General features: G+C 59.7%; 50 protein-coding genes (2 of these 50 only partly in view). 17 read left to right on the top strand and 33 right to left on the bottom strand.

Going from position 1 to position 57,671, the window contains the following annotated elements; translation table 11 throughout:
- Positions 1-391 carry the 3' portion of a large-conductance mechanosensitive channel protein MscL gene (mscL, locus tag GYM54_RS10295; RefSeq protein WP_197445928.1) on the top strand. The gene continues 20 nt to the left of window position 1, outside the view, so 391 of the gene's 411 nt are visible here — the last part of the coding sequence; its start codon lies beyond the left edge, outside the window; the stop codon is at positions 389-391.
- A gap of 156 nt (positions 392-547) precedes the next feature.
- Here mscL and GYM54_RS10290 read toward each other — a convergent pair whose 3' ends face one another.
- Positions 548-1,579, bottom strand: coding sequence for a cytochrome-c peroxidase (locus GYM54_RS10290; RefSeq protein ID WP_197445927.1), 1,032 nt, complete (start codon positions 1,577-1,579; stop codon positions 548-550).
- A 316-nt stretch (positions 1,580-1,895) separates the two neighbouring features.
- Between GYM54_RS10290 and GYM54_RS10285 the strand changes: the two genes are divergently transcribed.
- The 4 genes from GYM54_RS10285 to GYM54_RS10270 all read left to right on the top strand — a co-directional run bounded on the left by GYM54_RS10285 (position 1,896) and on the right by GYM54_RS10270 (position 6,230).
- Entirely contained in the window at positions 1,896-4,340 is a 2,445-nt protein-coding gene (locus GYM54_RS10285; RefSeq protein WP_181104916.1) for a Lon protease family protein, read from the top strand.
- Positions 4,341-4,515: 175 nt separating this feature from the next.
- Complete coding sequence (locus GYM54_RS10280; protein ID WP_131651884.1) at positions 4,516-4,851, top strand: hypothetical protein; 336 nt, start codon at positions 4,516-4,518, stop codon at positions 4,849-4,851.
- 164 nt (positions 4,852-5,015) lie between these two features.
- Entirely contained in the window at positions 5,016-5,504 is a 489-nt protein-coding gene (locus GYM54_RS10275) for a TIGR00645 family protein (protein WP_131651883.1), read from the top strand.
- Positions 5,505-5,612: 108 nt separating this feature from the next.
- On the top strand, positions 5,613-6,230 hold the full coding sequence (locus GYM54_RS10270; protein ID WP_131651882.1) for an FKBP-type peptidyl-prolyl cis-trans isomerase: 618 nt from the start codon (positions 5,613-5,615) through the stop codon (positions 6,228-6,230).
- Between the two features lie 177 nt (positions 6,231-6,407).
- Here GYM54_RS10270 and GYM54_RS10265 read toward each other — a convergent pair whose 3' ends face one another.
- Complete coding sequence (locus GYM54_RS10265) at positions 6,408-6,635, bottom strand: hypothetical protein (RefSeq protein ID WP_131651881.1); 228 nt, start codon at positions 6,633-6,635, stop codon at positions 6,408-6,410.
- A 158-nt stretch (positions 6,636-6,793) separates the two neighbouring features.
- Positions 6,794-7,762 (bottom strand): polyprenyl synthetase family protein, encoded by a 969-nt coding sequence (locus tag GYM54_RS10260; RefSeq protein ID WP_181104914.1) that lies wholly within the window; start codon positions 7,760-7,762, stop codon positions 6,794-6,796.
- A gap of 247 nt (positions 7,763-8,009) precedes the next feature.
- Here GYM54_RS10260 and rplU point away from each other — a divergent pair, with 247 nt between their 5' ends.
- The 5 genes from rplU to GYM54_RS10235 all read left to right on the top strand — a co-directional run bounded on the left by rplU (position 8,010) and on the right by GYM54_RS10235 (position 11,691).
- Entirely contained in the window at positions 8,010-8,321 is a 312-nt protein-coding gene (gene rplU, locus GYM54_RS10255; protein WP_058074502.1) for a 50S ribosomal protein L21, read from the top strand.
- 35 nt (positions 8,322-8,356) lie between these two features.
- Positions 8,357-8,614, top strand: coding sequence for a 50S ribosomal protein L27 (gene rpmA, locus GYM54_RS10250; protein WP_025240448.1), 258 nt, complete (start codon positions 8,357-8,359; stop codon positions 8,612-8,614).
- 163 nt (positions 8,615-8,777) lie between these two features.
- Complete coding sequence (gene cgtA / locus GYM54_RS10245; protein ID WP_131651879.1) at positions 8,778-9,995, top strand: Obg family GTPase CgtA; 1,218 nt, start codon at positions 8,778-8,780, stop codon at positions 9,993-9,995.
- Between the two features lie 107 nt (positions 9,996-10,102).
- Positions 10,103-11,221, top strand: a complete 1,119-nt coding sequence (gene proB / locus GYM54_RS10240) for a glutamate 5-kinase (RefSeq protein WP_181104912.1) — start codon at positions 10,103-10,105, stop codon at positions 11,219-11,221.
- Positions 11,222-11,229: 8 nt separating this feature from the next.
- Positions 11,230-11,691, top strand: coding sequence for a CreA family protein (locus GYM54_RS10235; RefSeq protein ID WP_181104988.1), 462 nt, complete (start codon positions 11,230-11,232; stop codon positions 11,689-11,691).
- Positions 11,692-12,024: 333 nt separating this feature from the next.
- Here GYM54_RS10235 and rpsT read toward each other — a convergent pair whose 3' ends face one another.
- Entirely contained in the window at positions 12,025-12,303 is a 279-nt protein-coding gene (gene rpsT / locus GYM54_RS10230) for a 30S ribosomal protein S20 (protein WP_014854146.1), read from the bottom strand.
- Positions 12,304-12,518: 215 nt separating this feature from the next.
- On the opposite strand from rpsT, the gene murJ reads away from it, so the two are divergent.
- From murJ to ispH, 6 genes are all read left to right on the top strand, one after another.
- A complete protein-coding gene (gene murJ, locus GYM54_RS10225) occupies positions 12,519-14,066 on the top strand; it encodes a murein biosynthesis integral membrane protein MurJ (protein WP_181104910.1) in 1,548 nt (515 codons plus the stop codon).
- Between the two features lie 84 nt (positions 14,067-14,150).
- Positions 14,151-15,101: a bifunctional riboflavin kinase/FAD synthetase gene (gene ribF, locus GYM54_RS10220; protein WP_181104908.1), complete on the top strand. Its 951-nt coding sequence runs from the start codon at positions 14,151-14,153 to the stop codon at positions 15,099-15,101.
- A gap of 1 nt (position 15,102) precedes the next feature.
- Positions 15,103-17,934 carry an isoleucine--tRNA ligase gene (gene ileS / locus GYM54_RS10215; RefSeq protein ID WP_181104906.1) on the top strand — a complete coding sequence of 944 codons (2,832 nt, stop codon included), beginning with the start codon at positions 15,103-15,105 and terminating at the stop codon, positions 17,932-17,934.
- Between the two features lie 192 nt (positions 17,935-18,126).
- Positions 18,127-18,630 (top strand): signal peptidase II, encoded by a 504-nt coding sequence (lspA, locus tag GYM54_RS10210; protein WP_131651874.1) that lies wholly within the window; start codon positions 18,127-18,129, stop codon positions 18,628-18,630.
- Positions 18,623-19,060, top strand: a complete 438-nt coding sequence (fkpB, locus tag GYM54_RS10205) for an FKBP-type peptidyl-prolyl cis-trans isomerase (protein WP_131651873.1) — start codon at positions 18,623-18,625, stop codon at positions 19,058-19,060. The genes lspA and fkpB overlap by 8 nt, the downstream gene beginning before the upstream one ends.
- 182 nt (positions 19,061-19,242) lie before the next feature.
- On the top strand, positions 19,243-20,187 hold the full coding sequence (gene ispH, locus GYM54_RS10200; RefSeq protein WP_181104898.1) for a 4-hydroxy-3-methylbut-2-enyl diphosphate reductase: 945 nt from the start codon (positions 19,243-19,245) through the stop codon (positions 20,185-20,187).
- Positions 20,188-20,294: 107 nt separating this feature from the next.
- On the opposite strand, the gene GYM54_RS10195 is transcribed toward ispH, so the two are convergent.
- The 7 genes from GYM54_RS10195 to GYM54_RS10165 all read right to left on the bottom strand — a co-directional run bounded on the left by GYM54_RS10195 (position 20,295) and on the right by GYM54_RS10165 (position 27,810).
- Entirely contained in the window at positions 20,295-20,714 is a 420-nt protein-coding gene (locus GYM54_RS10195; protein ID WP_197445926.1) for a type IV pilin protein, read from the bottom strand.
- Positions 20,715-20,716: 2 nt separating this feature from the next.
- Complete coding sequence (locus tag GYM54_RS10190; protein WP_257626593.1) at positions 20,717-24,559, bottom strand: pilus assembly protein; 3,843 nt, start codon at positions 24,557-24,559, stop codon at positions 20,717-20,719.
- Positions 24,556-25,233, bottom strand: a complete 678-nt coding sequence (locus GYM54_RS10185) for a PilX N-terminal domain-containing pilus assembly protein (RefSeq protein WP_131651869.1) — start codon at positions 25,231-25,233, stop codon at positions 24,556-24,558. Before GYM54_RS10185 ends, GYM54_RS10190 begins: the two co-directional genes overlap by 4 nt.
- The gene (locus GYM54_RS10180; RefSeq protein ID WP_181104894.1) at positions 25,230-26,081 is read right to left on the bottom strand and encodes a prepilin-type N-terminal cleavage/methylation domain-containing protein; all 852 of its coding nucleotides are present in this window, start codon (positions 26,079-26,081) and stop codon (positions 25,230-25,232) included. The genes GYM54_RS10185 and GYM54_RS10180 overlap by 4 nt, the downstream gene beginning before the upstream one ends.
- Positions 26,078-26,626, bottom strand: a complete 549-nt coding sequence (pilV, locus tag GYM54_RS10175) for a type IV pilus modification protein PilV (protein ID WP_181104892.1) — start codon at positions 26,624-26,626, stop codon at positions 26,078-26,080. The genes GYM54_RS10180 and pilV overlap by 4 nt, the downstream gene beginning before the upstream one ends.
- Before the next feature lie 8 nt (positions 26,627-26,634).
- Positions 26,635-27,114, bottom strand: a complete 480-nt coding sequence (locus GYM54_RS10170; protein WP_131651866.1) for a GspH/FimT family pseudopilin — start codon at positions 27,112-27,114, stop codon at positions 26,635-26,637.
- Positions 27,115-27,303: 189 nt separating this feature from the next.
- Positions 27,304-27,810: a GspH/FimT family pseudopilin gene (locus GYM54_RS10165; RefSeq protein ID WP_181104889.1), complete on the bottom strand. Its 507-nt coding sequence runs from the start codon at positions 27,808-27,810 to the stop codon at positions 27,304-27,306.
- A 160-nt stretch (positions 27,811-27,970) separates the two neighbouring features.
- On the opposite strand from GYM54_RS10165, the gene thiO reads away from it, so the two are divergent.
- Positions 27,971-29,065, top strand: a complete 1,095-nt coding sequence (thiO, locus tag GYM54_RS10160) for a glycine oxidase ThiO (RefSeq protein WP_181104887.1) — start codon at positions 27,971-27,973, stop codon at positions 29,063-29,065.
- Between the two features lie 437 nt (positions 29,066-29,502).
- On the opposite strand, the gene GYM54_RS10155 is transcribed toward thiO, so the two are convergent.
- From GYM54_RS10155 to tssA, 22 genes are all read right to left on the bottom strand, one after another.
- Positions 29,503-30,546: a tetratricopeptide repeat protein gene (locus GYM54_RS10155; RefSeq protein WP_181104885.1), complete on the bottom strand. Its 1,044-nt coding sequence runs from the start codon at positions 30,544-30,546 to the stop codon at positions 29,503-29,505.
- A gap of 103 nt (positions 30,547-30,649) precedes the next feature.
- Positions 30,650-31,477 carry a hypothetical protein gene (locus tag GYM54_RS10150; RefSeq protein ID WP_181104883.1) on the bottom strand — a complete coding sequence of 276 codons (828 nt, stop codon included), beginning with the start codon at positions 31,475-31,477 and terminating at the stop codon, positions 30,650-30,652.
- The gene (locus tag GYM54_RS10145) at positions 31,474-34,377 is read right to left on the bottom strand and encodes a glycoside hydrolase family 19 protein (RefSeq protein ID WP_181104881.1); all 2,904 of its coding nucleotides are present in this window, start codon (positions 34,375-34,377) and stop codon (positions 31,474-31,476) included. The genes GYM54_RS10150 and GYM54_RS10145 overlap by 4 nt, the downstream gene beginning before the upstream one ends.
- A gap of 38 nt (positions 34,378-34,415) precedes the next feature.
- Positions 34,416-34,886, bottom strand: coding sequence for a hypothetical protein (locus GYM54_RS10140; RefSeq protein ID WP_181104879.1), 471 nt, complete (start codon positions 34,884-34,886; stop codon positions 34,416-34,418).
- A 17-nt stretch (positions 34,887-34,903) separates the two neighbouring features.
- Complete coding sequence (gene tssI / locus GYM54_RS10135; RefSeq protein WP_197445925.1) at positions 34,904-36,970, bottom strand: type VI secretion system tip protein TssI/VgrG; 2,067 nt, start codon at positions 36,968-36,970, stop codon at positions 34,904-34,906.
- A 20-nt stretch (positions 36,971-36,990) separates the two neighbouring features.
- Positions 36,991-37,968, bottom strand: a complete 978-nt coding sequence (locus tag GYM54_RS10130) for a serine/threonine-protein kinase (protein WP_197445924.1) — start codon at positions 37,966-37,968, stop codon at positions 36,991-36,993.
- Complete coding sequence (locus GYM54_RS10125; RefSeq protein WP_181104873.1) at positions 37,965-38,702, bottom strand: PP2C family serine/threonine-protein phosphatase; 738 nt, start codon at positions 38,700-38,702, stop codon at positions 37,965-37,967. The genes GYM54_RS10130 and GYM54_RS10125 overlap by 4 nt, the downstream gene beginning before the upstream one ends.
- Positions 38,702-42,250, bottom strand: coding sequence for a type VI secretion system membrane subunit TssM (gene tssM / locus GYM54_RS10120; RefSeq protein WP_181104871.1), 3,549 nt, complete (start codon positions 42,248-42,250; stop codon positions 38,702-38,704). The genes GYM54_RS10125 and tssM overlap by 1 nt, the downstream gene beginning before the upstream one ends.
- A 15-nt stretch (positions 42,251-42,265) precedes the next feature.
- A complete protein-coding gene (icmH, locus tag GYM54_RS10115) occupies positions 42,266-43,138 on the bottom strand; it encodes a type IVB secretion system protein IcmH/DotU (RefSeq protein ID WP_197445923.1) in 873 nt (290 codons plus the stop codon).
- Between the two features lie 5 nt (positions 43,139-43,143).
- Positions 43,144-44,475, bottom strand: coding sequence for a type VI secretion system baseplate subunit TssK (tssK, locus tag GYM54_RS10110; protein ID WP_181104860.1), 1,332 nt, complete (start codon positions 44,473-44,475; stop codon positions 43,144-43,146).
- A complete protein-coding gene (tssJ, locus tag GYM54_RS10105; protein ID WP_181104852.1) occupies positions 44,472-44,957 on the bottom strand; it encodes a type VI secretion system lipoprotein TssJ in 486 nt (161 codons plus the stop codon). The genes tssK and tssJ overlap by 4 nt, the downstream gene beginning before the upstream one ends.
- Positions 44,958-44,962: 5 nt before the next feature.
- Positions 44,963-46,156: a type VI secretion system-associated FHA domain protein TagH gene (tagH, locus tag GYM54_RS10100; protein ID WP_181104850.1), complete on the bottom strand. Its 1,194-nt coding sequence runs from the start codon at positions 46,154-46,156 to the stop codon at positions 44,963-44,965.
- Between the two features lie 20 nt (positions 46,157-46,176).
- Positions 46,177-46,311 carry a type VI secretion protein gene (locus tag GYM54_RS10095; protein WP_181104848.1) on the bottom strand — a complete coding sequence of 45 codons (135 nt, stop codon included), beginning with the start codon at positions 46,309-46,311 and terminating at the stop codon, positions 46,177-46,179.
- A 232-nt stretch (positions 46,312-46,543) separates the two neighbouring features.
- The gene (locus GYM54_RS10090; protein ID WP_181104846.1) at positions 46,544-48,088 is read right to left on the bottom strand and encodes a sigma 54-interacting transcriptional regulator; all 1,545 of its coding nucleotides are present in this window, start codon (positions 48,086-48,088) and stop codon (positions 46,544-46,546) included.
- Entirely contained in the window at positions 48,060-50,660 is a 2,601-nt protein-coding gene (gene tssH / locus GYM54_RS10085; RefSeq protein WP_197445922.1) for a type VI secretion system ATPase TssH, read from the bottom strand. Before tssH ends, GYM54_RS10090 begins: the two co-directional genes overlap by 29 nt.
- Positions 50,661-50,670: 10 nt before the next feature.
- The gene (tssG, locus tag GYM54_RS10080) at positions 50,671-51,678 is read right to left on the bottom strand and encodes a type VI secretion system baseplate subunit TssG (protein ID WP_181104842.1); all 1,008 of its coding nucleotides are present in this window, start codon (positions 51,676-51,678) and stop codon (positions 50,671-50,673) included.
- The gene (tssF, locus tag GYM54_RS10075) at positions 51,642-53,432 is read right to left on the bottom strand and encodes a type VI secretion system baseplate subunit TssF (RefSeq protein WP_181104839.1); all 1,791 of its coding nucleotides are present in this window, start codon (positions 53,430-53,432) and stop codon (positions 51,642-51,644) included. Before tssF ends, tssG begins: the two co-directional genes overlap by 37 nt.
- Before the next feature lie 6 nt (positions 53,433-53,438).
- Positions 53,439-53,831, bottom strand: coding sequence for a DUF2388 domain-containing protein (locus GYM54_RS21730; protein WP_231752248.1), 393 nt, complete (start codon positions 53,829-53,831; stop codon positions 53,439-53,441).
- Between the two features lie 18 nt (positions 53,832-53,849).
- Entirely contained in the window at positions 53,850-54,263 is a 414-nt protein-coding gene (tssE, locus tag GYM54_RS10065) for a type VI secretion system baseplate subunit TssE (RefSeq protein ID WP_181104832.1), read from the bottom strand.
- A 6-nt stretch (positions 54,264-54,269) separates the two neighbouring features.
- Positions 54,270-55,748: a type VI secretion system contractile sheath large subunit gene (gene tssC / locus GYM54_RS10060; RefSeq protein WP_181104831.1), complete on the bottom strand. Its 1,479-nt coding sequence runs from the start codon at positions 55,746-55,748 to the stop codon at positions 54,270-54,272.
- 26 nt (positions 55,749-55,774) lie between these two features.
- Positions 55,775-56,281: a type VI secretion system contractile sheath small subunit gene (tssB, locus tag GYM54_RS10055; RefSeq protein ID WP_181104827.1), complete on the bottom strand. Its 507-nt coding sequence runs from the start codon at positions 56,279-56,281 to the stop codon at positions 55,775-55,777.
- A gap of 33 nt (positions 56,282-56,314) precedes the next feature.
- Positions 56,315-57,671: the 3' portion of a type VI secretion system protein TssA gene (gene tssA, locus GYM54_RS10050; protein WP_181104819.1), read on the bottom strand. 206 nt of this gene lie beyond the right edge of the window; the window shows 1,357 of its 1,563 coding nt (coding positions 207-1,563); the start codon falls outside the window, past its right edge — the gene reads right to left on this strand; it ends in the stop codon at positions 56,315-56,317.

Genomic DNA, 57,671 nt, shown 5'->3' with positions numbered 1-57,671 from the left:
CAAGGCGTTTGCCGTCAGGGGCAATGTGATCGACATGGCCGTGGGCATTATCGTCGGTGCAGCCTTCACCAAAATCGTTTCGTCTTTCGTTGCGGATGTGGTCACTCCGCCGCTGGGACTGTTGATCGGCGGGGTGGACTTCTCGGACCTGGCCATCGTGCTCAAGCAGGCTGTGGGTGATACACCGGCGGTCACTCTGAGCTACGGACGCTTCGTCCAAACGGTATTCGACTTCGCCATTGTGGCGTTCGCCATCTTCCTGGCGGTCAAGGCCATCAATCACCTCAAGCGCAAGGAAGCCGAAGCGCCATCGGCCCCGCCAGCGCCCTCCAAGGAAGAGGTGCTGTTGACCGAAATTCGCGATGCGTTGCGCGCGCAGAACCGGTCCTGAATCGTCTCCCTAGCGCCCGAGCAGCGGCCCCTTGCTCGGGCCAGGTCGGTGCCGGGGAGGAGCCGTTCAAGGCGGCGAGCTGAACGGTTCGCTCACTGGGTGGTAAAGGGATACTGAAAGGAACTCCCGGCGCGGGCGCCGGGGAAGCAGAGTGGCTTATTCCGGCTTCGGCGTAGTCGCCGTGCTAGCCGGTAGTAGCGGATAGGCCACCTGCGGTTGCTCACCGGTCAGGCTCTGCAGGAAGGCGGTGATGGCCTTGACCTCGTCATCCTCGAGCTGACGACCGAGCTGGCTGTCACCCATGATGGCCACGGCCTGTTCAAGATCCCACACCTCGCCGCTGTGGAAGTAGGGCGGCGTCAGCGCGATGTTGCGCAGCGGGGCGGCGCGGAACACGTATTCGTCGGCGGCGGTGTTGGTTACGGCGAAGCGACCCTTGTCATCTTCCGGCAGTATGTCGGCCCCCGGCTTCTTGATCACGCCAAAGGGGAAGTAGCTCTGGCCGCCGACGTTGACGCCGTTGTGGCAGGCGATGCAGCCGGCATCCATGAACAGCGCCAGGCCTTCCTTCTGCTGCGCATCCAGCGCCTCGTCGTCACCCTTGAGGAAGCGGTCGAACGGCGAGTTGGGCGTGGTCAAGCTAACTTCGAAGGCCTCCAGGGCATAGGCCATATTGTCGAAGCTGACCGGGTCCTTGTCCTTGGGGAACGCCTTGGTGAACTCGGCGACATATTCGGGAATGCTCTTGAGCGTCGCTTCCACGCGCTCCGGCGTGCTGTTCATCTCGACGCTGGCCTGCACGGGGCCTTTGGCCTGTTCCTGCAGGTCCTTGGCGCGGCCATCCCAGAACTGCGCGGCGTTGAATACGGCGTTGAGCACGGTCGGTGAGTTGCGCGGCCCTTTCTGCCAGCCATGGCCGATGGAGGTGGTGACGTTGTCGCTGCCGCCGATGCTGAGGTTGTGGCAGGTGTTGCAGCTGATCACGTGGCTGCGCGACAGGCGCGGATCGAACCACAGCTTGTGCCCAAGTATCGCCTGGTCTTCGCTGACGGTCTGGCCACGGACTTCGGTGACCTTATCCGGGATCGGCTGGAAAATGGCGTTGGCGCGGTCGCGCAGTTCGTCGGCATGGGCGGTGCCGGCGACCAGCAGCAAACCGCTGAGCAGCAGAGGAAGTGGGGCGCTCATCAGTGGGGCTCCTTATAGATGTTGGCAGGTTCTAGGAGGCCTGTTTCCGTCGAGCGACGGCTTGATTCAGGTCAAGCGATAGCGAGCTTCAGACGCTTGCTATCAATTAGCTCGCTACTAAATGTTTCGACGTTAGTTGCGTTGAAGCCCGGTGATCTGGTCAAGAAAAATGCCCACTCGATCTTCCGCCTCTGAGCCGCGCGCTTGTCGTACGCCGTCTCGGGGCGCTCGCCTGCCAGCCTTGCAGCAGGGCAGTGGCAACGCCAGAATGGCGGCATCAATCGTGGTCAAACGGCCACTCCAGCAAGGATTTCCGATGCCCCAAACTGACGCTGCCGGCCTGCGCCTGGCGCCCGAGGCGCTGACCCGCCCCTTCGAACCCAGCCAGTTCGACTTCAAAACCACTGATGAACTGGAACCTTTCCTGGGCGTTCTTGGCCAGGAGCGAGCCGTCGAGGCCTTGCAATTCGGCGTGGCGATGCCGCGTCCCGGTTACAACGTCTTCGTGATGGGCGAGCCGGGTACGGGGCGTTTCTCCTTCGTGCGGCGCTATCTCAAGGCTGAAGGCAAGCGTCTGGATACGCCGTCGGATTGGGTGTACGTGAATAATTTCGACGAGCCCCGCGAGCCGCGCGTGGTGGAACTGCCACAGGGCGGCGCGGGTGAATTCATCGCCGACATCGGTCAACTGATCGACAATCTCATGGCGACCTTCCCGGCGGTGTTCGAGCATCCGAGCTTTCAGCAGAAGAAGAGCGCCATCGACCGCGCCTTCAATCAGCGCTACGACAAGGCGCTGGATGTGATCGAGAAGCTCGCGCTGGAGAAAGAAATCGCGCTTTACCGCGACAGCAGCAATATCGCCTTCACGCCGATGAAAGACGGCAAGTCGATGGACGAAGCCGAGTTCGCGCAACTGCCGGAGGCGGATCGCGAGCGCTACCACGAGGATATTTCCGCACTGGAAGTGCAGCTGAACGAGGGGCTCGCCAGCCTGCCGCAGTGGAAGCGCGAGTCGAGCAATCAATTGCGTCAGCTCAACGATGAAACCATCAGCCAGGCATTGCAGCCGCTGCTAGCGCCGCTATCGGAAAAATACGGTGAAAACGCGAGCATCGAAGCTTATTTACAGGCCGTGCAAGTCAATCTGCTGAAGACCGTGGTGGAGCAGCTGGTCGACGAGAATCGCCCCGACGCCCAGACCCGCCAGCTGCTGGAAGAGCAGTACAGTCCGAGCCTGGTGGTCGGGCATCCGCTGGACGGCGGCGCGCCGGTGGTGTTCGAACCGCACCCGACCTACGACAACCTGTTCGGTCGCATCGAGTACAGCACCGATCAGGGCGCGCTTTACACCAGTTATCGCCAGCTGCGTCCGGGTGCGCTGCACCGCGCTAATGGCGGCTTCCTGATGCTCGAAGCGGAAAAGATGCTCGGCGAGCCTTTCGTCTGGGAGGCGCTCAAGCGTGCGTTGCAGTCGCGCAAGCTGAAAATGGAATCGCCGCTGGCCGAGCTAGGGCGTCTGGCCACTGTCACCCTGACGCCGGAAGTCATACCGCTCAACGTCAAGGTGGTGATCATTGGCTCTCGGCAGCTGTACTACACCCTGCAAGACCTGGATCCAGATTTCCAGGAGATGTTCCGCGTACTGGTCGACTTCGACGAGGAGATCCCGCTGGCCGAGGACAGCCTCGAACAGTTCGCCCAGCTGATGAAGACGCGCACCTCGGAAGAGGGCATGGCGCCGCTGACCGCAGCGGCGGTGGCGCGTCTGGCGACCTACAGCGCGCGCCTGGCCGAGCATCAGGGGCGCTTGTCGGCGCGTATCGGCGATCTGTTCCAACTGGTCAGCGAAGCGGATTTCATCCGTCAGTTGGCCAAAGACGAGGTGACCGATGTTGGCCATATCGAGCGAGCGCTGAAAGCCAAGGCGACTCGGACCGGCCGTGTCTCGGCGCGAATTCTCGAGGACATCCTCGCCGGAGTCATCCTCATCGACAGCGAAGGTGCGGCCATCGGCAAGTGCAACGGCCTCACTGTGCTGGAAGTCGGCGACTCGGCGTTCGGCATGCCAGCGCGCATCTCCGCCACCGTTTATCCGGGTGGCTCGGGGATCGTCGATATCGAACGCGAGGTCAACCTCGGCCAGCCGATTCACTCCAAGGGCGTGATGATCCTGACCGGCTTTCTCGGCAGCCGCTACGCACAGGAATTCCCGCTTGAGATTTCCGCCAGCATCGCGCTGGAACAGTCCTACGGGTACGTCGATGGCGACAGTGCATCGCTGGGCGAATGTTGCGCGTTAATCTCAGCCATTTCACGTACGCCGTTGAAGCAGTGCTTCGCCATCACCGGCTCGATCAACCAGTTCGGTGAAGTGCAGGCGGTTGGTGGGGTGAACGAGAAGATCGAAGGCTTCTTCCGTCTCTGCGAGGCGCGCGGTTTAACCGGCGAGCAGGGCGCGATCATACCTTTCGCCAATGTGACCACTCTGATGCTTGATGAGCGTGTGCTGGAAGCCGTACGTCAGGGGCGCTTCCACGTGTATGCGGTCCGCCATGTGGATGAGGCGCTTTCGCTGCTGGTGGGCGAGCCGGTAGGTGCGGCGGACAAGGACGGAAACTTCCCCCGAGGCAGCGTTAACGGACGGGTAGTGGAGCGCTTGCGCGATATCGCCGAGATCGAACTCGAGGATGACAGCAAAAGCGATGCGGCGTCTCCAGAGGAGGTGCTGGCACAAGCGAAGGGGGGCGAGCAGAGCTGACCGGTTCTGCATTGAGCAAAAACCGGACGGAACGATACGGCCGGCGGCGGGTCTGCAGTGGACGAGAATTCCCACTCTCTGTCCACATGGTTATCCACAACTTCTGGGGATAAACAGGTTGGCCCGCCCATTCGTCCTGGATGACGGTGCGCAACCGAGCGCGAGGATCGCCGTCATGTCTCAAACACTCTGTCTGAACCGTCAATGCCTGGGTCTGGTTACCCGTATCGAATGCATCATTCGTCCACTAAACGGCGGACAAGGCTTGTGGACCTTGCTTTGTGCGGCCGGTATCGACGCCGGCCAACCCACCGCGATCAAGGCGCAGGGCCCATTCCATGGGCCTCGCGAGGCCGAGACGGTGCTGCAGGCGATCGCCAGCAATCTTCACGGGCAGGGCTATTGTGAGTCCGATTCGCCATCGATCTGGCAGCTGCACATGCACGCCGAGCTGCGCAAGATCAACGCCAATCAGGCTCGCTATCTGAGCGGTTGGGAATCCAGAACCTGATTCCTGGCCACGCTCGTGCTGGGCGAGCAGGGCTGACTTTGCGAATCGAGTCGGCGCTCAAGATTCTTATCCACAAGAAAAATCTGCTGTCATAAAGGCATTCTTGAAGGCGCTGTGGCGCTGCGTATACTCGCTGCCGATATCAGCTCCTCAAGTGAGAACAGATGGAACGCTTCGTCGAGAACACCATGTATGCGGCCCGCTGGCTGCTTGCCCCTATCTATTTCGGCCTGGCGTTTGCCCTGCTGGCATTAGCGATCAAGTTCTTTCAGGAGATCTGGCACATCCTCCCGGCCGTGCTTTCGCTGAGCGAAGGCGATCTGATCCTCAAATTGCTCTCGCTGATCGACATGGCGCTGGTCGGTGGCCTGCTGGTCATGGTGATGCTTTCTGGCTACGAGAATTTCGTATCGCAACTGAACGTCGATGAGGGCAAGGAAAAGCTAGATTGGCTGGGGAAGATCGATTCCGGCTCGTTGAAAATGAAGGTCGCGGCATCGATTGTGGCGATCTCATCCATTCATCTATTGCGCATGTTCATGGATGCTCAGCAGCTAGAGAGCGAGCAATTGATGTGGTACGTGATCATTCACTTGACGTTCGTATTCTCCGCCTTCGCCATGGGTTATCTGGACAAGATCACCAAGCACTGAGTGCAAATCGTCCAGCTGCCACAAAGTGCGTGCGTGCGTGCGTGGGCGGGCAGGCCGGGCCGCAAGCTGTGCTAGGCTAGCCGCCCTTTTTTCCTGCGGAGCCCAGGCATGACCGACCTCAACCTAACCACCGACGAAACGCGCGTGAGCTATGGCATCGGCCGCCAGCTGGGCGATCAGCTGCGCGAGAATCCGCCGCCCGGCATCAGCCTGGATGCGGTCATCGCTGGGATCCGCGATGCCTTTGGCGGTGTGGCCAGCCAAGTCAGCCCGGAAGACCTGAACGCCAGCTTCGCCGTGATCCGTGAGCGCATGCAGGCCGAAGCCCAGCAGAAAGCCGAAGCCGCGGCAGGCGAAGGCAAGGCGTTCCTGGCTGATAATGCCAAGCGCGAAGGCGTTACCACGCTGGCTTCGGGCCTGCAGTATGAAGTCCTGACCGCTGGTGAAGGCGCTAAGCCGACCCGCGAGGACCAGGTTCGTACGCATTACCACGGCACTTTGATCGACGGCACCGTCTTCGACAGCTCCTACCAGCGCGGCCAGCCTGCAGAGTTTCCTGTGGGCGGTGTAATCGCCGGGTGGACCGAAGCGCTGCAACTGATGGGCGTCGGCAGCAAGTGGCGTCTCTATGTGCCGAGCGAACTGGCCTACGGCGCCCAGGGTGTCGGCAGCATTCCTCCGCACAGTGTGCTGGTCTTCGATGTCGAACTGCTCGCGGTTCTGTAAGTCGCCATAGGACCTGTTGGCGTTTCGGCGCGGTCGAAGCGCCCTTGGCCGATTCATTCGGCCAGTAGACGCAACAGGCCGAACAAGTTCGGCTCGACAGGGCCTGGAGAAGTGGTCCTTCACCGTCACGAACGAAACGCCTGTAGGACCGAATTATTTCGGCCAATGCGTTCGGCCTCAGGGGCGCAACGCCCGGGCATAGGAGAACAGGAACAGGTTGCGTACCTGTTCCTTGAGCACGCAGGGTTCGCTGGTGCTCAGCTCCTGCAGATCCAGATCGCCCTGGTCACGAAGTTCGTTCAGGGCGTCTCCCTCCAACGAAATGCACACCGCACCGGTATCGCGATCGAGTATGCGCAGGTAGGGTTGTGGGCGGTCCAGCCATGCATCAATCAGATAAGTCATGTTCGGCTCCAGTTGATTTCCTTAATGAGAATAATTGCTATTTGCAAAGATGCAAGCGCAAAAATGCTCGCCGGGATCAATGGCGGAGCGGACTGAAGGAAGGGCGAGGTGGGCTGATAGGAAACTGAAGGGTGCCAGTTGCACCCTGTTTTGCTGGATCAGTGCGTGCGAGCGACGGCGAAGCGGCTGAGCTCTACCAGTGCATCGCGATACGCGTTGGCCGGAAGCAGTTCAAGACAGGCGATTGCTCGATCAGCATAGTCGCGCGCCAGGCGTGCAGTGTAGTCCAGTGCGCCGCAAGCTTGTACGGCGCTGCGGATGCTTTCGAGGTCTTCGATACCGCCTTTCTGGATAGCCTTGCGCACCAGTGCGGCCTGCTCATCAGTGCCTTCGCGCATGGTATAGATCAGCGGCAGGGTCGGCTTGCCTTCAGCCAGGTCGTCGCCGACGTTCTTGCCCAGGGTTTCGGCATCTCCCTGGTAATCAAGCAGGTCATCGACCAGCTGGAAGGCAATGCCAAGATAGTCGCCAAAGGTGCGCAGCGCTTCGCGTTGTTCCTCATCGGCCTCGGCCAGAGTGGCGGCGCTGTGGGTGGAGGCTTCGAACAGCATGGCCGTCTTGCCGCGAATGACCTCCATATAAATTTCTTCGGTGGTGCTGGCGTCGCGAACCTTGGACAGCTGCAGCACCTCGCCTTCGGCAATTACACGCGTGGCCTGGGAAATGATGCGCATAACTGGCATCGAGCCCAGTGCAACCATCATTTCGAATGAGCGCGCATAAAGGAAGTCGCCCACCAGTACGCTCGGGGCGTTGCCCCATAGCGCATTGGCGGTAGAGCGGCCACGGCGCATGCCGGACATGTCGACCACATCGTCATGCAGCAGGGTCGAGGTGTGCAGGAATTCGATGATGGCAGCCAGCAGACGCAGCTGATCACCCTTGAGGCCGAGCGCGTTACCGCTGAGCAGCACCAGCAGGGGGCGCAGACGTTTGCCTCCGGCCGAGGTGATGTAATCCCCGATCTTTTCCACCAGCGGTACGCGAGACGTTAGCTGGTTGCGGATGATGCCATCGACGGCGGCAAAATCATCAGCCACGACTTGATAAAAGGCCTGGGGTTGCATCGGAAGCCGGTACTCCTCGGAGGTTGCGCGGCATGCTATGGGGCGGGTCATGGACTGTCAAGGCAAGGCCCGGCGGCTATTGCGCAGGCCCGGGCGCATGCGTACAATCGCGGACCCTGAACTTCCCCCTGGGCATTTCCCTGCCTTACGCAATTGCAAGAGCGTCCCTCCGGACCTCGAGCAGCCATGCCAGCCACCAACTATTTCACTTAAGCGCTGGGTGAGCAGGATCAACGGAGATACATAGATGTACGCAGTTATCGTAACCGGCGGCAAGCAGTACAAGGTTGCCGAAGGTGAATACCTCAAGATTGAAAAACTCGAAGTCGCAACCGGCGAAGCTGTCACTTTCGACCGCGTTCTGCTGGTCGGCAACGGCGACGACGTGAAGATCGGTGCTCCGGTAGTCGAAGGCGCCAAGGTCACTGCTGAAGTGATCGCTCAAGGCCGTCACGACAAGGTCACCATCATTAAATTCCGTCGTCGTAAGCACCACATGAAGCGTCAGGGCCACCGTCAGTGGTTCACTGAGGTCAAAATCACCGGTATTCAGGGCTAATCGGGCCTGAATCCCCTTATAGGAGTATTGAACTCATGGCACACAAAAAAGCTGGCGGTTCTACCCGCAACGGTCGCGACTCAGAAGCCAAACGACTTGGCGTGAAGATGTACGGCGGCCAGGTCATCAAGGCCGGTAACATCATCGTGCGTCAACGCGGCACCCAGTTCCACGCCGGTTACGGCGTTGGCATGGGCAAGGATCACACCCTGTTCGCGAAAGTCGAAGGCGTGATCAAGTTCGAAGTGAAGGGCGCTTTTGGCCGTCGCTACGTGAGCGTCGTCGCAGCCTAACTGCGGTGTTGCTGGAAAAGCCCTGTCATGCGACGGGGCTTTTTTGTTTCTGTATCCTCTATAGGGCTCTTGCAAAACACTGCTTTGCTCTAGTTTTCGATGGGTTCTGCAAGACCCTTATATTCCTGTTTTCTAGCCCGTCCTTGCGGCGGGAGGCGTTCCCATGAAATTCGTCGATGAAGTATCGATTTTTGTAAAGGCCGGTGACGGTGGTAATGGCATGATGAGCTTCCGTCGCGAGAAGTTCATCGAGAAAGGCGGCCCCAACGGCGGCGATGGTGGTGATGGCGGCTCCATTTATCTGATGGCCGACGAAAACCTCAACACGCTGGTCGACTACCGCTACACCCGCCGCTTCAATGCGCCGAATGGCCAGAAAGGTGGCAGCACCGAATGTACTGGTGCCAAGGGCGAGGATTTGGTTCTGCCGGTACCAGTTGGCACGACGGTGATCGATGCGGCAACGCAGGAAGTCATCGGCGATCTGACCAAGCCTGGTCAGCGCCTGCTGGTCGCGCAGGGTGGCTGGCATGGCCTGGGTAACACACGTTTCAAATCAAGCACCAACCGAGCGCCTCGGCAAACCACGCCGGGCAAGCCGGGTGATGCGCGCGATTTGAAGCTTGAGTTGAAAGTGCTGGCAGACGTCGGCCTGCTGGGCTTGCCCAATGCCGGCAAGAGCACGTTCATTCGCTCCGTGTCGGCTGCCAAGCCGAAGGTCGCGGATTACCCGTTCACCACGCTGGTGCCGAACCTGGGCGTGGTCAGCGTGGGACGCTACAAAAGCTTCGTGATTGCCGACATTCCGGGCCTTATCGAAGGTGCATCTGAAGGTGCGGGTTTGGGGATTCGTTTCCTCAAGCACCTGGCGCGTACGCGTTTGCTGCTGCACTTGGTTGACATGGCGCCGCTCGATGAAAGTGATCCTGCCGATGCGGCCGAAGTCATTCTCAACGAGCTTGAGAAATTCAGCCCCGCGCTGGCTCAGCGTGATCGCTGGCTGGTGCTGAACAAGGCTGATCAGCTGCTCGACGAGGAGCGCGAGGAGCGCATGCGTCAGGTGGTGGAGCGTCTCGAGTGGACTGGGCCGGTTTTCGTGATTTCCGCGTTGGAGCGGGAAGGTACCGAGGAATTGAGCCAGGCGATTATGCGTTATCTGGATGAGCGAGCGCTGCGTATTAGCGAAGAGCCGGCCTATGCCGAGGCGCTTGCCGAGCTGGATCAGCAGATCGAAGACGAGGCGCGTGCCCGTCTGCAGGCGCTTGACGATCAGCGGGCGTTGCGCCGCGCTGGCGTCAAGCCGGTAGATGAGGTGGATGACGACGACTTCGATGATGACGACGATGACGAGGGCGGCGCGGAAATCTTCTACGTGCGTTAAGGCTTGTGGTGGTGATTTGCGGATCTTTGTGCGGGTGCTCGGTGGGCTGGCTGGTCCGTTGCCCGCCGGTATGGTTTTGGCCGGATATTGGATAGAAGGCGGGATCGATGCGGGACAAGGTGAGCGGCGCGCGGCGCTGGGTAGTTAAGATCGGCAGCGCTTTGCTGACCGCTGATGGTCGCGGTCTCGATCAGGCGGCTATGGCTGTCTGGGTCGATCAGATGGTGGCGCTGCGGCAGGCCGGGGTCGAACTGGTGCTGGTTTCTTCCGGCGCGGTCGCTGCCGGCATGAGTCGCCTTGGTTGGGCGGCACGGCCCAAGGCTGTTCACGAGCTGCAGGCTGCGGCTGCGGTGGGGCAGATGGGGCTGATTCGCGCTTGGGAGGCCAGTTTCGGTCGTTGCGAGCAGCAAACTGCCCAGGTGCTGGTCACTCATGACGATCTGTCTGACCGTAAGCGCTATCTGAATGCGCGAAGCACGCTGCGTACGCTGATAGATCTAGGTGTGGTGCCGGTCATCAATGAGAACGATACCGTCGTCACCGACGAGATCCGTTTCGGTGATAACGATACCCTTGGCGCGCTGGTAGCTAATCTGGTCGAGGCCGACTTGCTGGTCATTCTCACCGATCGCGACGGTATGTTCGATGCCGACCCGCGGACTAATCCCGACGCCAATCTGATCAGTGAGGCGCGCGCTGATGATCCTGCGCTGGACGCAGTGGCAGGTTCGACGGGCGGCGCGCTGGGCCGTGGCGGTATGCAGACCAAACTGCGCGCGGCGCGCTTGGCGGCGCGTTCGGGGGCTCATACGGTGATTGTCGGTGGGCGCATCGAGAGCGTGTTGACGAGGCTGAAGGCTGGAGAACAGTTGGGTACCCTGTTGGCGCCGGAGTGCAGTCGTCATGCCGCACGCAAGCAGTGGCTCGCGGGGCATCTGCAGACGCGGGGGTCGCTAACACTGGACGCCGGTGCGGTGCAGGCGCTCAAGCAGGGGAATCGCAGTTTGCTGCCGGTCGGTGTCAAGGCGGCGCAGGGCGGGTTTCGGCGGGGCGAAATGGTGGTCTGCGTGGGGCCGGAAGGGCAGGAGGTTGCCCGCGGTCTGGTCAACTACAACGCTGCTGAGGCTCAGCGAATCTTGGGGCATTCATCCGACGAAATCGAGAAGCTGCTTGGTTATGTCGACGAGCCTGAGCTTATTCACCGCGACAACATGATTCTGGTATGAGGCGCTCGATGCGGTTGGCGAAGGCTTTGATGGTGCTGCTGGTCTGTCCGGCAGTCAGCATGGCGCGTGAAGTGGGTGAGGTCGACACGGTTTTCAAGTGGCTCGGGCCGAATCACAAGATCGTCGTGGAGGCGTTCGATGATCCCAAGGTCGAGGGTGTTACCTGCTATTTGTCTCGCGCCAGAACCGGCGGCATCAAGGGCGGGCTCGGCCTTGCCGAAGATCGCGCCGAGGCCTCTATTGCCTGCCGACAGGTTGGGCCGATTCGCATGAGTGATGAGCTTGAAGATGGTGAGGTCGTGTTCAAGGAGCGGACCTCGCTGGTGTTCAAGACCATGCAGGTGGTGCGCTTTTTCGATGAGGCGCGTAATACGCTGGTTTATCTGGTTTACAGCGACCGGGTGATCGAAGGTAGCCCGCAGAATGCCGTAACGGCGATTCCAATACTCCCCTGGATGCAAAATCCATAGGCGGCGAAGCCAGGCATTGCGCCTGTAAGGTTCGTAGCTCGTAGGGTGCGCTCCGCGCACCGAAACTTGGTGCCAGGCCTGGCTCGTTTCGGTCCGGCTTTGCCCAGTGCGCGGAGCGCACCCTACACCGACCAAGCTATTGTCAGCTCGACGGCCGCTTGGCTGATGTACGTTTTTCTTAAGTTCTCTTTCCTGCGGAGGAGGGCTTACTACGCATATGATCGATGATTCGCTGCATAGCCGCTTAAAGCGGCAATCGCTCGCCAGTGCTCGATCCAAAAACCAGGCACAAAAAAACCGGCGCGAGGCCGGTTTTTTTCAAGAACCTGCAGTTTAGGCTGCAGCAGCTTCGCCGAGGGCCTTGATGTGGCCGTTCAGGCGGCTCTTATGACGAGCGGCTTTGTTCTTGTGGATGATGCCCTTGTCGGCCATGCGGTCGATTACAGGCACGGCTGCGGTGTAAGCAGTACGAGCTTTTTCCAGATCTTTTGCATCAATGGCCTTGACCACATTCTTGATGTAGGTGCGGACCATGGAGCGCAGGCTGGCGTTGTGGCTGCGACGCTTCTCAGCCTGAATTGCGCGTTTTTTGGCGGAAGGGCTGTTGGCCACCGTCGAACTCCTCGAAAACGTGGGATTACAAAGCAAATAAGGCCGCGAATCATGCCGATGCGGCGCGGGCTTGTCAAGCATGACTGAAGATTGATGACGCTGGCCGGACAGAAGGGCTGCCGCTAAACTCGCGGCCTCTTTATCTGTCGTAATTGCCCGTCGATTCCGGTGGCCAATGCTGGCCGGAACCTCTATCGCAACCTCTGGGAAAACAAATGTCCGATACGTCCGGCAAAAGCGGATTGCTGCGTTCTAGCGCGGTAGTCAGCGTGATGACGCTGCTGTCCAGGGTGCTGGGCATGGTACGCGATATGGTCGTGGCCAGCTACTTCGGGTCCGGTGCTGCGGCGGACGCATTTTTCATTGCCTTCAAAATTCCCAATTTTCTGCGGCGCCTGTTTGCCGAAGGAGCTTTCGCCCAAGCGTTCGTGCCGGTGCTGTCGGAATACCGAACCAAGCGGACGTTGCTGGACGTCAAGCTGCTGGTCGATCGCACGGCCGGCATGCTTGGCTTGATCCTGACCGGCATTACTGCCATTGGGGTTCTGGCATCGCCTTATGTCGTGATGCTCTTCGCGCCGGGATTTCATGATGAACCGGAGAAAATGCAGTTGGCCGGCGAGTTGCTGCGCATCACCTTTCCCTACCTGCTGTTGATTTCCCTGACGGCCTTCACGTCCGGCGTGCTCAACAGTTATGGGCGCTTCGCTGTGCCGGGGTTTACGCCGGTGCTGCTCAATGTCTGCATGATCGCTTCGGCGGTGTTTCTTACGCCTTATTTCGACCAGCCCATCATGGCGCTGGCCTGGGGCGTATTCATTGCTGGATTTGCTCAACTGGCCTTCCAGCTTCCTTATGTCGCCAAGCTGGGGTTGTTGCCGCGGCCTCGGGTGAAGTTCGGTGACGAAGGCGTGCGACGGATCATGCTGTTGATGGTTCCCGCGTTATTTGGGGTGTCGGTCAGTCAGATCAATTTGCTGCTCGATACGGTGCTCGCCTCGTTCCTGCAGACTGGCAGCGTGTCGTGGCTTTATTACGCGGATCGGCTTTCGGAGTTGCCGCTCGGCGCGTTCGGTATCGCCATTGGTACGGTTATTCTTCCGAGCCTTTCGCGCCAGCACGCCGGCGAAGATCCCAAAGCTTTTTCCGATACGCTCAACTGGGCGCTGCGAATGGTGCTGCTGGTAGGTATTCCTGCGGCGCTCGCGTTGGGCATTCTGGCCGAGCCGCTGATTGCCAGCCTGTTCTTCTACGGTGCGATGAGCGAGGAGGCGGTGGTGCAGTCGGCCCTTGCGCTTGAGGCTTACTCGCTTGGGGTGCTGGCATTCATGCTGATCAAGGTGCTCGCGCCCGGCTTCTTCGCTCGCCAGGATTTGAAGACGCCGGTGCGGGTCGCGATCATTTGCATGGTCGCCAATATGGTGATGAACCTGATCCTGATCTGGCCGCTCAAGCATGTCGGGTTGGCGCTGGCGACTTCGCTGTCATCAATGCTCAACGCCGGACTGCTGTTTTGGGGCTTGTACAAGATCGGCGTGTTTCGAGTTGCGCCGGGCTGGAGCGTATTTCTCCTGCGGCTGGCGGGCGGTTGTGCCGCCATGGTGGCGACGATCTGGTGGCTCAACGCGCCGTCGGTCGAATGGTTCGCCTGGGCGTGGCAACAGCGCGCGTTGCAGCTGGGGCTGCTGGTGGTGGCCGGGATCGGGGCTTTCGTTGCAGGGCTAGTAGTGCTCGGCTTGCGACCGCGCCATCTTCGTCACTGATCGGTGGGCTGGAGTCGCGGCAAACCTGTCCGCGACCGGCGGCTCATGCGTATAATCGACGACTTTTCAAGCAAGAAGTGCGGTATGCAGCTGGTTCGAGGTCTTCATAACCTGCGGCCCCGGCATCGGGGCTGTGTCGCCACCATTGGCAATTTCGACGGCGTTCACCGTGGGCATCAGGCCATTCTGGCCCGCCTGCGAGAGCGTGCCGCCGAGTTCGGCCTGCCCAGTTGTGTGGTGATTTTCGAACCCCAGCCGCGCGAATTTTTCTCGCCGGACAAGGCGCCAGCGCGCCTGACTCGGCTACGAGAAAAGTTGCAGCTACTGGCTGAACAGGGCATCGATCGAGTGCTGTGCCTGGCCTTCAATCGGCGTTTGCGCGAGATGAGCGCCGCCGAGTTCGTCCACGCGACGCTGGTCGAAGGGCTTGGCGTCCAGCATCTTGAGGTCGGCGATGACTTCCGCTTCGGCTGTGATCGTGCCGGCGATTTCAATTTTCTCTTGAAAGCGGGCGCTGCCGAGGGTTTCAGTGTCGAAGCTGCCACCACCATCGAGGTGGAGGCCGAGCGCGTCAGCAGCACGCGGCTGCGTCAGGTGCTGGCCGATGGCGATCTGGCCTTGGCGGAACGCCTGCTCGGTAGACCGTTCACTCTTGCCGGGAGAGTCATGCATGGACAGGCGCTAGGCCGGCAGCTTGGCGCGCCGACGGCCAACATTCAGCTCAAGCGCAAGAGCACACCGCTTTCCGGCGTGTTTGTGGTGAGTACCGAAGTCGATGGCGTGTTGCAGCCGGCGGTAGCCAACATTGGGATGCGTCCATCGGTCGAAAGCGATGGCAAGCCCCATCTTGAAGTGCATTTACTCAGCTACCAAGGCGATCTTTATGGCCGCCTGCTGAGCGTGACCTTTCACCGCAAACTACGCGACGAGCAGCGCTTTGCCTCGCTGGAGGCGCTCAAGACGGCGATCGAAGGCGATATCGCCGCGGCTCGCGAATACTGGCGAGCTTCACCCTTTACCACGAGTCAGGACTGAAATGACCGATTACAAAGCGACCCTCAATCTGCCGTCCACGGCATTTCCGATGAAGGCCGGTCTGCCACAGCGCGAGCCGGAGATCCTGCAGCGCTGGAACAGTATTGATCTGTACGGAAAGCTGCGGCAGATCGGCGAGGGTCGCCCAAAGTTCGTCCTGCACGACGGCCCGCCGTACGCCAACGGCAGCATTCACATCGGCCATGCGGTGAACAAGGTCATCAAGGATTTCATCGTCCGCTCCAAGACCCTCGCGGGTTTCGATGCCCCCTATGTGCCGGGTTGGGACTGCCATGGCCTGCCGATCGAGCACAAGGTCGAGATCACCTATGGCAAAAATCAGCCGGCAGACCTGACCCGCGAGCGCTGCCGTGCCTATGCGGCCGAGCAGATCGAAGGCCAGAAGGCCGACTTCATCCGCCTGGGCGTGCTCGGCGAATGGGACAACCCGTATCGCACCATGGATTTCGCCAACGAGGCCGGGGAAATCCGCGCGCTGGCGAAGATGGTCGAAGGCGGTTTCGTCTTCAAGGGCCTGAAACCGGTGAACTGGTGCTTCGATTGCGGTTCGGCGCTGGCCGAGGCGGAAGTCGAGTATCAGGACAAGAAGTCCGATGCTATCGATGTCGCTTTCCAGGTCGAGGATGCGGACAAGCTGGCGGCGGCCTTCGGCGTCGCAGCATTGGCAAAACCGGCCAGTATCGTCATCTGGACCACCACGCCCTGGACCATTCCGGCCAACCAGGCGCTCAACGTACACCCCGATTTCGTCTACGCCCTGGTCGATACCGGCGACAAGCTGCTGGTGCTGGCCGAAGAACTGGTGGAGTCCTGCTTGCAGCGCTATGGCCTGAGCGGCGAGATCGTCTCCCGTTGCGAAGGCAAGGCGCTGGAGCTGATCCGCTTCCGCCATCCGTTCTACGAGCGTTTCGCGCCGGTCTATCTGGCTGACTACGTGGAAACTGGCGCCGGCACCGGCATCGTCCATTCGGCGCCCGCTTACGGCGAAGACGACTTCCGCTCCTGCAAGCACTATGGCATGGAGAACGACGACATTCTCAGCCCGGTGCAAAGCCATGGCGTCTACGTGCCCGACCTGCCGTTCTTCGGCGGCCAGTTCATCTGGAAGGCCAATCCGGCGATCGTCGAGAAGCTGCGTGAGGTCGGCGCGCTGCTCAAACATGAATCTATCCAGCACAGCTACATGCATTGCTGGCGCCACAAGACACCGCTGATTTACCGCGCCACCGCGCAATGGTTCGTCGGTATGGACAAGGTTGCTCACGACGGCAGTTCCTTGCGTCGCCGGGCGCTGGATGCCATCGAGCAGACCGAATTCGTCCCCGCCTGGGGCCAAGCGCGACTGCACGGCATGATCGCCGGGCGTCCGGACTGGTGTATCTCGCGTCAACGGACCTGGGGCGTGCCGATTCCGTTCTTCCTGCACAAGGAAAGCGGCGAGTTGCACCCGCGTACCGTCGAGCTGATGGAAGCAGTGGCGCAACGCGTGGAGCAGGGCGGCATCGAAGCCTGGTCGAAGCTGGACGCCGCCGAGCTGCTTGGCGAGGAAGCGGCGCACTACGAGAAGATCAGCGACACCCTGGACGTCTGGTTCGACTCCGGCACCACCCATTGGCACGTGATGCGTGGCTCGCATCCGATGGGGCATGACCACGGTCCGCGTGCGGATCTGTATCTGGAAGGTTCCGATCAGCATCGTGGCTGGTTCCACTCGTCGCTGCTGACCGGTTCGGCCATCGACGGCCACGCGCCTTACACGGGGCTGCTGACGCACGGCTTCGTGGTCGATGAAAACGGCCGCAAGATGTCCAAGTCGCTGGGCAACGTGGTTGCGCCGCAGGAAGTTACCGACAGCCTGGGCGCCGATATCCTGCGCCTGTGGGTCGCGTCCACCGATTATTCCGGTGAGATGGCGGTTTCTAAGGTCATTCTGCAGCGCAGCGCCGACTCCTATCGCCGCATTCGCAACACCGCGCGCTTCCTGCTTTCCAACCTCGACGGTTTCGACCCGGCGCAGCATCAGGTTCCGGCTGATCAGCTGATCGCGCTCGACCGCTGGGCCATCGATCGCGCTTTGTTGTTGCAGCGGGAAATCGAAGAAGCCTACGGCACCTACAAGTTCTGGAACGTCTACCAGAAAGTACACAACTTCTGCGTACAGGAGCTGGGCGGTTTCTATCTCGACATCATCAAGGACCGTCAGTACACCACTGGCGCTGACAGCCTGCCGCGGCGCTCCTGCCAGACCGCGCTGTACCACATCGCCGAGGCACTGGTGCGCTGGATCGCGCCGATCCTATCGTTCACCGCCGATGAGATCTGGCAGTACCTGCCGGGCGAGCGTAACGAATCGGTCATGCTCAATACCTGGTACGAGGGGCTGGCCGAGCTGCCAGACAAGATCGAGCTGGGGCGTGAGTTCTGGGAAAAAATCATGGCCGTCAAGGCCGCTGTGAACAAGGAACTGGAAACCCAACGCGCCGCCAAGACCATCGGCGGCAACCTGCAGGCCGAAGTAGTGCTCTACGCCGAAGACGCCCTGGTGGCCGATCTGGCCAAGCTGGGCAGCGAGCTGCGCTTCGTGCTGATCACCTCGGCGGTGACGATAGCGCCTCTAGCCAACGCACCTGCCGAAGCCGTCCAGAGCGAGCTGTCAGGTCTCAAGCTGCAGGTCAGCAAAACTGACTATGCCAAGTGCGGCCGCTGCTGGCACCACCTGCCCGACATCGGTGGTCACGCGGCGCATCCAGAGATCTGCGGCCGCTGTGTTGAAAATATCGAAGGCGCTGGCGAGGTGCGTCACTATGCGTGACAGCGCACGTGATCGTAGGATGGGTTCCCACTGTGGACTTTTGCGGCCTGTCGCGAGCGTCGGCTTCGTAGGGTGGGCTTCAGCCCACGGTTGGCAGAACCTCGGTGGGCTGAAGCGGAGCGTCGCCCGGCCCACCCTACGATTTGACCCGACGGCGGGTGCAATCCGCCATGTTCTTTCGAGGGCAGAGGCATGACTTCGCGTTTCGGCAAGCTGTCATGGCTATGGCTTAGTGTGTTGGTCATCGCCCTGGACCAGGCGACCAAACACTATTTCGAAGCCAACTTCAGCCTGTACCAGAAGGTCGACGTGATCCCCGATTACTTCGCCTGGACGCTGGCCTATAACACCGGTGCGGCATTCAGCTTTCTGGCCGATCATTCCGGCTGGCAGCGTTGGTTGTTCGCGGCGATCGCCATCGGCGTCAGTGCCGTGCTGGTGGTCTGGATGAGGCGCTTGAAGCCGAACGAGACCTGGCTCGCGGTTGCCTTGGCGCTGGTGCTAGGTGGCGCGCTCGGTAACCTCTATGACCGCGTCGTACTGGGCCATGTCGTCGACTTCATCCTGGTGCATTGGCAGAACCGCTGGTATTTCCCGGCGTTCAATATTGCCGACAGCGCCATCACCATCGGCGCAGTGATGCTGGCGCTGGACATGTTCCGTAGTAGTAAAACGGGAGAAGCGGTAAATGACTGAACAACGCATCGCGCAGGATATGCAGGTCACCCTCCATTTCGCGTTGAGTCTGGAAGATGGCGAGCAGGTCGATACGACTTTTGACAAGCAGCCGGCGACCTTCAAGGTCGGTGATGGAAGTTTGTTGCCGGGGTTCGAACAGCAGTTGTTCGGGCTCAAAGCCGGTGATAAACGCACCTTCCAGATCGCACCAGAGCAAGGCTTCGGTCAGCACAATCAACAAAATGTGCAGACCATGCCGCGCAGTCAGTTCGAAAGCATGGAGCTGTCCGAAGGCCTGCTAGTGATTTTCAACGATGCCGCCAAAACAGAGTTGCCAGGTATCGTCAAAGCCTTCGATGAGCGTCAGGTGACCGTGGATTTCAACCATCCGCTGGCTGGCAAGGCGTTGACGTTCGAGGTGGAGATATTCGAGGTCAAGCCGGTCTGAATAATTCGCTTCGTAGGCAATCTGCTCCTTTAGGAATTTGGGGACGGCTAATCCCTGCTGGCGAATCAGAGTGCGTAGCCCTGCCGCGCGTATGGTCGTTGTGCTGATGCCAGCCCCGCTTCTTACTGCTGCCTAAAAATTTACACTCAACAACTCACCCGCCCCGAGCGCCGAGAAGTCACATGCAAATCAAACTCGCCAACCCGCGCGGTTTCTGTGCCGGTGTCGACCGTGCCATCGAGATCGTCAACCGTGCCCTGGAAGTATTCGGGCCGCCGATCTATGTGCGCCATGAAGTGGTGCACAACAAGTTCGTGGTGGAAGACCTACGCGAGCGAGGCGCAATTTTCGTCGACGAACTTGATCAGGTGCCCGATGGCTTCATCGTCATCTTCAGTGCCCACGGTGTTTCCCAGGCAGTGAAAATGGAAGCCGACAAGCGTGGCCTGAAGGTTTTCGACGCAACCTGCCCGTTAGTGACCAAGGTTCATCTGGAAGTGACCAAATACAGTCGCGAAGGGCGAGAGTGCATCCTCATCGGCCACGAGGGCCATCCGGAAGTTGAAGGCACGATGGGCCAGTACGACACCGCGAACGGCGGCTCTATCTATCTGGTCGAGGATGAAGAAGACGTCGCCCAGTTGCAGGTGCGCAACCCAGAAGCGCTGGCTTTCGTGACCCAGACCACGCTGTCCATGGACGACACCAGCCGCGTGATCGATGCCCTGCGCACCCGCTTCCCCAGCATTGGCGGCCCGCGCAAGGACGACATCTGCTACGCCACCCAGAACCGCCAGGACGCCGTCAAGCAACTGGCAGGGGAGTGCGACGTGGTCCTGGTGGTCGGCAGCCCCAACAGCTCCAATTCCAACCGCCTACGCGAGCTGGCCGAGCGCATGAATACGCCCTCCTACCTGATCGACGGCGCCGAGGACCTCAAGCGCGAATGGTTCGCTGCAGACGCCCGCATTGGCATCACCGCAGGCGCCTCAGCGCCTGAAGTGCTGGTGCGTGGTGTGATCGATCAATTACGTGAGTGGGGCGCCACCGGGGTGAATGAGCTGGATGGGCGACCGGAGAGCGTAACGTTTTCGATGCCGAAGGAGCTGCGGGTGAGGCAGGTGTAGAGCTATCAATTGATTACCACCCAAGTTGCGATTAGTGGTGTGAGTCCTGCTTCTCTACATAAAAAGCCCAGCATTGATGCCGGGCTTTTTCATGCCGCCAAAGCGCATTACCTCCAGCATTGATCGACGGTTTTCCCCCCAGTGTTCCCTTTGACGCCCAGCGCGTTAAGTGTGAAATTGCCGCATGCAGCGTCGCCAAAGGCTTGGGTTGCAGTCAGTAAATAGCCCCCGTCGCCTGTGCCGACGGTCAAGGTATATTTCCCTGTATCCGACTTGACGGTGGTGCCATTGGTGCCGCGCAGCCCAAGTTTGGCGATGTCAGCCGCAGCGGTTACATAGCTATTATTTTGCGTAAAGAATCGCTCTTGGCTCGCAGCTGCATCCTGTAGCAACGCCTGTCCCTCGCTCCGGTTGCTGCGTTGTACGTACTCCATATAGTTGGGGTAAGCGATCGCCGCGAGAATCCCCAGGATGCCTACCACGATCATCAGCTCGATCAGGGTAAAGCCTTTGCTGTGCTGTTCCATGCTCAATTACCTATTACTCGCCAAGATTGGCGGCCAATACTGGATGGGTCCGGGTAAATCGTCTGGCATACCAGGCCGGTGCAGGCTTCGAAACCGCTGTCGGGGTTCTGTGAAATGGTAATGCCGCCTTCACCGTCCTGTTTGATACCGCTTACGACATGTACAACATTATTGCTGTCGACGTGCCTGAGGTCGAAAGCATGGAATAGAGTCTTGCCGCCGGTAAAGGGATTAAGTGCGTAGGTCCAGTTACTGGCGCCATCGGCGCATGGGTCATCGTTGGGGACCAAAGTCTGGAAGAAAATAGTCTGGCCGAGGGTGGACATTTTCTCGATCAGCATCTCGCCTTCGAACTCGTCCTTGTTTACTGCCAGATCCAGATACCAGCCATACTTATTAACGCTGACAACGCCATCGGCATTGGACGTAGTCCATTGCACAGGATTATTCGAGATCGTGCGAGCCGGGTTGGTCCCGCCTTGGGTATAGGTTCCAGTTAATTGTTCGATGATCGTCTGTTTTACCAAGTGACCATTGGCCTCATCGTCAGTCCGCTGGATGGTGAATGCGCTGGTGCTCTCCGCGCGGGTTTTGGTGTCCCATATTCCGTAGATGCTTTGGGCATGGGTTTTGACGCCATCTTTGTCCTCTGCCTCGAAGAACTTGCCGGTGCCGAAAATCACCAGATAACCAATGCGGCTGGGATGACGGATAAGAGTAGGCGCGGCGGTAATCGATTGGGCCGCGGCATCCTTGCTGGACGCTGCGGCGAACATCGGCTTTCCGCCGTAAGCGACGTTGAACGCCTCCGCTGTTACAGTTCCCAGCGTATCGCGAGAAAGAGGAGCAGCGTCCAGACTTCCATCGCCATCGGCATCAGAGTTCTCTGTAGGTAGGAGATCGAAACGCCAGAGATTGCCCTGCAGGTCACCTGCATAAGCGTAATCGGCTATACCGTCGGCGTTGTAGTCGGCCAGCACCGCGCTAGAAAGTCCGTTGGCCACGCCATCGGTTCCCGAGACTTCCAGGCTCTTGGTCAGCTTGCCGGTCACGGCGTCGATGACGTAAAGCGCTGCCTTGCCATCGCTGGCACCGTTCTCATAGCCGTTCCCGGTAACTACGGCCCAGCGACCATTATGCAGGCGGGCAATGGTCGGGGTAGCGAAGCTGTAGCCTGGCTTGACGGCATCTTCATCTTCGATATCGCTCGCATCGAATTCCCAGAGTAATTGTTCGCTGCCAGGGTTGGTGACATCCAGAGCGAATAGCGCCTTGCCGCCGGCACGCAAAGTGCCGACCAGAATGGTGCGCCACCTTTTGTTATCGTGATCGTAGACATCTGCTACCACAGGCGAGCCGTCGACATAAAACTGATGGCTGTAATTTTTACCGGTCAGCTTGTTGAGCTTGTCAAAAACGGCGGAAGGAATGAAGGCAAATTCCTCGACGCCGGTTTCAGTGTTGAAACCGTGGAGCATACCGTCGTTGCCACCGACATAGACCCGTCCCGTGCGTTTGACCGCTCCGTCTGTTGTTCCGTTAGTTTTTGCCAAGAACGCAGAGTACGAGCTATCGCCAGGAGTCACAGCTCCATTAGCGTCGATGTGCCCTTCCAGTCGATTGGCGAAGCCTTCCAGATAGCGGGCGCCTGATACCACGACAGGACTGGAGCCGTATAGGTCGCCCAGTACCGCAGTGCGTTGGCGGAAATTACCTGCGTTAGAACCTTCGTTGCTGCTATCCCCGCGGAGATAACTAAGCCGTTCTTGCCATCTACCGTCCGCTGACTCACCGGCGACTTCGGGATTTATGTTCAGGGCGTAGGCGAGGGTGCCCTTGGTTTCAGGATCGCCTGCATTACCGGCCTTGAAGTCTTTGAGTTTGCTGGTATCTGCGCCATTTTCGTTAGATATCTTTATCGTGCGGCCGCCGGGAGTCGGAAGCTGTTTCTGCGCGCTCCAGTCTTGTGTATTTTCAATTACGTATTGGTCGTCATCATTCTTTACCAGCTTTTTGGAAAATCGCTTCAAATCACCCGACCAGTTTTCGTCACTGGCATAGGTGGTCTGGTAGGAAACGCTGGTAGCAGTGTCGTCGATCACTAGCCCTGAGCTGATTGCAGGTCTAGCTGCGGTCGATTTCCGTTCTGCAATCCGGTTCAAAATCTCATCAAAGGCCGAAACCATGGCGTCAGGACTGTCAACGCTAAAGAACTCGCCGCGAGAGTTGATTGCCGCGTGCCATAGATCGTAAACGTTATTATTCGAGCCTGATGATGCTTTGGGCCAGCTCTTCGTACCGTCCAATAGAGCCTTGTAGCCTCCCGAGAACGTATCTCCTTCCCATGGCAGGCCGCTAGCGTTCATTGAACTGGTAAGCCCCAATCCCATTATGAAGTTGCTCATATGCTGCCAAGTGGCAGGGTCATTTTTCGCGTTCCAGTATTTTTCAGTATCCGTTCCTTCCTTGTCAGCAAAATAAGGACTGATTCTGTTGTCTAGTTTAGTGTTAAGGTCGGTGGTCCAGTAATGCATTGCCAAGTCCGCAAGTGTACTGGATGTGTCGTCTTGATATGGGCGTTGCTGGGTGTATTTCTTGCCGTCAGGTAAGTTGATGTCTACGCCGTCATGCCTAAAAGAGCTGGGATTGCTAGTAGTGGCGTTCCACATCCCATCTGTCATAAGTATGTGATAGCTTGGTCGGCAGGCATATGTATTGTCTGATGTGTTTTTATCGGATGAGACGCGAGTGTTCGGGAATTTATGCCAGGCAACGTCTTCCTTGAGAAACTCGCCGGCCCTTTTCATTGCGGCTGGTAGAGGTGTGCCGCTGTTGAAATATACATCTTTCAGCCAGCTATAGAATTGTCCCTTATGTTGAGCATCATATTGGCGGAACTTATTGTCTTTACAGTTCTTGGTGTCACCCCCGTTGAGGCTGGTGCACAATGCCAGATTTTGCCAGCCTAAACGGACAGTCGGAGAAAGTTGGGCAAAGGCCAAGCTGGTGGCGGACAAGGTCGCCAGTGCCCTTGTTCTGTAAAACGAATACCAGATAGCGAAATTCGTCTTCTCACTGTCGCTGACGAAGACGAGATTGTAGCAGCTTGTTTTCGTTTTATCGCAATTGCTGGCGAGTGAGTAATCATAAATATAATAGTATGCTGGTGTTATAGCGGTGTAGATATTGTTGTTTCTTATGCAGGAAAAGTCGCTACTGTTCAGGACTGGGCCTGCTTGCTCAATCGTACATGTGTAGCTGTTTCCGGATCGGGTTACTTTGAACTTTATTCCTGCAGCACTGGTTTCGGTTTTTGTCTCATTTCTTGAAAATGATATGGATACACTGAAATCGTTGCTTGGATTGTTGGCTCGCTGGTGCGTGCCGCTCGGCATACGGTACTCTTTTCCCGTAGGTCTATAGTGATCGGACAGGTCAAGTTTACCGTCGTTTGGCCTGAAACCATTTATGGGCGCGTTTGTGAAGGATGTTGTTAGCTCGATTTTATCGCCATTCGTGTCGAATGATGGCGGTGCTATGTACTTGATGTTGGGGTTGTAATACATCGGGTTGTATTCTGGTGCTGCATATAAGCGTGTTATGGTGCTGCCGCTTATGACTTGGCTCTCTATGGCGTCAGGGACAAAACCCCAAGACATGCTGCCCGACTCATCAAGCGTGAAAACGATATTAGGTGGAACACCTACCGTCAGGCTGAGCGGGCTTTGCGATACGGCTGCTTGTAAGTTCATTGCCGCACTCATTAGAGCGGTTCCTGCAATGATGCTCATGATAAAAGTGGTCGAGCTGTTGACCTGTCTTCCTTTCATTTCTTCAACTCTCAATTATTCAGGCCGAGATAGATGTTCGCGGTAGTGGATTGCACTGCCCATTCGTCTGCCGCTTGTCCATTTACTACGTAGAAGTAGGTTCCCCGACCTTCCATGACTGCGCCGTATTCAGGGTTCAATGAGGATTCATCTTCGTTCATGGCGATCAGATGAGTATTCCAGTAAGCGTTGCGGTCGCTACTGGTCACATTGCTTTCATCGCTTTCATTCTCCCCTGGCACTGTTCCCCGATATGGCATCCAAGTTATGAAAGCGGTGTTTGCAGCAGCATCGCTATCTGCCCCTGTCTTGTTATCCGCAGAGCTGTTTTTCAGGAAGAGTAATGGGTTGAGTACGAAGTCCAGGCGGTCTTCTGCTGCGGTTATTGCCAGCAGACACGGGCGGTTGGCGCCATTGGCCTGCAGTTTGTTTGCCTTTTGACAATTGGATTCTCGGGGCTCGAGCTTGTCGCGCAGATACGCTGGACCATAGAACCGGAACTCTCCTTCGCGTAGCGCGGCCTCCGCGGCGGTTTGCAGGCGCTGGGTCTCTGCCCTGTTCCCCGTTATTCGCGACTCCAGCACGACGCCGCGCATGCTGGATACGGCTAGAACGGTCAGAATTAGCAGCATGACCAGCGCAACCAGCAGGGTTGCGCCCCGTTGCCGGGCGTGATTCAAAGCTTTCATGGCATTAGATTCCTGATCGTCTGGGTGCTGCTGGCAACCTGGTAGATGCGATTCTTGTCTTCTGCGGTCAGACGGGCTTTGCTTGTGGTGTCTGCTTTATCCAGCCATGCATCGAATATGGCGGATTCACCGTCGCGTTGTTCTTCACGGCTGGCTAGTAGTATCGAGTAACGCACTGCTCGGATCGGGCCGCTATTGATCGTCCATGTGCTGGCATCAATGAACCGACCACTGTCTTCCGTCAGTTTCTTCTCGAACATGTCCTTGCTGCCGAGGCCGAACTCAAGTCGCATATCCGCGATGCCTGCCAGGAGTTCCATTGATCCAGGGGACTTTGCGTTAAGGTTCTTGCATTCAAGCAAGCCCTGATGCAGTTCGGTGGCTGGCGTGTAGCTGAGTGCCAAGGTGATAAGAGCGCTTTCAGGCGGAGCCCTGAAGGGCTTGCTGTCGTCGAACGCCTTGCTGTCGTCACCTTGGCAGTCAGGTTCGCCGCTGACGAGCGGCTGATAGCGCAGGCAGATACCGAGTGAGTTTCTGGTGGGAGCAATGACTGCGCCTTTGGCAAACGCTTCGCAGTCACTATTTGCCGATACTTCGGGAAATGCATCTTCGAGCAGTTGCGCTGGATCTCGACGATAGCCTGCCTTGCCGAGATAGTCGTTGAGCATCAGCGCAACGAAGCGACTACCTTCCAAGTTCGTGGACTGGCTTTGCTGGAATAGGTGGTTACGCTGGTTATCCAAGTAAATTTGGGAGATGCCGAGTAGCAGGAAGCTGCTGATAGCCAGCGCTACGAGCAGTTCGATCAGGGAGATGCCCCTCTGTTGGGGCACGAGGGAAATTTTCATAGCTCTACTCGCGTTCTGTAGATGCAGGTGGTGGCGTTGGGCGCTTGATCATCGGGGCAGGCACCTGCCTTGACGGTCCAGGCCAGCTGGATTTCCAGCATCGAGCCATTGCCGTCACAGGTCCCGAGTGTGGAGCTGCGGCAGATATAGAAGGCAGATTCGAGGAGTTCCTCAGCGCCAGGCAGAGAGGCTTCGACGGTTTCTACCCAGCAGTTGCGCATCTCGATGGCACTCGTAGGGTTGGCGACACAGTCCGCCGGAGCAGTCGTGAAATCACTGCCTTTGTCTTTGTAAAAAAGAGAAGTGTTCTTGAAGCCGCTATACACGGGTTCGGCCGGCGGGGTCCTCGTGAATACTTCACCAGGGTTGGCGCGAATGATCTCGGCCAAGTCGCTGGCCAGCATGATTGCTGTGTTTCGTTGTAACGAATCCTGGGTGTACTGAATGCTGCGGCCCTGCATGGCAACCATGCCGAGAATGCCGATGGTGGTCAGTACCAGGGTGACCATCACTTCGATCAAGCTAAAGCCTCTGTTGTTGCTCATGGCGATCCTCATAACGTGCAACTGGTCAGGGCGTTACCATCGGCGCCTTTGCCGCGCTCATGGCGAACAGGCGCGCCGCTCGCTCGTACTTCCACGACATAGGCCGTTTCGGGCGAATCGTCCCGGCAGACGGTAATCAGGGCAGGGGTGGCAGTACCGTTGACGCGATAAGTAATGGTTGCGACATCTGCATCCATTTTGGCCTGGCTGGTGGTGTGACTTAGCTCTCTGGCGGATTGGCCAGCAACGCGTACCACCCAAGGGCCATCGTCATCGACGAGTACTTCGGCAGTGGTCCGGCGTGTGACGGCTTCTCCACGCGCGTACTGCAGGATGGCGATCAGATCGTCGGTCTGGCCCTGCAGCTGGGTTTTCTGAATGAACGCAGTGAAGTTGGGCACTGCGATGCCTAACACTATGGTCAGCAGGGCAAGAGTGATCATCAGTTCGATCAGGGTGAATCCATGCATGTCGCTGCGGCGTGACATGGTGCGCTCCGTTTGAATTCTTGAGCGGTTGATAATGGTGTGGCTCGGGCGCTTTGTCCGTTATGCCGGGATGGTCGGTGCATTTGTGATGATGACCGGCTGTCGGGACGATTATCAGGTTTATGAGGTGGCTCCGGCGTGACTGGAGCCATGCTTTGAGGATGGAGCGGCGATGTTTGTCATTCGCAGTCAGGCGCTGCAGAGTGAGGCTCTGCTTGCGTTATCTGCCGGAGTTCCCTGCTTCAAGCGGCCCTGTCGACTAAGAATCAGTTGCCAGGCAACAGCCTGCTTGTGGCACTGGTAGAAACGCCCATTACTCAAAGGACTGGTACCGTTGGCATGGAAGCGTATACGTCTATCGCCGAAGCCGCTCCAACGCAGGTCATCGGCGGTGGGTAGTTGAGTCACATCCAGTACTTCCTGGGTCGCTTCCACCAAGGTCAGCCAACCCTTGCTCCAGTCGCTGCTGCAACTGGCTGCATCGCTGGTACCGCAGAGTACGACCGTCTGACGATGCAGTACCGCTTTGGAGCGTGCGTTCTGAATGGCATCCTGCACTTGGGTGAGCAGCGCCTGCTGTCGGCTGTAAGCGATGAGGTCGGCCAGTGCTGGCATGGCCATGGAGCTGATGATTGCAATCAGCGAGATGGTGATCAGCAATTCGACGAGAGTAAAGCCTTGATCCTTGTTCGGCATGGTGCGGTTCCTTTGCACGTATGATGTGCCGCCTTCCTGATGGCGGTGCCGTCTGGCTTCGACCGACCCGCAGGACGGCGAAAGGAAGCTTTTAGACAAGTATTGGCGTCAGTCCAAGAGCTAATGGCTGGAAATGTGAACCAGAGTCTCGGAGGAGCATGTGGAACGAGAAACCATCATCGTTGGTGGCGGCGTTATCGGTTTGTTGTCGGCTTACTGTCTTGCAAATGCGGGGCAGACTATTGTCCTGCTGGAGTCCGGAAGAGTCGGCACCGAAGCCTCCTGGGCCGGTGGCGGAATCGTTTCTCCGCTTTACCCATGGCGTTACAGTCCTGCGATCACGGCTCTGGCTCATTGGTCGCAGGATTTTTATCCGCAGCTTGGCGAGAGTCTGTTCGAGCAAACCGGTATCGATCCGGAAGTGTACGAGACCGGGCTTTACTGGCTGGATCTGGATGACGAAGAGGAGGCGCTGGACTGGGCCGGGCGGCAGGGTCGTCCGTTGCATCGAGTACCGATGGAGCAGGTTTGTGCCTTCGTTCCGTCGTTGGGAACGGGGTTCTTACGCGCGGTGTTCATGCCGAACGTCGCCAACGTGCGTAACCCGCGCCTTTTGGACGCTTTGCGAGTGGCGCTTGCCAAGCTACCGAACGTGCAGGTGATCGAGCATTGCCCGGTTACCGGTTTCATTCGTAATGGCGAGCGGATTCTCGGAGTCGAGACGGCGCAGGGCGAAATGCTGGCTGATCGGGTTGTTGTCGCGGCTGGGGCTTGGAGCGGCGAACTGCTCGCTACGCTGGGGCTGGAATTGCCGGTGAAGCCAATGAAAGGACAGATGATCCTGTTCAAATGCACCGACGATTTCCTGCCGAGCATGGTGCTGGCCAAGCGGCGCTATGCGATTCCTCGTCGTGATGGCCATATCTTGGTTGGGAGCACACTTGAGGACGCCGGCTTTGACAAGACGCCAACCGGGGATGCCCTCGAAAGTCTTAGAGCGACGGCAATCGATCTACTTCCCTCCCTGGCAGATGCGGAGGTGGTCAAGCATTGGGCAGGGCTGCGTCCCGCCTCGCCTGAAGGCATCCCCTACATCGGGCCGGTGCCGGGACATGATGGGCTCTGGCTCAATTGCGGGCACTTCCGTAACGGCCTGGTGCTGGCACCCGCTTCGTGCCAATTGCTAACGGATCTGATGCTTGAGCGCGCGCCCGCTATCGACCCAGATCCGTATGCTCCCGCCGGGCGGTTCTGATTTTATAAATGGGATCGGGACACAATGCAGTGACCCTTCGTTGCATCTGCATACGGACCACTGACTGAAATTCTCATTTGAAGTCCTCAGAGTTCTTCGCAGTTGTTTCGATTCCTTGCCTGGCGGCTCGGCTTAAAAAGACATTGCCGCTTGCCTCGCAATACTTTCTAAAGGTCACTTTATAATCTCTTTGTACTGTCAGGTGACTAACGAAATCTTGAGAGACTGAGTAGGTATAGCTGTGATTCTTGAATTTCAAGATTTCCTTGTGCGCGCTTCCCTCCGAGGTGTTGACGATAAGAAAATTCCCTGTGGTGGGCTGTTCTTTATAGGGCTATTTACTAGAGGATGGTCGGTTGGTGGAACTGCGGATGTTCAAGGCGGCGAGGGAGCTAGAGAACATTAGCAAGAGAGAAGCGCTGACTTCATACCCCGCATTACTTTCTCGAAATGACTCGATGCGGAATTTTTGATTGCTTTTGGGTGGCGGCCATTCTCTGGTAATACTGGTTATAAGCTTCCTGGGCCTGTGCTCGCTTGCCCAATGCCCAATACGTGTCCGCTAGGTTCAGGTAGGCAACGACTCTGTCCGGGTGTTTCAGGGTAATGTGTTTCAGGAGTTCGGCGGCCTCCGGATAATAGCCCGCCTGCTCGAACAGGAAGCCAAGATCGTTGGACCAGCCGACCTGTTGCGGGAAGTAGTATTTTTCGACGATGTAGCTCTCGGGATGGCATGCGCCATCCTCATCCCCTGCCATGAAGTAGCTGACGAGGGTTTTCAGTTCGCCCTCGTTACCCGCCTTGTAGGCCTTCAGAGCGGCGTCGAAATTGCTGGACGCCATCTTCGGCATCAGCTTTTCCGCCGCCAGCCCCGAGGTCTGGTGCGCAAGGCGCAAGTCCTTCAGAGCGCCGAAGGCGCGAGCACCGTCGAAATCGGCGATCGACGCGAAGCCGAGAGCCCTGCTGTCGATTGCATGGGTGCTCAGCAGGGACTGGTCACACTCGGTGTTGTTTTCATTCAACAGGATCTGCGTCAGGTCGAACGACTTCGCGGCGCCGTCATATCTGAACTTCAGGTTGAAGTTATAAGCCCCATTTCCCTCTTCTCGGGTGATGAGCATCAGGTAATCCCCCGCCTGGGCCGCAGGCGAAAGCAGCGTATGGTGCTCACTCTGCAGATCGGTCACCGCCAGCTCTCCCTGCCGTTCAGAGATCAGGTTGGCGATATAGCCATCGTAGCTCTGAGGGGTAGAGGCGTTCTCAATGCGCGGCAGGACCTTGTCCGTATCGAGCACCGTAGCGCCCGTGCGGTCGGTGATCTGCAGGCGCTGAGCACGTGCGTCGTCATCGTCTGCGATGCGCAGCTCCTGAAGCGAGGACAAACCTTCAGGCCGTATCGTTTCCGCCGTCGCTACAGCACAGGCCAGCATCAGGGCCGAGGTCAGCGAAAAGCGCCACACGCTGAATGTATTGGAATGCACTTTTAGGATTCATTAATTAAATTTAAATAGGGTTATTTTTTATAACTTATACTTTTAGAAGAATTTTAAGAATTCTTGTGTGAAGATTTCTGAAAAATGAAATTCATTGTTCGCAGAAATTTATATCTTCGCAGTGTAGCCAGGCGTTAATTAACGTGCCTTTTTTTGTCACGTAGCGAATTTTGTACCAAAAATAATTTTCATCTGATGTCGCGTCGGTAAGGGCTACCACGTCGCCGTTGATCAAATACATTTTAGTAGTTTTGTTAATGTTTGGCTCGCTGTAGAGAGTGGCTTTTTCGGAAGTAACAGTTGTTGAGATCGGGGCGCGAAGCCGATAGTCGGGACTATTCTTGACTAGCAAATTCTCTGTTTTTCTTCCATCTAGGTAAAGGGCGCGATTGATATAGTCACATCCTATGCAACTGTCAGAAATCGTCAGGATGAGATCATTGTTTTTTATTTTGTATATGTCTTCATGCCACTTTGCGCCGCTTCTGTAGCTGCTAATTAGATAGTCATTTTCTATAGAATAATTGCATAGCTGGCTTTGAAGTTTATCCATGGAACGTAGTGTTTCAATCTCACTGTCGTATCGATAGACCTTGGAGCAAGCGTTCACACTGCCTTCTGCGTTATGCGTCAGAATTACCTCCGAGATCCCATCCAATGTCAGGTCTTCTAATGAAATTTGGCTATATCCATTATCTATTGTATCTAGCATGGTTTCTGGGATTGTAATGGTTTTGCACATGCCTTCGTGGCAGGCTGTAATTGAGAGCTCCGTCCCAGAGTCATTGACGGAAAGCATTGTAGCTTTTTCTTTATTCGTGGCTGCAAACGTGCTCGTGAAAACAAAAAGGACAGCGCCTGCCAGGAAACAATAAATAAAACCAGCTCGAGAATGGATATTAATTTTTTCTTTCGTCATGTCAAATTCCATTCTCTCTTAATGGCCGCAAAAATTTCTTTTCGCTCAGCTAAGCCATTGTATCCACCATTGACGGCCAAAGTAATTAGATCGACATTATTTTTTTCATGCTCAATTAACACGTTAATATCGCCATTGGCATTATATTTTTTATATATTCCTCCAATGTTCCGCCAGAACCAGCAGGATGCATCTACCGCATTGTACATATCTGATGCAATTAGGCCCGGAGAGTCTATGAATTTTATCCCTCGGTATCTGGAATACGCTGCGTAGTTGTTTTTCCAGGTGAGTTGGATCAGCCCTTTTCCTTTGTATTTTGGGCCATCTCCCATTTCTGTATTTCCTCTGCGTATTGCATTACGATGTTGACCAGGGTTGTATCCTTCCCCTGAAGCAAACTCAATTGTTGTCTCGAAGTGTGCCGACTCATGGTAGCACTGAGCCAAAAAGTGAGCTTTTTGGTAACTTGTGGTGATGCCATGTCTGGTCAAGGCAGCATTCAATATCTTTACGAATTCCTCCTTGTCAAATTTGTAAATAGCAGGATAGTTCTCTTGGAAGCGCGTAACGAAACTTCTAGGACCGCCGCGTCCGGTGAACCAATCACCTGGCTTTTTGAGTATTTTTTCTAGGAAGGAGACAGTGATTTCTTCGGTTCGCGGTGATGAGAAGGTTGCTAGGAGTCCAATGGGCTGCAGATGCCAAGCCTTGCCCGATGCATCCAGCTTCAGACTGCCGGCCACATCGCCCCACCAGCTCAGGGTCTTGATGCGGTTCTTCTCTTCGACCCAATCCTGATTCGGATCATCGGGGCTGTGGCCCATCAGATCATCGAGTTCGTCCCAGCGCGAAACCTCCCAGAACCACTCGCTTTCATGCTGGGTGACGAGCTGCGAGATGGATTGAGCCTGCCAGGGCTTTTGCAGGGCCGCCTGAATCTCATCCGAGGTCATCTTGCCGTCGCGGTTGGTGTCGATGATGTCGTAGAGACGGCTGCGTACCGGGCCTTTGTCGGACTGGTCGATCGCGCCCTGGTAGCTGGCCGTTTCGTCGTCGGACAGGCGGCGAGCCGCGTTGAGGTAGTAGGCAAGCCCCGAACTGGGGGTATCGGTATCCTCAAGAAAGTCAAAACCTTCCCATTCCCAGGGGCTGTGACGGGTGGTGATGAGTTCCTGCTCTGCCAGCCAGCCGTTGATGGGTTGGCCATCCTTGTCGGCCAGCAGGTCATCGAGGCGCCACCAGTTGGTCTCGGGCGAGCAGCCGGTTGCCGTGTTGCTGGCCGGGATCTTGATCTTGGCCTCGGCGGGCAACGCATCCAGCAGGCTCTGCGGCAGGATCAGGTCAACGCCTATCTCGGCTCCGTCGTCGGTCAGTTTCGGCGGATTTTCGGCCGTGATGTCATCACGATGGGGGATCAGCTTGCTGGCGCCGGCGTGGACCTTGAGCAGGGTCTTTTCCTCCTCCGGGAGGTTCTGTGCCCAGGTACGGCTTTCGCTGATGAACGTCGGCACGTCTTCACAACTGAAGACCTCCAGGTGCAGCAGGTCCTGGGGCGAGCCGTCGCTCTGGTTCTGGTACTTCCCTACGTGCCCGATCAGGTCGCCCGCCTTGATCGGCACGGGCGGATCCAGCAGCACCACGGTGCCCCAGGTCTTGGGTTGTGATTGGGCCGTCAGGAAGGACGCGGAGATATAGCCGGGTAGGCTCCCGTCGTCCCCGGGTGTCAACGCCGGTTCGTTGTTACCACCGACCACCTGCTCGAGCTTGAGGAACGCTCCTTCACCCGAGGCGCGGATCTGGGTGCCTTTGCTGAGTTTGCCCACTATCGAGGCATTGCCGCAGGCTTCGGCGCGAACGTTGAGCTCGCCGCTGCGGGTGTTGACGGTATACATGCCGGATCCCCAGAACGCCGGGCGCTCCAGTTTTTCGTCCTGGCGGTAGTCTTTCCAGCACTTGAGGTGCATGTACAGGCTGTAGATCGTCAGCGCGGGCGGCTTGGGCTTCGACGCGTCGTCGCTGGCGGGGACCTTGGCCTGCAACGTGTGCCGGACCAGGACGAAGCCTGTAGAAAACGGTGCCCGTATCTGGAACGGTGGTCTACCTGCATAAGTGCTGACGGGGTATTCCTCATCAATCCGGTAAGCGACCACCTCGCCGTGGGTCATGCAGTTGATACGGCTCTGGTCGAAAGCTTCGGAGGTGCCCTTGTCCAGGTGAATGCCGCCATGCCACAGGCCGTTTCCACCGATGGGGTAGAACCCGGCCTTGGCCTTGCTCAGGGCGGTCAGATGCTGAAGCGAGTGGCCCGCAGACGGCGTATAGGGATAACACCAGTCATCCTTGGCAGCGCTTTTGCCGCCCTCGGCAACGTCCGGCTTGGCATCGTCCGGGTTCAGGGTGCCGTTCGCCATGTCCGCGAGGTAGCGTTTGAAATCACCTTCTTCGAGCTCGGCGTGAACGTGGATGGCGTAGCTCTGTGCGCCCGACCGGTCCGTGCCGGCCTGGAGGCCGATGTGCTGGCCGTAGGTGATAGCGTCCCCATCGTTGACCTTGAAGGTGGGGTGGAGGTGCAGGATCTGCCCGATCAGTTGGCCATTGGTGGGGGCGTCATAAATTTTCAGCGTGCCGTAAGCGCGGCTGGTCTTGGCATAGCCGGCCAGCGGGCTGGGGACCGGGATGGACCGGTTGCTGCCGTCCACCAGCAGCACGAAATCCTTCTTGACGAGGGTGCGTCCGCCGACATGGCGCACCTCCTCGAGCTGGCCACTGATGGTTTCGTAGTCCCGGTTGGGTTCACGGCCGGCTGAAGGGTGGTGCTTGGCCAGGTCCTCGTAGCGGTTTACGTCTTCGATGCGGCTGCCAACACTTTCAACGATTCTGAAGCGACGCCCTGTCATGACTTGTCCTGTGAAAAGGTTGTAATCGTATTCAACGCTCAGAGGCCGCAGGCCGCTCCGAAGGTCTTGTAGGTGTCCGTCTTGCCGGCTGATTCGAAGGTGAGGTTGACGTGGCGGTCATCCGATTCGTTGTACTCCGAATGATTAAACTGGCTGACCGTGGTGAGCGTGGCGCTCATGCCCTCGTAGGCGTAGGCCGTACGGGTCGCGTCGATGTCGGTCTGTTGCAGTTCATGGACGGTGCCGGCGATCTTGACGAAGAGCACTTCATCGAGTTCAACGGCGATCGGCTGGGCGTCATCCAGGGCCTGGTACTGCTCATCGGCCGGCACCAGTGCGCAGCGGTAATTCTCGATTCCGCCGCCCTCCTGATATTGGGTGACGGCTTCCTGGTAGGTGATGGGCTCCAGTTCGGCGGCCGCGCAGCCAGTCAGATACCCACAGGACAGGATGAATAAGAATGCCTGGGCGACTAGGTGACGGCCCATAGCTGTTTGTTTCTGGGTCATGACGTTCATAGTTCGACTCAGCCTGAAAAATTCATGGTTCTTTTGACTTTCTTTTTGGGGTTGATCAGGCCAGCTAGCGCCTGCTCCAGCTGATTTCCCGCCTTGTCCTTGTCCGCTGTGCCCGGCAGCACCGGCAGCTTGACACCGATTCCCGAACCCTTGCCCGGCGCTCCGCCTGCGTTGATCTTGGTCATGGGGCCGCTGCCTGTGATGCCGCCTGGATCGAGCTTGATGAAGCTGCCGCCGGCAGTGAGGGTCAGTTCGATGCCGGCTTCGATGACCATCTTCTGGCCAGCCTTGAGGTGAATTTCGCGGCCGGCCTTGGTCAGTTGGGCGGTGCCGAGTTCGATGTGCTGGTTTTGGCCAACGCTCATGTGGTCGTCCGGTTTGATTTCCGCCTTGCGGTCGCCTGTGATTGTCAGGTGTTCCTCAGCCTTGAATTCGCTGTAGCTATCGGCCTCGACGGTGTCGTGGCGTTCGTGCCCGGCGCGGATCTTTTGATCGTGCTCGATGTTCTGGTCCCAGTTGCGCTGAGCATGTAGGTAGATCTGCTCGGCGCCCTTGCGGTCCTCGATGCGCAGCTCGTTGTAGCCGCCCCCGCCCGGTGAAGTCAGGGTCTTGAATACTGTGCGGGTCTTGTTCGCCGGCAGGTCATAGGGCACCTGGTGTTCTGCGTGGTAGAGGCAACCACTGACGAGAGGCAGATCGGGGTCGCCTTCGAGAAAAGTAATCAACACTTCCATGCCGACGCGCGGGATGGCGATGCCGCCGTAACGATCACCCGCCCAGCTGCTGGCAACGCGCAGCCAGCAGCTGGTCTTGTCGTCGGCGGTAGCGATGCGATCCCAGTGAAACTGGACCTTTACGCGACCGTGCTCGTCGCAATGGATTTCTTCCCCGACGGGCCCCGTGACGACGGCGGTCTGACTTCCGAGAACCCTAGGTTTGGGGTGATGCAATGCCGGGCGATAGGGAATGTTCCAGAGAGTGGCGGTGAAGTGGTTGCGGTAGCCCTGGGTGAATGTGTTGCCTGTTCGATCCAGCCCCTCTCCCCGGAGGGCGGAATTCGTGATCGACTCTTCCAGCACCTGCGGCTGCCTGCCTTCGTGGATCACCTCGGTGAGCAGCCAGAGATCGTTCCACTCCGGTCGCGGGTGGTCGGAGATTTCCAGCAGATGACCGCTGACCAGCTTGTGCTGGTCACTATCGCCTTCGGCCAGGCGGTAATCGGCGCGGTGGCGTTCCAGAGCGCGCTGGGACAAATGTTTACCGCGCGTGCGGTCGGTGAAGCGGCCGGGGTAGTCGTAGTCTTCCAGGTCCGGCTGCGCCGTTGTCGGCTGTCCGGAGGGGCCGTTATGAGCGGCTCCCATCACCAGGCGCGGCTGTTCGAAATCATAGTCACGCCGGCTGACGCGGTTGGTGCGGGTTTGCAGACGTACGGCGAAGCCTTTGATCACCGGTTCGTCGGCGACCAGGCCGCTGTTCTGAAGATAGGCCGTGGGTTGCCCGAGTTTGGGAAAGCTGGTCTGGTCATCGCCGAACACCAGTACATGGCCGCCCGAGCTGTGCTCGAAGTGGTAGTGGATGCCTTCTTCCTCGCACAGCCGCTGGATGAAGTGCAGGTCGGTCTCGTCGTATTGCGTGCAGTAGTCGCGCTCGGGATAGATCACCGGACCGAGTTGAAAGCGATAGGCATTGGTCTGGATGCCGTGACCTTCGAGCACCTGGGCGACGATCTGCGGCACGGTCAGATGCTGGAAGATGCGCTGATCGGTGCGGTGGGCGAGATAAGCGAGTTGCGGGACGATGGCCAGCCGGTAGCGTGTCAGGCGCTTGCCGGACTCGCCCTGGGCGACGCGGTGGATCAGACCATGGATGCCGTTGCCCGACGGTGAGAGGGCGAGAAAAACCGGCTGGTGAAGCAGGCTGTGCAAGTCCAGATCGGGGCGCTCACTGACCAGCTCCAGGTCGAAGCGATAGGGTTGGCTGATGGCCTCGCGACCGGTGAACGCGAGCACTTTCAGATCATGCTCGACGCCTTCGATGGTGAGGCTGAAATGGGTGTCATTGGCCGCGTTGAACATCGCGCTTCCTTGTCCTTGTGTCATCCATGGGGGCGCCCGAACCAGCGCTGCAGGCGGCTGGGTGCGGGGCGGCGGAAGATATTCAGTAGCTGGGTCACGCTGCTGGTTCGCTCATCTACATCGAAAGCCAGTGCCATAAGCAGCGACTGCCAAATATGAGTGGGTAGATTTGGCGGGCAGCGCAACTCTTTTTCCAGCGCCATCGCTTTGGCCTGCTTGGCGCTCAAGCGGCGGAACGGGTGGCTGCCGCTTGCCAATTCGAACAGCAGGCAACCGAGCGCGTAGATATCGCTGGCTTCCGATGGCTCGGCACCGTCCAGCAGTTCCGGGGCCGCGTAGCGTGTCGTCCATGCCTTGAAACGGTTGCGGGAGAGGCGCGGCAAGCTGTTGAGCACGCCCTCGAGTGGCTGGCCGAGTCCGTAGTCGAACAGGCGCAATCCGTCTTCGGCGAGTATCACGTTGCTCGGTTTGAGGTCCCCGTGGATGACGCCGCGGCTATGTGAATACGCGAGCGCTTCGAGTAGCGGCAGGGCGATCTCGCGCAACTCATTCCAGGCGAGCCCTTCGGGATGCTCGCTGAGCAGCTGGTCGAGCGTCGGACCCTTGAGCAATTCGAGGGTGATGAAGGCTCGCTGGCTGGCGGTGTCCACGTCGAAGCCGAACAGGCGCACGACGTGGCGATGGCTCAGCCGGGCAGTCAGTGCGAACTCGGTGTAGAGCAGCGCATGGGCGTCGGGGTATTCGGCGAAATCGTCGCTTAGGGTCTTCAGCGCGACGTAGGGTTCCGGATCGCCGAATTGCTCGCGCAATAGATCCCGCGCCCGGTAGACCGCGCCCATGCCGCCGACGCCGAGCAACCGTTCGATCCGGTAACGCCCGCCAAGCACCTGAGGCAGCTCACCGGTTGTAACGGTTGCAGGCGTTGGTGCCTGCCCCGGCGCAGCAGTGGCGGCGAAGGCAAAATAAGTCAGTTCCGAGGCGCACAGAGGTTCGTTCATCGACGCACCACCACGGCGCTGAGATTGTCCCGCGCCGGACCATCCAAGGCTTGGTCGAATAGGCGCTGTAGCGCAAGTCCGGTCGACGGCGAGTTCAGCGCCGCGCTCAGCGTATCCGGCGGCAGACTCTGGTAGAGCCCGTCGCTGCACAGAAGCAGAGTGTCGCCGGGGTGAACGTCGAACTCGAGGATATCCAGCTCCAGTTGCTCGCTGGCGCCGACGGCACGGGTGAGCGCATGTGCCGCAGGGTGGCGCGCAGCTTCCTGCGGGCTCAGGTTCTGCTCGTCGATCAGTTGCCGCAGCAGCGAATGGTCGCGCGAAAGCTGATACAGACGGCTGCTGCGCCAGAGGTAGCAGCGGCTGTCCCCGGCCCAGACGCAAGCGGCGCGTTCGCCTTCCATCAGCAGGGCGACCACGGTACTGCCGATGACTGGGTCGGGACGTTCGGCGGTGACCGTCAGTTCTTGTCCGAGGCGGCGGTTGAGTTCGTGCAGACAGTGGCGCAGGCTGACCAAACGCTCGGCCAAACTGCCTTCGGGCAGCTCGGCCAGTTGCTCGACGATCAGGCGGCTGGCCAGGGCGCCGTTTTGGTGACCACCCATTCCGTCCGCGACGACCCAGAGACCTTGCTCGGGGAGGTCGAGAAAAGCGTCTTCGTTGCGTGCGCGGACCTTGCCTCTATCGGTCCGCGCGGCACTTCGCCAGTTGGCGGTCCGGCTCGGCGTCCCGGTCATCACAGGGTCGCCGGCAGCTTGAAGTCACGCAGCAGGGCGATGTCGAACGGGTTCGGCGAGCGCTGGCTGTGCAACAGGTAGTTGGCGTGGCGCCCGCCGAGGTTGGCCTTGAGCATCAATACATCACGCCCGCTGTGGTAGTCGACCTGCATCAGGTCCAGCAGGCGGAACAGCGACCAGGGGCCAGTGTTCTTTTCGATACCGACGCGGCGTCCACCGAGTTCCTCGACCACCAGGCTGGTGCGGCCATCGTCCGCGGTAGCCGGCCAGCTGAAAGCGGTCTGCACGATCGGCCCATGGCGGTATTCCATCTGCTGGTTGCCGAAGCGGAAGTCGGCGCGACCCAGGCTCGAGTCCAGCGAATAAGGCTCCAGCTTGAAGCGGATCTGTGGCTCGTTCGGGCTCTCCGCGAAAAAGCTGCGGCGGATGGTCTGTGCATGTCCCATCTGCGCCAGGAATTCGCGCGACAGCGGCAGGCCGCGACCATCGACGCGGCGCAGCTGGTACTGGCCGGCGCTGCCGCTGACGAAGGGTTTGAGGTAGCGATCAAAAAAACCGTCGGCAACGCCTTGTGCCTTGAAGAATTCACGGAAATCGGCGATCGCGACGTCACTTTCACTGTGAGCGCTGAACGGATAGCGCTGACGCAGCGACGTTTTGTAGAACGCATACAGCTCGCCCTGGTAGCGCCGATTGAGGTAGTGATAGGCGTCGTTCAAGACTAACGTCCAGCTGTCCTCAGCGAGCAGGCCGAGCCAGTTGCCGATGGGTTGCGGCAGACGGGCCGCGCTGGTGCGTAACTGGTTGATCGCGTCGCGCTGGCCGCCCATACGCGCCTTGGCCAGCTCGAACGCGGCCTGATCCGGCGCGCTGGCGTGGGCCAGGCTCGCCAGTTGCAGCTGCAACGCGTCGAGCGCCTGCAGCGTTGGGATCAGCTCGGCGCTGGCGCCCTCCTGTTCGTCGAGCAGGCGATGCAGCGGTTCGAATCGACGCTCAAGCATCTTGCGCGCGGTGTCCGGCAGCTTCTTGGCCAGTGCGGCCTGGGTTTGTTCTGCAGCGGCCGAGGCCAGTTTGGCAGCCTTGCCCAGTTTGCCATTGGCATCCTTGAGCGCATCGGCGGCATCGGCGGCATCTGCAGCATCACCTGCGGCGTCCGCTGCGCCGGCAAAGCGGGTGTTGTCGCGCACTTCAATCAGTAATTGCAGCAGTGGCGAGTTAGCCGCGCTCAGCCCGCTTAGTAGTACAGCACCCTGGCCGGCGCCAGCAATCGGCTCCAGCGACAGCTGTGCCACGGCTTCGCCCCAGTAGTTGGCGTAGTCGCGAAAGTAGAGCTGTTCCATTTCCACCATCAGGCGCCCGAGGTCCTTCAGGCTCAGGCTGTCGCCCTCGCCGAGCACCCAGTTGTCGCGCAGGATCTCGCGCACCAGGTCGCTGCCCTGGGCGACATAGAACTTCTGGTAACCGTTCTGGGTGTAAAGGCCGGGGATGGCGTAATCGCCGCCGTTGAACAGCGCGCCTTGGGGCCCGAGGCGCTGGCTGAAGCGGTAGTCGGGCAGGCTGCGGGCCTGATCGCGCAACATACGGTAGACGACGTTGGCCAACGATTCGCTGCGCAGCACCTGGCGCGCCTCGGAGACAAGCTGATCGTTGAGCGTGTAAGGCTCGAAGCCTTCTTCGAGCAGGCGCTCGAAATGTGTGTTCAGACCGTTTTGTGCCACGGCATTGCCTGCATAGCGCAGCGACCAGTCGGCTGCCAGCCACTCCTTGAGAAAGCCTTCGTCGCGTCGCTGCTCCAGGTTGAGCATGAGGTAAGCGCGCAGGCTGCCGAGTAGGCGTTCGCGATCGGTGAGGTTGGCGCGTACCTGGGCTTCGAGCTGGCGGCCGACGCGCGGTAGCAGCAGGTTTTCCAGCTCTCGGCGGTACGCCTGACGCAATGTCGGATCGACGTCCTCGCCCTGGTAGAGTCCGCCGCGCTGCAGGTAGGACACCTCGGCTTTATCGGGAAATACTTGGGTTGCGGCATAGCTGGTGTCCAATGCCTTGAGCGTGCGTAGCGCGTCGTCCTGAGCGGCGATTCCCTGGTGCTCGTCGCCCAGCCGATCGGCCAGGCTGCGCAGCTGCTCGAGCCGCTCATGATTGCCGGAGAAACCATTGGCCCAGAGCGCGCCGAACAGCGCCAGGCAGGCGAAGCTCGCGGCATACAAGGCGCGCTGGCCCCAGTCGATACGGCGCACTTCCTTCTGGTCCAGTCCGGCCAGGTCGGCCTCGGGGAAAATCACTCGGCTGAGCAGGTGATTGATGAAGCGCGCTCGGCCACTGCGCAAGGTCGGCAGTGCGTTGCTGGACAGCCCGAGATTACGACCGATGCCGCTGGTCAGCGGATCGAGCACGCCTTGCAATTGCGGCGCGCTGGTCAGGTAGAAGCCGCGCAGCTGGCTGGCACGCTGGTAGCGGTTGCCGGAAAACGCCAGCTCTATGAACAGGCAAAGGCGCTCGCCGATCTGACCGAGCTGATGGGGAAAGTCGAGAATGCGGCCGCGGCGCTGGGTATCTCGCTCCTGGTGCATGCGTAGAATCACCTGGCTGTTGAGCCGGCGTAGTAGCTCCTCGAATTCGCCTCGGATCACATTGACGTCGGTGCCGTCCTGCTCTTTGCGAAAGCTGGCGCCAAGCACCTGATCGCTCTCTTCGCGTGACAGCTGATCGAAGAACTCGTCGAAGCCAAGCACCTTGTCCGCCTTGCTCAGCACCAGATAGACCGGCACGTCGGCGCCCAGGCGCTGGTGGATCTCGTGCAAGCGCTGGCGGCTTTGACGCGCCAGGGTTTCGAGCTCCAGTTCGCTCGATTGCAGCAGTTGTTCGACTGGAATGTTGACCAGCACACCATTGAGCGGACGCGCACGGCGGCGGCGTAGCAGGCCGAGCAGTGTGTCCCAGGCCTTGCCATCGACCGAGGCGTCGGGTTGGGTCAGGTAGCGGCCGGCGGTGTCGATCAATACGGCGTGATCGGCGAAGTACCAATCGGCGTAGCGGGTGCCGGAGACGTCCTTAGTCAAGCGCTGGTTTTCGCTGCGGTTGAGTGGAAAGTCCAAGCCGCAGAAATCGAGCAGCGAGGTCTTGCCGCTGCCCTGGGGGCCAAGCAACAGGTACCAGGGCAGGTCGTTGCGCCATTTCTCGCTACGCCCGCGGTACAGGCTCGAGCGCTTGAGAGTGCGCATGGCGTCCCGGTAGCGTTGGCGCAGGATGCTCTGTTCCTCACTGACCAGCCCTTCGCGGCGCAGGCGCTCCTGCAATTCGTCATCGCTGGCCTCGGCCTGCTGACGACGGGTGCTGCGCCAGCTGGCGAAGACCATGAACAGGCCCCAGGCCAGGCATAGACCGGCAATGGTCAGCAGGCGGCTGGTCGAGGATTCCCAGAATTTGTAATCGTCCACCGCCAGCAGCGGTCCGATGAACCACACCAGCAGGGCCAGTACCAGCAGAACGCATAGGCTCCATACCCAGGTCTTGCGGAAAAACGCGGCAAGCTTGCCGAAAAAAACCTTCATGGCATTACGTCCTTGTTACGGCTGAGGCTCGATCTGAACGGTTGGATCGACGGGTTGGTACGGCTGCAGCACGGTGTGGCGTTGCTCGCCAAGTACCCAGGCAAAGCCTGCGTACAGCATGCCCAGGCAGACCAGCGTGAAGAGAGCGACCAGCCACCAAGGCACGATGCGCACCAGGTGCCGACGCGTGTCGCGCAGTCCTTGCCAGTGCGGTGAAACCTCACGCGGCACGTCGCCGCGCAACTGGCGGATCTGCCGGTAGAGGCTGTCGCGTACCGCTTCGAGTTCGAGCATGCCGCGCGGCAGTACGCGGTACTTGCCCTCGAAGCCCAGCGACAGGCAGAGGTACATCAATTCCAGCATCGGCAAGTGCTTGACCGGATTACGCGAGAGGCGCTCGAGCAGCTGGAAGAATTTCTCGCCTCCGAAGGTCTCGTTGTGGAAGCCCGACAGCAGGCTCATCTGCGACCATTCGCTCTCGTTGCCCCAGGGCGTGGTGACCACCGCTTCGTCGATAACGGTACACAGCACGTAGCGCGCGGCCATGACTTGGCTGCTTTCGGCGCCATCGTGCAGGGCGCGGTGTTCGAATAGCTTGAGCTCGCTCGACAGGCGCTGATTAAGCGCGTGCAGGTCCTCGCCTTCGAAGCTGTGCTTGAGCCGCACCACTTCGGACAGCAGTGAGGAGGCCGCCGCCACTAGCGGGTTGAGGCTGATGTTGAAGGTTTCCGCCGGGCGCAGGCGGGCGGCGTAGATCATCCGCTCCTCCAGCTGCTCGAATTTGGGCGGCGCGCTGAAGTCGGTTAGCGGGCTGTGCGCCGGGGCGTCGCCGTGGCGATTGAGGATGACCGTCTTGTCGTCCTGTCCGTAGTCCATTTCTCTGATCATGTCGGTCAGTTCCTGATCGCCCAAAATTTCAGCTCAAGCCCGGTGAACTCACCGGACACGTGGAAGGCGAAGCCGCCGGAGCGCTCCAGTTGCGCCAGCTCCTCGGAGTTGAGCTCTAAGGCGAAGTAGGTTTTGCCGGAGTGGAACGGGATCTGCCGCGGGGCCACCGGCAGCGGTTTGACCTTGATCCCCGGCAGATGCAGGTTGACCAACTGGCGAATGCGCTCGACCGGGCCGACCTTGAGGTGTGCCGGCAGGCGTGTGCGCAATTCTTCTGAGTCGCACTGGGCGCTGGCGGCCAGCACGAACGAGGCGCTGCCGAGCAGTTTGTGGTCGTGCAGCGGCGAGACCTGGATGCCGTACTGGCGTTGCTGTAGCAGCAGTTCGATGGCGTGTTGCTCGAGCACCATCGACAGCACTTGGCGGATCGCATCCATCAGCTTGCGAAACGACAGCCCCTGGTCATTATGCAGGTAGCGGCCATCGAGGCGTGGGCGCTTGGTTTCGCTGGAGAAGGTCGCCAGTTCGCCGAGCAATCCCAGCAGCTCGCGATAGATCTGTTCGGGGTGGACCCGGTCGATGCCCAGGTAATGGCGCAGCACCGGCTCGTAGCGGTTGATCAGCTGCAGCATCATGAAGTCGCCAACCTCGGCACCGCCGACCTTGCCGGTGGCGCGGATGCGTTCGGCCAAGATGTCGCCGCGATGGCCGAGCATGCTGATCACTTCCTTCAGGCAGGACAGCAAATAGCTGGACGCCTGAAAGTCGATGAAGGTCGGGATGTATTCGGGATCGAGGCTGATCACGCCGTCCGGCGTGGTGTCGAGGATGTCGCAGAGTTTGAGCTTCACATAGGCTTGGTCGCTCTGCTGCTCGCCGAGCAGTAGGCGAAAGTCCGGTCGAGCGGTGCTGACCTGACTGCTGCTGGCGTCACCGGCGTTGGAATCGGCGACCTCCTCGTCGACGGCGGTGTAGCGCGCCAGCACGTCTTTCTGTTCCGCTCGACGGCTCTCGATATGGTTGCCGGTGACCAGAGGCAGCGCCAGATAGACCGGGGTATTGCTGGTATTGGGCGACACGTCCACGGCCAGCGGTTCACGTTCGGCGCCGATCTCGAACAGGCTGCCATCAGGAAGGAGGCCGCTGGCCTGGCTGAGTACCAGCTTGCCCATGTTGAGAAACTGACGGTCAATCTCCAGCCCGAAGAACCCCCAGGCGTAGTGGCCGAGTTTCTGCGTACGCAACTTGAGCTGCGCGTCGTAATGACGGTCGTTCTGCTGGAAGTGTTGCGGGCGCAGCAGCATACCCTCCTGCCAGACCACTCTGTTCAGGCTCATTGATCAGTTCCCTTCGCGAGTGGGTCGGCGGCCTGGATGCCGTGCTCGTCAAGCGTCAGCTCGATGCGGTTCTGCGTCTTATGCTGCAGCGGAATGACGAAACGCCAGCTGGACTCCGGCAGGTCGCGGTAGGCGGCCAGCACGCCGACATAACGGCTGTGCTCTTGCACGAACAGTTTGAGATCGCGCTGCTCGCCGGGGCGTAGTTCCAGCTCCTCCTGAATCACCAGGTCCGGTGACAGGACTTCCTTTGGCCGCTGGTAGAGCGAGAAGAAATCAGCGTTCTCAAAGGCCACCGGATGCGTGAGTTCGATCAGGCGTATCACGATGGGCGATGGGCGACCGTTGAGGTCGGGATTGAGCCGGTCGCTGCCCTGCAACGACAGGTCCAGCTTGGTCAGATGGGAATTGGGCGAGAGCGCCGAGCAGCCGGCGAGCGCGGCCAGCGCAGCAAGCACCGCAGCGGGGAAAAAGCGAGACATGGACATCATCCTTGAAGGTTGGTGTTGAGCGTGGCGATCAGGCGCACCTGCTCCTCGTAAGCCTGGACGAAGTCGCGTGTGAACAGCCGTTCGCTCCAGTCGTCGTCGCGCTGCATGGCTTGATGCAGTCGCCGGTATGCGCGCCAGCGTCCGCCGGACGTGGAAATCAGCGGTTTGTTGTCGCGTTCGAAGCGCAGCGCCAGTTGTTCCGGCGACAGCTGCTCGAACATGCCCTTGATGGCCGCCCGGCTGGCGGCCAGCATTGCCACCTGGTGCGCCTGCAGATCACGGTAGGCACGCGCTACGGCTTGCTCAGCCGGCAACTGGCCGGCCTTGCCGTTGCGCAGCAGAAGACTCAGCGCTTCGCCACTGTCGATGCTGTGCTTGAGCGGATTATTGCCGGCGCTCTGCACGGTGGTCAGTGACAGACGCAACTCGTTTTTCAGCTCGCCACGGGTGCGCAACGCCTGCTGCAGCCCGCCGACGCTTTGCTTGAGTAGACTCGCCGCTTTTAGAGCCAGCGCTTGGCGCGCCTGCTCGTCGAGATCGTCCAGGCTGACGCCTAGCGCCTCGCCGAATCGCGTCCAGAAGTCCGGCGGCAGGCGCTCGGGTTCGGGCGAGGCTTTGGGTTGGACAGCGGGTGTAAGCATCACCAGCTCGGGAATCTGCAGGTTTTCCTCATCGATCTGTGCGTAGTCACGCTGTTGCGCCTGGACTCGAGACGGGGCGAGCACGGCGGTCAGGTCGTCCAACTCGGCGTAGACGCGCTCTTGCTGGTCCAGCGCGGTCAGCGGGTCGAGATCGAGAAAGGCATCGTCGGGAATGATGCTGCCGGCCGGCTGCGGACGGCCGATGTCGCCTTCGAAGGAAGCCGGGTCCTGGATCAGCCGAGCACGGATTTCGAAGTCGCCCAGGCAGTAGACGCTGCCGTGCTCGATGCGCTGCGCCCGGCCCTTGTCCAGGCTGGCGCCGCTGTCCTTGAGCTGAATGCCGTTGCTGCTGGTGTCGGTGAGGAAGAATGCGCCGTCCCGGTAGCTCACCACGGCGTGGCGGCTGGACAGCACGCGCTTGCGGTCCGGAATGACCCAATCGCAATCCTCGGCGCGGCCAATGATGCCGCCGGCCTGCTTGAAGGTTTTGCTGCTGATGAGGCCCGGTACGAACTGCTGCGCACTGACCATATCGAAAACCAGTTCCATGGTTTTTTCTCCTTGGCGGGTCAGTTGCTGCGGGACGACGCCTGCGGATCACCCAGCGGGCGGTACTCGTCGTCGTTGAATTTGTAGTTGCCGGAACAGCCAGCAAGGGCGAGGGATGCAGCGAAAAAAACGAGGGCGCAATAGCGGGCTAGCACGCGATTTCCTCCTTGAAAGCGTGTGGGCGGACGGCCCCGCTAACGCAAATGGCGAGGCGGGACGCAGGCCGTGCATTAAAGTTCACCCACCTGCTCGCGTGGGTGAACGAGGTCACGAAAAAGGGCGGGGTTGGCTTGGAAACGAGAGCTATGACTAATAAGCGCTGCATCATCCACGCCGGACGTTTGTTCAGGTTGGTATCAGCGATCTAAAGGGCCTGGTTTCTTGAACTCATAGGTCGCTGGCGCTAACGCCCAGCCGCTCCATACGATAGAGCAGCGTACGGCGCGGCAGGCCCAGCTCGCGGGCTGCTTGGCTTTGGTTACCGCCGTTCTTACGCAGGGAATCGATCAGTAGGTTGCGTTCGACGCGCTCCAGCCGTTCGCGCAGGTTGAGGGTGCTGTCGAGCGCGTCTTCCACCGTGCGTAGGTTGAAATGCTCCGGCAGCAACTCCCCGCCGTCGCAAAGCAGCACGGCGCGCTCGACAAGCCCCTTGAGTTCGCGCACGTTGCCCGGGAAACCATAGCTGGCGAGCTGCTCCAGTGCGGCGTCCGACCAACGCACCGCATCGCGCTGCAGGAAGCCGCAGGCCTTCTCTGCGAAATGCCGGGCCAGACGCAGGATGTCCTGGTCGCGCTCGCGCAGGGGCGGCAGTTCGATGGGGAATAGCGAGAGTCGGTAATAAAGGTCCTCACGGAAGCGGCCCAGCTCGACGCGCTTGAGCAGATCCTGATGCGTTGCAGCGACGATGCGCACGTCGACCTTGTGGGTTTGAGTACTGCCCAGCGGTCGGACTTCGCCTTCCTGCAGGACCCGCAACAGCTTGGCCTGCAGGGTCAGCGGCATGTCGCCGATTTCATCGAGGAACAAGGTGCCGCCGTTGGCAGCATCGAACAGACCTTCGTGGTCGCGCTCGGCGCCGGTGAAGGCACCCTTGCGATAGCCGAACAGCTCGCTTTCAAGCAGATGCTCGGGCAGCGCCGCGCAGTTTTGCACGACGAACGCCTGACTGCGGCGTGCACCGCAATCATGGATGGCACGAGCAACCAACTCTTTGCCGGTACCGGTCTCGCCAGTGAGAAGCACACTGATCGGATTGTGCAGGACCTTCCCGATCAGCCTATAAACGGCGCGCATGCGCGGACTGTCGCCGATCAGTCCGTAGTCGCTGGCGCACGGTCGTGCTGTCGGGATTTGCGCGAGGGACGGCTGTGTCGCACCGTGCAAACGATGCAGCAGCTGCACTTGGCCAAGCGCGAAGCGGCCCAGGCTAGCGAGGCTTTGTGCCGCGTCAATGAGATCGCGGCCCACGGTATTCGCTGCCACCAGCAACCCGGCGGCATGGCCCTGCGCATCTTGCAAAGGCAAGCACAGCAGGCTGCGCCACGGCCGCGCTGACTCGGGTAGAAATCCGGTCTGGTGCAGGTTGGCGTCGAGCGTTTCGAGGCTCAGTGGACGATTCTGATTGAGGCAATATTGCAGTAGCTGCTCGCCATCGTAGTCGCTTGGCAGGCTCGCGGCCTCGTGCCGCTGGCGCTTGCCTTCGAACCATTCGGCCGACAGCATCAGGCGGGTATGGGTCGCATCGAGCAGATACAACTGGGCGAGCGGGCAGTCGGTCAACTGCGCCGCGATCTCAACCAGCCCATCCAGCCACTCGTCGGAATCGGACGTGCAGGACAGCTGAGCGAAGCGGCCCAGAAGCGCATCGGCGTCCAGCGAGGGTGGCGATTCGGCGAATACCGCCTTAAGCGAACTCACAGACGACCGTCCCATCACTGTCGAGGGTGGCGTGCACTTGCCTGAGCGTTTCGCCTCCGGCCATGGCATCGAGCAGGCGATCAACTACCTGTGGCTGCAGGTATTGGTCGATCAGATGGTCGATCAGGCGCGCGCCGCTGTCGCTGTGGGTGCAGCGCTCGGCCAGGTCGTCCACCAGTGCTTCGCAGTGGCTGAAGCGCAGTTGGCGACGGGCCAGGCGCTCGCCGAAGCGCGACAGCTTGAGCGCCACCAGTTCTCTGAGCAGCTCGCCTTGCACCGGGTAGTAGGGCACCACCCGCATGCGGGCGAGGAAAGCGGGTTTGAAGTGCTGGGTCAGGGCAGGGCGGATGGCCAGTTCCAGCTCTTCGGCCGCGGGCTGCTGGCCGCCCTGGCAGAGGTTGGCGATACGGTCGCTGGCCAGGTTGCTGGTCATCAGAATCAGGGTGTTGCGGAAGTTGATCTCTCGGCCCTCGCCGTCGTTGGCTACGCCCTTGTCGAAGATCTGGTAGAAAATGTTCATCACGTCCGGGTCGGCTTTCTCGACCTCGTCGAGCAGCACCACCGAGTGGGGTTTCTGCCGCACCGCCTCGGTCAGCATGCCGCCTTCGCCATAACCCACGTAGCCGGGTGGCGCACCGATCAGCCGGGATACGCTGTGCTTTTCCTGGAATTCCGACATGTTGATGGTGGTGAGGAAGCGCTCGCCGCCATACAGCAGGTCGGCCAGCGCCAGCGCGGTTTCGGTCTTGCCGACCCCGCTCGGCCCTACCAGTAGGAACACGCCAACCGGCGCGTCGGGCTTGTTGAGGCCGGCGGCGGTGGCGCGCATCGAGCGGTCCAGCGCCTCGATGGCCTGCTCCTGGCCGCGCACGCGACGGCGCAGGTCGTCGGCGAAGCTGAGTACCTTGCTGTTGTGCTCGCGCGCCAGTTGAGAAAGCGGCACGCCGGTCCAGTGGCTGATCACCTCGGCCACCAGGCGCGGGCAGACTTCGAAGCTCACCAGCCGTTCGGCGACCTGGGCGCCGGCGAGTTCGGTCTGGATATCACGCAGCTCGGCTTCGAGCTGTTCGAGATCGGGGCGCGCTTCTTCGTCGGTCTCGATTTCGGGATTCAGTCGAGCGGCAGCGCATTGCTTGCGCAACTCCAGCAGGCGCTCGGCGAGGCTGCGTTGAGCTGACCAGCGGGTCTCCAGCTGTTCGAGTTCGGCGCGGGCACTGGCCAGGCGGGTTTCCAGACGGTTCAGGCCATCGGTTTCGATCTGCAGACCGGCGTCGAGATCGCGGCGCAGGGCCAGCCCCTGACGCTCACCTTCGGCGATTTCGCCACGCAGACGTTCCAGCGCTTCCGGCGCGGCCGCCAGGCTGATACGTACCCGGGCGCAGGCGGTGTCGAGCACGTCCACCGCCTTGTCGGGCAACTGGCGCCCGGCGAGGTAACGGGCTGATAGCTCGGCGGCGGCGACCACGGCGTCGTCGCGCAGGTAGATACCGTGGCTCTTTTCGTAAACCGGCGCGAGGCCGCGGAGGATTGTCACCGCTTCGTCGACGGTGGGCTCGTGCAGCTGGACCGGCTGGAAGCGCCGTGCGAGGGCCGGATCCTTCTCGAAGTATTTTTTGTACTCGCTCCAGGTGGTGGCGGCGATGGTGCGCAGTTCGCCCCGCGCCAGGGCCGGCTTGAGCAAGTTGGCCGCATCGCCGCTGCCGGCTTGGCCACCAGCGCCGATCAGGGTGTGGGCCTCATCGATGAACAAGATGACCGGTTTCGGTGAGGCTTTGACCTCGTCGATCACTCCTTGCAGGCGACGTTCGAACTCACCCTTGACGCTCGCGCCTGCTTGCAACAGCCCGAGATCCAGGCACAGCAACTCGACGCCCTTGAGCGCTTCCGGTACTTCCCCTGCGGCGATGCGCAGAGCCAGTCCTTCGACGATGGCGGTCTTGCCGACGCCAGCTTCGCCGACCACGATCGGGTTGCTCTTGCGGCGACGGGCGAGGATATCGATCATCTGGCGGATCGCTGCGTCGCGGCACAGCACCGGGTCGAGTTTGCCGTCGCGCGCCTGCTGGGTGAAATTGTGAGTGAAGCGCGACAAGTTAGATTCGCCCGTCGGCGTCGCCTTGCCCGGAGCAGCCTGCGGCTGCTGCGCCAGGGCGAACTCGCGCAGGCGCTCGGCATTCAAACGTGCCAGTAGCGGCTGATAGTGGCTACCGGCGTAACGCATCGGGTTGCGCAGCAGCGCAAGGATCAGGGCGGCCTGGTCGATCTGGCTCTGGCCGAGTTCAAGGTTGCCCACCAGCAGGGCGTCTTGCAGCCACTGCACCAATTCTGCGGAAAACACCGGGTTGCGCGATTCGCTGTGTTCACCGCGCGGCTGCAGCGCCTGGGCCAGTGCGCCCGGTTCAATGTCGGCGTCCTGCAGAGCACGTGCGAGTAAGCCTTCGGGGCGTTCCAGCAGGCCCAGCAGCACATCTTCGACCAAGATCTTGCTACCGCCCCGCATCACGCAGCGTTCGGCTGCCACTTCCAGGTCGCGCTTGGTCTCGGAATCGAGGGCCTGGACCAATTGTTGGAGGTCTACATTAATCATTTCATCTTCCTTAATGAGTCTGGCTGCCTAGGGTGACCATGCCGTCGGCGCGTTCGCTGCCGAGCCAGCTGGTCCAGCCGAGGCGGCAGGGATTTTCGGCCCCGATGCGCAGGTCGCGGATTTCGTCCCGGCGCAGTTCCAGGCGGATGTCGTAGTCGAGCGGGTCACGCAGCGTGAAACGGACCAGCGCGCAGAGCGGCTGGTAACCGCTGCCCACGGGCAGGAATTCGTGGAAACGGTCCCAGCTCAGCTGACGGATATGGATACGAAACTTGCCGCCGCGATCACGTACCCGCTCGCCCAGCACCAGGCTTTCGCCGAGCTGGCTGTTGGCAAGACCGAGGCGATTCTGCTGCTCGGCGATGATCTCGACCTGACGCTCCAGGCACTGTTCGATGCGCAGGTCGGCGTGTTTGAAGTAATAACGCAGCACCGACTCGATCAGCGCCGCCGAATGCGCGCGCAGGCTGAGCAGGCCGAGGTAGGGCAGCAGGCGCTTCCAGTTCAGCTCCGAGGCGGCGCGGATCTGCTCGCCGCCCAGTCCGATCAGCGCGAACAGTTGCTCAGACAACGGGTCGCGCGCGCCGCTGGAGAAGCGCGCGTGGTAGCGATATTTCTGCCATATCGGCAGCATCAGGCGCTGCAGGCGATTGTTGAACAGATCGAGGAATTCGCGCGTCGGGTTGCCCTCGGGGCTGTCGCCCAATGCCTGGTCGGCATAGAAAGCGGGCAGCGGCGAGCCGGCACCGAACAGGCTGATCAGATTAATCCGCAGGCGTGCTCGCAACTCGCCGCGCTCTTCGAAGAACTCCACGCGATCGATGTCGCTGCCGGGAAAACCTAGGCTCGGGTTGGCCTGGAACTCCAGGTGTTCGTAGAGCGACTCTTCGTCCAGATCGGGGTGTGCAGTCTTCAGGCGGTCCATCACCAACAGTACACCCTGGAACAGGCTGTACTCGCGAATGCCCCGGCTGATCCGGTTTACAGCAGGGGCTGTTGCCCCATACGCGGCGTCCATTGGTACACCTCTCCCTGTGTGCTCCTGACGCGCAGCTCGTGGTACGAGTTGAGGCTGGCGTACAGCGCGAAGAATTCATTGAGTATCGAGGCGAAGAGGAACAGATCGCCCTCGCCGAGATAACCTTCGAGGTCCATTTCGAGTTCGGTACGTACGCCGCGTACCGGCAGCCCGCGATGCAGTCGATCAACATGTTGATGCCCGATCTGCTTGAGCCCACCGAGCCGGCGCTCACTGACCTTTTTCGCGTGCTGGTCATAATGGCGCGGCAAGTCGTAGGTCTCGAGGATCACCTTCAACGCCTCGACGTTGGCGAGCGACAGGTAGTTGAGCGACATGTTGCTGATCAGCTTCCAGAGGAAGTCCCGGTGTAACGGCGGCGCGTAGCTCGGCGTCACGGCGCTGATGTTGCGAAAGGTGAGGAACTCAGGCGTGTCTTCGCTGGGCATACAGATGTCACCCAGGCGCAACTGGTGCGGCAGGTTCTGGTTGGTGCAGGTCAGTTCGATGGACAGCGTCTCATGTTGATCGAGGTTGCGCAGGCCGAAGCTGAGGTAGGTCTCCAGACCATCGCCGAGCATCGAGGGTTGCTGGCGGACGCTGTAGTGTGGACGCGCCAGGGGTACGTCGAAACTGGGGTCGTGTTCGAACGATTCGAACGGGACGTACTCTTCGTAGCCCATGCCGCCGGGTTTCCAGCCGGTGACGCGATCGACCGAAAAAACACCACACTGGCTGCTGTCGAGTTCCGAAGGCAGCAGCAGATATTGGTCCTGTTTGCCATCGAGACGGATAGGGACGGCGTCGTGTTCGAACAGGTTGACTACCGGCGTGCAGTACAGGCGGACATTGTCCAGCGTCGGGCGAATGCGCTGAACGCCGGCCTTGTGGATGTCGAAGCGCAACTCGAAGCCCCGGGCCTGTTTGAGTAGTTCTTGCGGTAGGCGCTGTAGCGCGTCGAGGCCAGGTAGATCGACGAACAGGAATTTTTCCTGGAACGCGAAATATTCTTGCAGGTAGCGATACCCGCGAAAGGTATTGAGCGGGTAGGGAATAAGTGCCTGGTCTTCGGCAAAACCCACTGGCTGCAGCTTCGCTGGATCGAGCCGCAAGCCCGGCAGTGGGGCACCGAAATCGTCGGTGAATGGCTTGCCCTGAGCGTCCAACGCGACCAGCTGCACGCCGTTGAGGTGACGGAGCAGGCTCAAGTAGAGCATCTGGCTGATGTACCGTTCGCCGGCCAGATGCAGCCGCAGTTGCTTGAGATTCAATTCGCCGAGCTGGCTGCCGGCCGTCATCTGCAAGCGCAGGCTGAGTACCGCGCCGTCGCCTTTGACCGAGTAATCCAGCCCTTCGAGTGCCAGGGGCAATACTTCGGTGGCGTAGGCGGTGCGGAACCGGCAGGTCACGCCCTGGATCGGCTTGGACTCAACCGACGTGTTGCGCGGCACCATCAGCGCTGGGCCGGGCTGTTTGAGCGGATCGAACTGGAGCATGCTGAACGCCGGCAGCGGCCGCATGTAGTTCGGCCACAGCAGGTGCATCAGCGAATGGGTCAGCTCTGGCAGCTCATCATCGAGCTTTTGCCGCAGACGCCCGGTGAGAAAAGCGAAGCCTTCCAGCAGGCGCTCGACGTCCGGGTCGCGCCCGCTCTGTCCGAGGAACGGCGCCAGCGCCGGGCTGCGCTCGGCGAAGCGCTTGCCGAGATGGCGCAGGGCGGTGAGTTCGCTCTGGTAGTAGTGATTGAAAGACATGGCGACTTAGTCCTGTGTGGGAGAGGTCAGGACGAGCTGGGCGAAAGACCGGTCGCTTACGGGCGGCGTCTGCGTGCGTGATTCGAGTCGATAAGTTCTGAATGCGCTTTCAAAATGGGCGCCACGATGCTTGCCATCACTGGCGAGGAAGTACGCCGCGTCGTCGCGGGCCAGTTGCGAATAGCGACGACTGTTTTCCTTTGATGTGTCTGTAATGATCGTAAATGAGCTTACCGCGGCATACAGGGTCACCGCCGTCATTGCGGCTGTCACGATGAGTGGGTTCTCGCTGCCAAAAGCACAGCCGACACCGATGCAACCTTGCGCATGGATGGGATTGGCTGATAACAGTACGGCCAGCATAAGACCGGCAAGCAGATATTTCTTTGAGCGCATCATGTTGCAGTCATCCGTGATTTAGCTGTTGCCTTGAACCTTCACCCGTCCGCTGCCATCCAGGCTGGCGGAGAAGCCGACCGGGCGCTTGATGCCGTCCACTTCCAGCAGGCCGTCAATGGCGAAGGCGAGGCGCAGCAGATCTTGGTCGCGGGGCAGGGAAACCACCCTGACCTGGCTTAAACGGGGCTCGTACGCTTCGATGAAGCGTTCGATGGCGATACGCGCCTGTTGCAGCGAGTCGTGCAGCGACAGGCGCATATCGTTCAAATCGGGCAACCCATAGTCGGGCAACGTTTGCACGCTGCCCGCCCGGGTGCTGAGCATTTTGGCCAGATGGGCAGCCACCGAAGCCATTGCCGCAACTTCGCGGCTCCAGCCGGCACGCTTGTCGGCGTCCCCGCCGAGGCGTTCGAAAAGGCTGCCGTAGGCCATGGATGCTTATTCCTTGTCCAGCTTGCCAACCAGCGACAGGGTGAAATCGGCACCCATGTACTTGAAGTGCGGGCGCACGTTCAGGCTGACGCGGTACCAGCCCGGTTCGCCTTCCACATCGCTAACGACGACCTGCGCGGCACGTAGAGGACGGCGGCTGCGAACTTCGGAACTGGGGTTCTCCTGATCGGCCACGTACTGGCGAATCCACTTGTTCAGTTCCAGTTCCAGGTCGGTGCGTTCTTTCCATGCACCAATCTGCTCGCGCTGCAGCACTTTAAGGTAGTGCGCCAGGCGGTTGACGATGAACAGGTAGGGCAGCTGAGTGCCTAGCTTGTAGTTGAGCTCGGCGTTCTTGCCTTCCTCGCTGTTGCCGAAGAACTTCGGTTTTTGTGCGGAGTTAGCGGAGAAGAATGCGGCGTTGTCGCTGCCCTTGCGCATGGTCAAGGCGATGAAGCCTTCTTCGGCCAGTTCGTATTCACGACGGTCGGAAACCAGCACTTCGGTCGGGATCTTGGTTTCGATCTCGCCCATGCTCTCGAAGTAGTGCAGCGGCAGGTCTTCCACCGCACCGCCGCTCTGCGGGCCGATGATGTTCGGGCACCAACGGAACTTGGCGAAGCTGTCGGTCAGGCGGCTGGCGAAGGTGTAGGCGGTATTGCCCCACAGATAATGCTCGTGGCTGTTGGCCACGTTTTCCTTGTAGACGAAGGATTTGACTGGGTTGTCTTCGGGGTCATAGGGATTACGCAGCAGGAAGCGCGGGACGGCCAGGCCCACGTAGCGGGCATCTTCTTGCTCGCGGAAGCTCTGCCACTTGGCGAACTGCGGGCCTTCGAAGTGATCCTTCAGATCTTTCAGGTCCGGCAAGCCGGTGAAGCTTTCCAGCCCGAAGAACTTCGGGCCAGCAGCGGCGATGAAAGGCGCGTGAGACATGCTCGCGACCGAAGCCACGTACTGCATCGTCTTGACGTCCGGTGCGCTGGGGTCGAAGAAGTAGTTTGCGATCAGGGCGCCGACGGGCTGGCCGCCGAACTGGCCGTACTCGGCGGTGTAGATGTGCTTGTAGAGGCCGGACTGGACCACTTCCGGACTGTCTTCGAAATCTTCCAGCAGGTCCTGCTTGGACGCGTTGAGAATCTCAAGCTTGATGTTCTCGCGGAAATTGGTGCGATCGACCAGCAGTTTGAGACCGCGCCAGGACGATTCTAGGGCCTGGAATTGCTGATGGTGAAGGATCTCGTCCATCTGCCGGCTGAGCTTGGCATCGATTTCCGCGATCATGCGGTCAACCATGGCCTTCTTGACTGGCTCTTGTTCGTTCTGCGGCTTGAGCAGTTCTTCGATGAACGCGGAGACGCCGCGCTTGGCGATATCGTACGCCTCGTCGTCCGGGGTCAGTTTGGTTTCAGCGATGATGCGGTCGAGAATGCCGAGTTCGGCGAGGTTCTTGCCGCCTTCGACGGCTGTTGCACTAGTGTTCATTGTGTTGGCTTTCCTTGTCGGGAGATTCAGGCGTCCAGTTGTTCTTTCGCGGCGAGACCCAGCTCACCAAGTACGCGGTCGCGCGAGTCGTCGTCGGCGAGTACGCTTTCGATGGCCTTGCGGAAGGCCGGGGCGTTACCTAGCGGGCCTTTCAGGGCGACCAGTGCGTCGCGCAGTTCCATCAGCTTCTTCAGTTCTGGAACCTGCTCGACCAGATTGGCTGGGTTGAAGTCCTTCATCGAGTTGATGTTCAGCTGCACGGCCAGTTCTTCGTCGGTGGCTTCGTCCTGCAGGCGGTTGGGCACGGCGAAGGTCAGGTTCAGTTCCTGCTTGGCCAGTACTTCATCGAAGCTGTTTTTGTCGATGGCGATCGGCTTGCGGTCTTCGATCTTGCGATCGTCGGCGCGTTGGGTGAAATCACCGAGCACCATCAGCTTCAGTGGCAGCTCTAGTTCTTCCTGGGCGCCGCCGGTGGCGGGCTTGAAGGTGACATTGATGCGTTCTTTGGGCGCTACCGAGCCTTCTTTGGCCATGGGTCTTCTCCTTTACGTTTACGGCCCGGGGGCCTAATCGAGTACCACTTCGAGGTCGAGGTGGCACAGCCTGCGGTAAATCTCATCCTTGCTTTCACGCACGGCGTGGTTCTGAGGCAGCAGCTCACAGCAGTTATGCAGCAGACGCAGAACCTCGAGTGCGAGATTGGGTTCCCAGTCACCGAGCCCGGAGGCTTGCAGCGTCTGATCAAGGGATTCGAGCTGGGTCTTGGCCAAGTCGTATTTCTTGGCTTGAAAGCACAGCCGGGCCAGAGTCAGCTGCCAGAAGAAGCGCTCGCGTCCGCCGCGAGCCTGGTTGAGACCCGGCTTGAGGCTCTGTACGGCGCTTTTAAGGCCATCCTTGCGCAGCTGCGGAAGGATGTCCTGGAGAGCTTCCTCCCAAGCGGGGGGGGCGCCGGTCTGGCTAGTGAGCGATTCGCTCGGCGCTTGGGCGGGTTGCACGTGGGGCATCACCCTGGCGCTGATCCAGGCGCGAGTTTCCGCGTCGGCAAAGGGCGTGCCGTCATGGAAGCGCAGCTCGTCGAGACCCGGCATACGCTGCAGAAACAGCGCAAGCTGGATTTCAACCTCACGCATGGCCTGCTCGGCGTCGAGCTCATTCAGGCATTCCCAGGCTAGGCGCTGGCCATCGAGCCAGAAAGGTGCGCGAACGATACTGGCTTCTAAATCAGCCAGCAGATCGGCGTAGAGGCCCTGGGCGAAACGTTCGCGATAATTGGCCAACTTGTCTGCTGGGATGCCACGCAGAGTGGTGATTTGCTCAGCACTGCGCTCGGGCAGGCTGTCAATCTGCAGCCACAGTAGGGTGCGTGCCAGCCGAAGCGGTTTGAGGTCGGTTGCTTTTTGCTTCAGCCACCAGCTGCATAATGGTCGTGCCTGGTCCTGCAGGCAGCGCAAGCTTTTGTGCGCGTCCTTCTCATGTTCGACCGGAGTGGTTGCGGTTAAGACCTGTGCGGCGGCCTGTTTGACTTGGGCAATGGCCGCGCCGACGGGGCCTGGCTGTGGGTGGGCAATCCCGGCACGCTTGACCATGTCGTCGAGCCGCCGACAGAGCGGTAGAAGGAGGGGGGCCTGAACGCCTAAGTGGGACGCCAAGCTATTTTCAAGGCTCCGGAGCTCCAGTGCGATGTGCTCGAAAAGCGGTAGCTGCTCTCCCATGGGCACGTGATCGGCCAGCACATCCTCCATACGGGGTACTAGCCAGGTTATGGCTGCTGAGCGAGTGCGTGACTTGTGAGGATGGAGCTCATCCCAATGAGCGCTGCAAAGGTAGCTGAGCATGGTGACGCCGGCATGGAGTCCTGTGAACGAATCGCGCTGATACAGGCTCCACGTTAGCCATGCGGCTATCCGCAGATCTTTTGTCTGA

The organism is Pseudomonas sp. MTM4, assembly GCF_019355055.1.
Classification (GTDB): Bacteria; Pseudomonadota; Gammaproteobacteria; order Pseudomonadales; family Pseudomonadaceae; genus Stutzerimonas.
The sequence above is the reverse complement of the archived record's forward strand: the minus strand, read 5'-3'. Positions and strand labels throughout refer to the sequence as shown.

Bases quoted from the DNA above. Each gene is read 5' to 3' on its own strand.
- GYM54_RS10290 (WP_197445927.1), bottom strand. From the start codon at position 1,579: ATGAGCGCCCCACTTCCTCTGCTGCTCAGCGGTTTGCTGCTGGTCGCC.
- GYM54_RS10285 (WP_181104916.1), top strand. From the start codon at position 1,896: ATGCCCCAAACTGACGCTGCCGGCCTGCGCCTGGCGCCCGAGGCGCTG.
- GYM54_RS10280 (WP_131651884.1), top strand. From the start codon at position 4,516: ATGTCTCAAACACTCTGTCTGAACCGTCAATGCCTGGGTCTGGTTACC.
- GYM54_RS10275 (WP_131651883.1), top strand. From the start codon at position 5,016: ATGGAACGCTTCGTCGAGAACACCATGTATGCGGCCCGCTGGCTGCTT.
- GYM54_RS10270 (WP_131651882.1), top strand. From the start codon at position 5,613: ATGACCGACCTCAACCTAACCACCGACGAAACGCGCGTGAGCTATGGC.
- GYM54_RS10265 (WP_131651881.1), bottom strand. From the start codon at position 6,635: ATGACTTATCTGATTGATGCATGGCTGGACCGCCCACAACCCTACCTG.
- GYM54_RS10260 (WP_181104914.1), bottom strand. From the start codon at position 7,762: ATGCAACCCCAGGCCTTTTATCAAGTCGTGGCTGATGATTTTGCCGCC.
- rplU (WP_058074502.1), top strand. From the start codon at position 8,010: ATGTACGCAGTTATCGTAACCGGCGGCAAGCAGTACAAGGTTGCCGAA.
- rpmA (WP_025240448.1), top strand. From the start codon at position 8,357: ATGGCACACAAAAAAGCTGGCGGTTCTACCCGCAACGGTCGCGACTCA.
- cgtA (WP_131651879.1), top strand. From the start codon at position 8,778: ATGAAATTCGTCGATGAAGTATCGATTTTTGTAAAGGCCGGTGACGGT.
- proB (WP_181104912.1), top strand. From the start codon at position 10,103: ATGCGGGACAAGGTGAGCGGCGCGCGGCGCTGGGTAGTTAAGATCGGC.
- GYM54_RS10235 (WP_181104988.1), top strand. From the start codon at position 11,230: ATGCGGTTGGCGAAGGCTTTGATGGTGCTGCTGGTCTGTCCGGCAGTC.
- murJ (WP_181104910.1), top strand. From the start codon at position 12,519: ATGTCCGATACGTCCGGCAAAAGCGGATTGCTGCGTTCTAGCGCGGTA.
- ribF (WP_181104908.1), top strand. From the start codon at position 14,151: ATGCAGCTGGTTCGAGGTCTTCATAACCTGCGGCCCCGGCATCGGGGC.
- ileS (WP_181104906.1), top strand. From the start codon at position 15,103: ATGACCGATTACAAAGCGACCCTCAATCTGCCGTCCACGGCATTTCCG.
- lspA (WP_131651874.1), top strand. From the start codon at position 18,127: ATGACTTCGCGTTTCGGCAAGCTGTCATGGCTATGGCTTAGTGTGTTG.
- fkpB (WP_131651873.1), top strand. From the start codon at position 18,623: ATGACTGAACAACGCATCGCGCAGGATATGCAGGTCACCCTCCATTTC.
- ispH (WP_181104898.1), top strand. From the start codon at position 19,243: ATGCAAATCAAACTCGCCAACCCGCGCGGTTTCTGTGCCGGTGTCGAC.
- GYM54_RS10195 (WP_197445926.1), bottom strand. From the start codon at position 20,714: ATGGAACAGCACAGCAAAGGCTTTACCCTGATCGAGCTGATGATCGTG.
- GYM54_RS10185 (WP_131651869.1), bottom strand. From the start codon at position 25,233: ATGAAAGCTTTGAATCACGCCCGGCAACGGGGCGCAACCCTGCTGGTT.
- GYM54_RS10180 (WP_181104894.1), bottom strand. From the start codon at position 26,081: ATGAAAATTTCCCTCGTGCCCCAACAGAGGGGCATCTCCCTGATCGAA.
- pilV (WP_181104892.1), bottom strand. From the start codon at position 26,626: ATGAGCAACAACAGAGGCTTTAGCTTGATCGAAGTGATGGTCACCCTG.
- GYM54_RS10170 (WP_131651866.1), bottom strand. From the start codon at position 27,114: ATGTCACGCCGCAGCGACATGCATGGATTCACCCTGATCGAACTGATG.
- GYM54_RS10165 (WP_181104889.1), bottom strand. From the start codon at position 27,810: ATGCCGAACAAGGATCAAGGCTTTACTCTCGTCGAATTGCTGATCACC.
- GYM54_RS10150 (WP_181104883.1), bottom strand. From the start codon at position 31,477: ATGACGAAAGAAAAAATTAATATCCATTCTCGAGCTGGTTTTATTTAT.
- GYM54_RS10145 (WP_181104881.1), bottom strand. From the start codon at position 34,377: ATGACAGGGCGTCGCTTCAGAATCGTTGAAAGTGTTGGCAGCCGCATC.
- GYM54_RS10140 (WP_181104879.1), bottom strand. From the start codon at position 34,886: ATGACCCAGAAACAAACAGCTATGGGCCGTCACCTAGTCGCCCAGGCA.
- tssI (WP_197445925.1), bottom strand. From the start codon at position 36,970: ATGTTCAACGCGGCCAATGACACCCATTTCAGCCTCACCATCGAAGGC.
- GYM54_RS10130 (WP_197445924.1), bottom strand. From the start codon at position 37,968: ATGAACGAACCTCTGTGCGCCTCGGAACTGACTTATTTTGCCTTCGCC.
- GYM54_RS10125 (WP_181104873.1), bottom strand. From the start codon at position 38,702: ATGACCGGGACGCCGAGCCGGACCGCCAACTGGCGAAGTGCCGCGCGG.
- tssM (WP_181104871.1), bottom strand. From the start codon at position 42,250: ATGAAGGTTTTTTTCGGCAAGCTTGCCGCGTTTTTCCGCAAGACCTGG.
- icmH (WP_197445923.1), bottom strand. From the start codon at position 43,138: ATGATCAGAGAAATGGACTACGGACAGGACGACAAGACGGTCATCCTC.
- tssK (WP_181104860.1), bottom strand. From the start codon at position 44,475: ATGAGCCTGAACAGAGTGGTCTGGCAGGAGGGTATGCTGCTGCGCCCG.
- tssJ (WP_181104852.1), bottom strand. From the start codon at position 44,957: ATGTCTCGCTTTTTCCCCGCTGCGGTGCTTGCTGCGCTGGCCGCGCTC.
- tagH (WP_181104850.1), bottom strand. From the start codon at position 46,156: ATGGAACTGGTTTTCGATATGGTCAGTGCGCAGCAGTTCGTACCGGGC.
- GYM54_RS10090 (WP_181104846.1), bottom strand. From the start codon at position 48,088: ATGGGACGGTCGTCTGTGAGTTCGCTTAAGGCGGTATTCGCCGAATCG.
- tssH (WP_197445922.1), bottom strand. From the start codon at position 50,660: ATGATTAATGTAGACCTCCAACAATTGGTCCAGGCCCTCGATTCCGAG.
- tssG (WP_181104842.1), bottom strand. From the start codon at position 51,678: ATGGACGCCGCGTATGGGGCAACAGCCCCTGCTGTAAACCGGATCAGC.
- tssF (WP_181104839.1), bottom strand. From the start codon at position 53,432: ATGTCTTTCAATCACTACTACCAGAGCGAACTCACCGCCCTGCGCCAT.
- GYM54_RS21730 (WP_231752248.1), bottom strand. From the start codon at position 53,831: ATGATGCGCTCAAAGAAATATCTGCTTGCCGGTCTTATGCTGGCCGTA.
- tssE (WP_181104832.1), bottom strand. From the start codon at position 54,263: ATGGCCTACGGCAGCCTTTTCGAACGCCTCGGCGGGGACGCCGACAAG.
- tssC (WP_181104831.1), bottom strand. From the start codon at position 55,748: ATGAACACTAGTGCAACAGCCGTCGAAGGCGGCAAGAACCTCGCCGAA.
- tssB (WP_181104827.1), bottom strand. From the start codon at position 56,281: ATGGCCAAAGAAGGCTCGGTAGCGCCCAAAGAACGCATCAATGTCACC.